The organism is Nonomuraea sp. NPDC050733 (assembly GCF_040654215.1).
Taxonomy (GTDB): Bacteria; Actinomycetota; Actinomycetes; order Streptosporangiales; family Streptosporangiaceae; genus Nonomuraea.
This window is the reverse complement of sequence record NZ_JBFAHO010000035.1, coordinates 1-55278: the sequence shown is the minus strand read 5'-3', so window position 1 is coordinate 55278 and position 55278 is coordinate 1. Positions and strand designations below refer to the sequence as shown.

The following is a 55278-nucleotide window of genomic DNA, read 5'->3' as shown; positions in this document are numbered from 1 at the left end:
TCCCGTGCGCCGGTCCGGGCGGGACCGCGTTCCCGGTCTCGTCCGGTGCGGCCGCCGGGAGGGGCAGCACGGCCTCCACGCGGGTGCCGCCTCCAGGCTCGGGGCCGATGACGCAGACCCCGCCGAGCTCGGCCGCGCGCTCCCGCATCGAGCCGAGACCGACGCCCGCCCGGTGCCCGGCGGGCAGGCCCCGGCCGTCGTCGCTGACCCGCACCCGCAGCGCCGACGGCTCCCGCCGCAGCACCACGCGGGCGTGGCGGGCGCCGGCGTGCCGCCGGACGTTCGTCAGGGCCTCCTGGACGATCCGGTAGACGGCCACCTCCGTGGCCGCCGGCAGGCCGCCGAGGTCGCCGTCCGCCTCCACCTCGATCACCGTCTCCGCCTCGATCGCCGTCCCGACCTCGATCACGGTCTCGGACGAGGACTGCCCGGCCAGCTCCCGTACGGCCCGCGCCAGGCCGAGGTCGTCGAGCGCCGGGGGACGCAGGCCGTACACCAGCTCGCGGATGTCGCCCGCGACGGCGTCCATGCCCGAGCGAAGGGCCTGGAGCAACTCGTCGGCGGAGTCGGGGGAGTTCTTGAGGCGGCTGCGGGCGATGTTGATGGTCATGGCCATGCCCGACAGGGTCTGGCCGAGGCCGTCGTGCAGGTCGCGTCGCAGGCGGCGGCGTTCCTCCTCGCGGGTGGTGAGGATGCGCTCCCTGGAGCGTTGCAGGTCGGCGGCCATCCGCACGGCGTGGGCCACGTCGGCGGCGTACGGCGTGAGCGTGGCCAGCACCCGCTCGTCGTGCGCAGCCGGGAACCGGCGCGGACCCGGCGGCCCCACCAGCAGCCGGCCGACCAGCTCGCCGTGCCAGACGAGCGGCACCTCGCGCGGCTCGTCGCCCACCCGGCCGCTCTCGACGTAGCGGGGCTCGCCGTCGGCCACCTCCACCGCGGCGCCCTCCACGGCGAGCCCGTCGCGCAGCACCCCCACCACCGAGTTCAGCGCCTCCGCCGGGTCGGCCCGCCGCACCTCATGGGTCAGCCGCTCGGCGAGCAGCCGGGGGTCGCCGACCTTGCCGTACAGCAGGCGGTCGACGGCGCGTTGCAGCGCGCGCCTCAGCGGCTGGAAGAACGCCCCGGCGAACAGGGCGGCGACCAGCCCCGCGATCTCGTCGTACCCGGAGACCACCAGACCGGCCAGCGCCCCGACGCCGAAGTACACCGCGCTGACCACGGCCAGCAGGCCGGCCGCCACGAACGTGCGGCTGATCACGGTGTCGATGCCGTACAGCCGGTACCGGGTCACCGAGAAGGCCAGCGCCACCGGGATCAGCGCCGCCCAGGTGATCGACAGCCACGTCAGCCCGGGGACGAACGCCCCCAGCACCAGGAAGACGATGTACCCGATGTAGGCGAGCAGCGGCCAGCCGATCTGCCGCCGGCCGACGGGGTCCGCGCGGCGCAGGCGCACGACCAGCGACAGGGCCGACAACGCCATCGCGACGTAGATGCCGGTCCAGGCGATGGTGGAGATGGTGTCGTTGTACGGCGCGAGCGCGGGGATCTGGATCGGGTTCGGGATCACGGCCGGGAACGGGTAGGTCGCCGGCGGCGGGTCCGGGCGGAACACCGACCTCAGCAGCTCGGCCGACAGGGCCGCCGCGCCCAGCGCCACGACCGGGCGCCAGCGCGGCGAGGGCAGGCGGCCGTCGGGCGAGTACAGGGGCAGCAACGTGGTCAGGGTCACGCCGCACACCGCCCACCCGACGCTCCCGACGAAGCGCAGGTAGCCGGCCGTGGCCAGCTCACCCTCGGCGGCGAGCCGGAACATCAGTGCCATGCAGAAGTCGCTGATCCCGGCCGCCAGGCCGCCCGCGCACATCAGCCAGGCCATGTTCAGCCGGGGCCGGTGGTGGATCAGGAACGCGCCGACGACGGGGAAGGTGAGGGCGGCGGCGGACTGGGGCGTCGCCGTGAGGGAGGGCAGCCACGCGCTCGGCAGGCCCGCGAAGATCAGCAGTGCGGTGATCTCCAGGACCGGGCCGAGGGCCGCGGCCACGGCGGCGCCGGCCTGGGCGACCGTGCTCCCGGACCCCTCGGTCGTGCTCCCGGACCCCTCGGTCGTGCCGTCCGCGCCGGTCAGTCCGGCCATCCTGTCCCCGCTTCCTCGCCCCCGCGTGCCGCGCTGGACAGGATTATGGACCCTTAAAGGTGCCATTTCGCCCGTCGTGGCCAGGCCGTTACGGCCCGCCACCCGGACCGTCATACCTAGCGATCTCCCTACTCAGGAAATAGGTATCTATATCGGGATTTCTCACGTCCCCTCGCGCGAATCTGTGAGGCACGCTTAAGACCTGAGCAGACCGCTCGGGGGAAGCGAGAAGCAAGGGTTCCGACCATGTCCCACCACCGGCCCACAGGCCCGCCAGTGGATCACCGCCGCGGTGACAGTGCCCACCAGGAGGATGTGTCATGAACGCGCACTCCTTGGTCTCATTGTTCGCCGCCCTCGGCGGCAACACCGTGATGGAGAGCCGGGTCGCCTCCTGGCGGCTCCCGTCCCGCCCCCACCAGGTCGGCAGGGCACGCCGCCTGGTCCGCAAGAAGCTGACCCACTGGGGCTTCGCCGACCAGGCCGACGTCGCCGAGCTGCTCATCAGCGAGCTGGTCAGCAACGCCCTGGAGCACGCCCACGGGCCGGTCGGCGTCAGCGTCTCCGAGTCCGACGGGCTGCTGCGCTTCGAGGTCGAGGACTCCAACCCCGATCTGCCGCAGGTACAGCTCTCCCGCCGCCACGACGAGCGCGGACGCGGGCTGCAACTGGTGGACATGCTCGCCTGCTGCTGGGGCCGCGACCACACCCCGCGGGGGAAGGTCGTCTGGTTCGAGCTGCCGGTGAGCGCCGATACCGAGCACGCGCCGGCGGGCACTGCCTGCGCGGGCACGGTCAGGCGGGCTGCGCACGGCCACGCTCAGCGGCTGGCCGCGACCATCGCCGAGCCCTCCTGAGATCCCCCACGGGACGCCGGGGCCGAGCAGGTCACCGGGTAAGGATCGACCCCGGCGTCCCCTTTCCCCCACCCTGACGGGCCGCGATCCTCGCACCTCTCCCCTTCGGATCGCGGTCCCCCCATCCCCTATCCCCCATCCCCCATTCCCCGTTCCCCCACCCCCTTCCCCCCTCCCCCTCCCCCTCCCCGTCGTCCCAGGGCAGGCGCGTCGTCGCGGATAATCTGCCCCGTGCGCGGATACACCCGGCGATCTCTCCTGCTGCTCGGCGGGGCAGCGGCGGCCGGAGCGATCGTCCCAGTGGCCGCCCGCGGCCTGTGGGGTGACGCGTTCGCCGTCCTGCGCCGCCGATGGACCGCGCTGACCACCGATCCGGTCTCCGGGCAGGCGACGCTTCCGCCGTACCGGGAAAGGCTGGCGGAGCTGGGGCGTGAGGCGGCCCGCCACCGCGACACCATGGCGCCGGGCCCCACGTCGCTCTGGCCCGGCATGCCGTACCCGTCGTTCAACGCCACCCCGGCGCGGCTGCGCTCGATGGCCCGCGCGTACGTGCTGCCCGGCACCGGGCTGACCGGCGACCCGGGCCTCGCCTCGGCCGTCGCCGCGGGGCTCGACCACTACCGGCGGCACGTGTACGCCGCCGGCGCGGAGGCCAGGGGCAACTGGTGGAACTGGCAGATCGGCGTGCCCAAGGCCCTGCTCGACGCGGCCGTGCTCGTCGCGCCGCACCTCACGTCCCGGCAGGCGGGCGGGCTGCGGGACGCCGTGGACCACTTCGTGCCGCCGCGCCGCCTGTACGACTACAGCGGCAACAGCACCGGGGCGAACCGGGTGGACCTGTGCACGGTCATGTTGTGTACCAGGGCGGGTACGGCCTGGTGGCCCTGGCGGGGCTGGCCGCGCTGTTCGCCGTGCTGCGCGGCACGCCGTGGGAGATCCCCGAGCACGAACGGCGGGTGCTCCACGACAGCGTGGACAGGTCCTTCGCGCCGGTGATCCATGACGGGTTCTGCATGGATCTGGCCGGCGGGCGCGGTGTCGGGCGCCGGCCGTACGGTGACCACCGCAGGGGACGCATGATCGCCGCGTCGATCCTGCTGCTCGCCGAGACGGCGCCGGCCGCGGACCGGGAGCGCTGGCGGGCGATGGTCAAGGGATGGGCGGCCCGCGACACCGTCCGGCCGATGCTCGGCACGGCGGAGACCGAGGGCGACCTGGGATTCCACGCCCGGCTGGCGGCGGTCACCGCCGACGGGCGGATCCCGGCGGCCCCCGAGCCGGCCGGGCACCGGCTGCTGCCCATGAGCGCCCGAGCCGTCCACCGCGCGCCGGGCTGGTGCGCGGGGCTCAGCATGGCGTCGTACCGGGTGGGCCACTACGAGCACGGCAACGGCGAGAACCTGCGCGGCTGGCACACCGGCTCCGGAATGCTCTACTGGTGGGCCGAGGGCCACGGCGACCAGTACTCCGACGCCTTCTGGGCGACCGTGGACCCGTACCGGCTGCCGGGAATCACGGTCTCCACCAAGCGGCTGCCCGACGGGGCGGGCGCCGGATGGGGCGACACGTGCCCGCCGGGCCGGTGGGTGGGAGGCGCGTCCGACGGCGCGTACGCGGCGGTCGGGCAGCACCTCAACGGGCTGGAGAGCACGATGGAGGCGTTCAAGTCGTGGTTCTTCCTGGACGACGCGGTGCTGTGCCTGGGGGCGGGCATCAGGAGCGAGGACGGCGTCCCGGTCGAGACCGTCGTCGACAACCGCCGCACCGGCGCGCCTCTCACGGTCGACGGAGCCGCGGTGGTCGCCGATGAGCTTCCGGAAGGGGCGGGGGGCGCGCGCTGGGCGCATCTGGAAGGGCACGGGGGCTACGTCCTCCCCGGTGGCGGTCCCCTGCGCGTCCTCCGCGAGCGGCGCACCGGCCCCGGCGCGGTCTCGCGCGACTACGTGACGCTCTGGCTGGACCACGGCACCGACCCGCGCGACGCCACGTACGTCTACCTGCTCCTCCCCGGCGCCACTCGGGAACGCACCCGGGCCCGCGCCGCCGACGCGGGCTGGGCCCGCGTCCTCGCCAACACCTCCCGCGTGCAGGGCGTCCACGTGCCGTCGCTCGGGCTGACCGCCGTCAACTTCTGGAACCCGGGCACGGCCGGCCCCCTGACCGCCTCCGCGCCCTGCGCCGTCCTCCTCCGCGAGCTGCCGGACGGGACCGCGACCCTCACCGTGGCGGACCCCCGTTGCGACCTCGACGAGCTGACCGTCACCTGGCGCCGGCCGGTGACCGCCCTGGTCCAGGGCCACCCGCGGCTGGCCGGCACCACGACCGGCCCGTCGCTCACCGCCCGCTTCGACGGCCTCGCCGGCCACCTCGGCGCCTCCTGCACGATCACCCTCCGCGCCGCCTCGACCTGAAGCACTGTCCGTGGTGGGGCTGACCGTGTTCTTCGGGGCCATGGTGGGCGCCCAGCAGGGGCCGGGGATCGTGAAAGGCTACCTGGCCGAGTCGCCGTTCGCCGTCACGGCGTACGTGCTCGTGGATCTGTCGTTGCTGTTCGCGCTCGTCGTCTCGGCCGCCGCCCTGGTGGCGCACCAGGCCGAGGCGCTGCTCGACCACCGCGGCTCGTTCGCCGCCCTCGCGGCCTCGGGCACCGAGGCGCCCTCGCTGGGACGGGTGCTCGCCCGGCAGGCGCTCATCGCCTCCCTGCCGGTGTGCGCCGTGGCGGCCGTCGCCGGGCCGGCGGTCATGATCGCGACGGCGCCGGAGGTGTACGCCGAGACGCCCGCGGCGCTGGCGGTGGCGGGCGGACGGGCGGTGGTCATGGCCGTGATCGGGATCCTCGCCGCCCTGCTGGTGGCCCGGCTCTCCCGTCCTTTGCTGCGCCGGAGCGCCGCTCCGGAGCGGCTGCGGGACGAGTGACCTCGCCGGGGTGGAAGACCGAGCGCGGGAAGGCGCGGCGGTAGTCGCCGGGCGAGACGCCGACCTGCCGGAGGAAGTGGTGGCGCAGGTTGTTGGCGGTGCCGAGGCCGCTCAGCTCCCCCACCCTCTCGATCGGCAGGTCCGTCGACTCCAGGAGACTCTGCGCCAGGCCGATCCGCTGGTTGAGCAGCCACCGCAGCGGCGTGGTGCCGGTCACGGCCCTGAGGCGCCGGTAGAAGGTGCGCGGGCTCATCGCGGCCCGGCGAGCCAGGTCCTCGACCGTGAGCGGCTGGTCGAGCCGGGCCCGTGCCCACTCCAGCACCGGCTCCAGCCCCGCGTCGTCGGTCACCGGCACCGACAGGTCCACGAACTGCGCCTGCCCGCCCGGCCGGTGGGCGGGCACCACCATGCGCCGGGCGAGCTGGTTGGCGACGTGCGCGCCGAGGTCACGGCGCACCAGGTGGAGGCAGAGGTCCAGGCCGGCGGTCACGCCGGCGCTGGTCAGCACGTCGCCGTCGTCCACGTACAGCACGGAGTCGTCCACCAGCACCTTCGGGTAGCGGGCGGCGAGCTGGGCCGTGTGCATCCAGTGGGCGGTGGCGCGGCGGCCGTCGAGCAGCCCCGCCTCGGCCAGCGCGAACGCGCCGGTGCACAGCGACACCATGCGGGCGCCCGCCTCGTGGGCACGGCGCAGCGCGTCCGCGAGCCCGGGGGGCAGCGGCTCACCGTCCTCGACGCAGGGGTCGGGCACGGAGGTCACGATGACGGTGTCCGCGCCGGCGAGGTCGTCCAGGCCGTGGCGGGTCCGCACGCTCAGCTCGTACGGTGACCCGCCGCCGGAACCGCCCGAGCCCACGGCGCACAGGCGCAGGTCGTACCAGGGGTCGGCCAGGTCGGGCTGCGGCTTGCCGAAGACCGTGCACGGGATGCTCAGCTCGTACAGATCCCAGGACGGGATTCCGATGCCCTCGGGCACGACCAGGGCGACGGTACCGGCACTCACCCGACCGAGGATATGGCAACTTTTTGTGGCAAACCGTCATCCCGGTCACTGTTTCCGTGCTTCTCCTCCTGCCAGCGTGTCGGTGGCCCATCGGCAACCCGTACGAGGAGAGACCCCATGAACCCCGCACCGTCCCCCGCCGACCTCCTGGCCGCCACCGCGGAGGAGTGCCTGGCGATCCTGGGCAAGGGGGCCGGCCAGGACTGGTCGCGGCCCGCCGGCGACCTCGACTGGTCCTGCCGGACGACACTCGACCACCTCGCCCTCGGGCTGGTGGGGTACGCGGGGCTGCTCGTCGCCCGGCCGGCCGACCGCTACATCACGCTGTTCGCCTCGCTGGACCCGGCGGCGCCCGTCGACGCCTGCCTGGAGGGCGTCGGCATCGCCGCCACTCTCCTGGCCGCCACCGTCCGCACCACTCCGTCCGAGGTACGGGCCTGGCACCCGTGGGGACACTCCGACGCGACCGGCTTCGCCGCCATGGGGGTCGTGGAGCTGTCCGTCCACACGTACGACATCACCCGCACCCTCGGCCTGGCCTGGACGCCGCCGGACGGCCCGAGCGCCGCGGCCGTCGCCCGGCTCTTCCCGGACGCGCCGACGGGACACGGACCGGTGGAGACGCTGCTGTGGTGCACGGGCCGCACCGCCCTCCCGGGCCTGCCCCGCCGCACGGCCTGGCAGTGGAACGGCTCCGTCCGATGACCGGCCCCATGACGTGAGCGGTCAGGGGGGTGAGGGGGCCGGGGCCCAGAGGCCGGCGGCGGTGCCGTGCTCGACGTGCCGCTCGTAGGTGACCACCTTGCCGTGGATGACCTCCAGGCTGGCCGTCAGCTCGGCGATCCGGGCGCGGACGTCGCGCTCGTGCTCGCGCAGCAGCTCCAGGCGGTCGCGCTCGTTGCCCGGACCGGAGCGCACCAGGCCGGCGAATCTCCGCAGCGTCGCGATCGGCATGCCCGACTCGCGCAGCCGGTTGCAGAGCAGCAGCCATTCCACGTCCGCCGCCTCGTAGACCCGGCGACCCCCGGCGGAGCGCGGGATGTGGCGCAGGAACAGACCCTCCCGCTCGAAGAAGCGCAGCGCGTGCACGCTCAGACCGGTGGCCGCCGCCACGTCGCCGATGGACAGGCCCTCTTCCATGCTCCCCCCCGCCGGTTGACCTAGAGCGAACTCTAGATTTTAGCGTCGATCCCATGACAAACAGGCAGCACAAGATCGGTAGTGGGTTCGGCGCGGGGAGCACGGCCGAGGAGGTGCTCGCCGGCCTCGACCTGACGGGCCGGACCGCCCTGGTCACCGGCGGCTACTCCGGACTGGGCCTGGAGATCACGCGGGCGCTCGCCGGGGCCGGCGCCCGGGTGGTCGTGCCCGCCCGCCGCCCGGACGCGGCCCGCGAAGCCCTGCGCGACGTGCCCCGCGTGGAGGTGGGCCCGCTCGACCTCACGGACCAGGCGGACGTGCGGCGTTTCTCCGGCCACCTCCTGGAGAGGGGCGCGGCGATCGACGTCGTCATCGCCAACGCGGGCGTCATGGCCTGCCCCGAGACCCGCGTGGGCCCCGGCTGGGAGGCCCACTTCGCCCTCCACCTCGGGCACCACGCGCTGGTCAACCACCTGCGCCCCCTGCTCGCCGCGGGCGGGGCGCGCGTGGTGGCGGTCTCCTCGTCCGGGCACTTCCTGTCCGGCATGCGGTGGGACGACGTCCACTTCCAGGGCGGTTACGACGGATGGCTGGCCTACGCCCAGGCCAAGACCGCGGCCGCGCTGTTCGCGGTGCACCTCGACCGGCTGGGCGCGGCGGCCGGGGTGCACGCGTACGCCGTGCACCCGGGCAGCATCCTGACGCCGCTGCAACGGCACGTACCCGTGGAGGAGCAGGCCGCGCTCGGCTGGGTCACGTCGGACGGCACGCCGCCCGCCGGTTTCAAGACCCCGGCGCAGGGGGCGGCCACCGCCACGTGGGCGGCGACCTCGCCCCTGCTCGACGAGCACGGCGGCGCCTACTGCCAGGACTGCGACGTCGCCGAGCCGGCCACGACCGACGACATGCTCGTCGGCGGGGTCAAGCCGTGGGCCGTCGACCCGGACGAGGCGGCCCGGCTCTGGAAGCTGTCCGGTGAGCTCACCGGCGTGGACGCCTTCTCCTGATCAGGCGCCGCCGGCGCCGGCGACCCGGAGGCCGCGGGCCGCATCATCGAACGCGAGCTGAACGACACCCTCCACCTCTTCCAGCGGGAGGCCCGGCAGCCCGAATGGGCGGAGCCTCCCGTCAGAGGCGGACGAGGCGGGGGCGGGAGGACGGGCGGCCGTAGGACATGATCTGCCGGAGGGCGCCGCGGAGCCGCTCCACGGTGCCGGCGTCCACGGCGAGGACCACCTCGACCTCCGGCTCCGGCAGCCCGAGGTCGTCCAGCGCGGCGGGGTCGAACAGGACGCGCAGCAATTCGTCCTCCAGGGTGATCTCGTCCACGGCCCCGTAGGCGGTGCCCTGGCCGGCGGTCACCACGCAGTGGGTGTCCTCGTCGTCGCCCTCGTCCGGCCCGCTCTGGAAGATCAGCTCCATGCCGGCGCCGTCGTCGTCCTCGGCGACCCCTGCAACCAGCCATCCCTCGTCGGGGTCCTCGTCGACGCCCGCCGTACGGGCGACGAACCTGAGCGTCATGACCGCGGAGCCTAGACCCCGGTGTGGTTCGTCGGGAAGAGGCGTCCCGCTCGGTTCAGGACGAGATGGCCACCGCGGTGCGGAAGGTCACCGGGTCGTCGAGCCGGTCGAGGATGAAGGCCGCCAGCTCGGCCCGGGACGTGCGGGTGCCGACGCGCTCCGTGGCGCCGACGCTCACGCGCGGGCGGCCCGTGGCCGGCCGGTCGGTCAGGCCGGTGGGTCGCATCGCGGTCCAGTCGAGGTCCGTGCCGGCCAGCAGCCGCTCCATCATCCGCATGTCGGCGTACGGGTGGCGCATGACGCGGTACAGCAGCCGGCCGGCGAGCCTGGTCACGGGGCCCGCGCCGGGCGGCGTCTCCAGCCCGGCCGAGGACAGGACGACCAGCCGGCGGCTCGTGCCCATGGCGGCGACGATGGCCGCGGTGCCGGCGGAGTAGACGGTGGTGGGGCCGCGGCCGGTCGAGCCGAGGGCCGAGACGACGGCGTCGTGCCCGGACAGGGCCCCGGCGAGGTCGCCGGGGCGCAGCACGTCGGCGGCGTGCGGGGTGAGGCGGGCGTGCCGCAGGCCCAGGGTCTCGGGGCGGCGGGCGATCGCGGTGACGTCGTGACCGGAGGCCAGCGCCCGCTCCACGAGGACGCGCCCGGTGCGGCCGGTGGCGCCGATGACGGCGATGGTCGCCATGTGTGTCCTGCTCTCGGGGGGGTCGGCGGGATCGGGGTCAGCGGGGCTTGGTGGCGGGCTGGAACTTGAAGGAGACAGCCTCCATCAGGCGCTGCCGCTTCGTCTTCTGGATGGCGGCGATGCGCCAGCGGCCGTCCTCGCCGCGGACCAGCGTGTACGTCTGGACCTTGCCGAGCGTTCCCGGCCTGCCCTTGTAGACGTCGCCGCGGCTGACGACCACGGCCGTGTCCGGGCCGTAGAAGCGGATGTCGAGGATCTCCATGGCGAGGCGGGTGCCCTTGAGGAAGCTGTCGAACAGGGCCTGGTGGGCACGGCCGATCTCCGCACCGCCCTGGTAGACGGTGCCGACGAAGGTCACGTCCGTGGCGTCGTGGGTGAACAGCTCGCCGTACGCGGCGCCGTCGCCGCGGCCCCACGCCTCGCGCGCCTGCTCCAGCAGATCCTTGACAGCAGCGGTGTCGGCCTCGGTGGTGCGCTGGTGGTTCATGTCCCTGCCCCTCCATGGTAGCTTCACAGAAGAAGTTTCTTCTCTGAAGATTTCTCTTCTCTAAAGAAGAGATTAGACATGGAGGCGTGACGTGTCAACACAGGGGATGCGACCGGACGCGGGCGCGGTCTACCGCCGCTACCTGAGCGCGGTGCTGCTGCACGGCCAGGCCGGCGCGCGGGCCTGCGATCTCGGGGCCACCGATCTGTACGCGCTCAACATCCTGGAGCTCAACGGCGCGATGACCCCGGGCGAGCTGGGCGAGCGCGCCGGGCTGACGACGGGGCCGACCACGCGCCTCATCGACCGGCTGGAGCGGGCGGGGTACGTACGCCGCACCCCGTCGCCGGACGACCGCCGCAAGGTCATCGTGGAGACGGTCGGCAAGCCCGCCCGGCTGGACGAGGTCATGGCGCCGGCCCGCGAGAGGGTGGGCGAGATCCTCCGCGGATACTCGCCCGAGCAGCTCGACGTCCTGTTCGACTACTTCACGCGCGCCGCCGCGGCGTACCAGGAGGCCACCGACGACCTGCGCTCATGACCCTCCGAGGTCCGGGCCGGGGCCTCACATGTGGCTGCGTACGCACCTGTGCTCGTGGCGGTTGTAGTACCAGCCGCTCGGGCACCGGGGACCGGCGCGCTCTGCGCTGACGACGGGCGTGCCGATCGCCTGTCCGATCGGGTCGGTCGACTGGGCGCCGGCCGCCCCCGCGGACGCGACGAGCGTCACGGCCAGGAACAGCGAGCCCAGCAGGGCGGTGAATGCTCTGCGCATGAGTGTCTCTTCCATGGCTCCATCATCGAAAGCCCGGCGTGACCGCAGCGTGACGTCCGAAAACCGCCGGGATTCCAGGGGCCCTCCGGTGTTGAGGAGAGGGAAAGGAGAGACGCCATGCTCACATCACAGCTCACATCACACGAACGGGTCGGGCGGGCCGACTGGGGACGGCTGGCCGGGGAGATGGACGCCCACGGCTGCGCGCTGACCGGCCCGCTTCTCACGGCCGAGGAGTGCCGGGGGATCGCCGAGCTGTACGACGAGACCGCGCTGTTCCGCTCGACCGTCGACATGGAGCGGCTGCGCTTCGGGCGCGGGCAGTACCGGTACTTCGACCGGCCGTTCCCCGCTCTGGTCGAGGAGCTGCGCCAGGCGCTGTATCCGCGCCTGCTGCCGATCGCCCGGGACTGGGCGGCCCGGCTCGGCAGGCCCGCGCCGTGGCCGGACACGCTCGACGCGTGGCTGGCGATGTGCCACGAGGCCGGCCAGACCAAGTCCACGCAGATCCTGCTGCGCTACCGCGAGGGCGACTGGAACGCCCTGCACCGCGACCTGTACGGGGACCTGGTGTTCCCGTTGCAGGTGGTGATCGGCCTGGACGAGCCCGGAGCCGGCTACGGCGGAGGGGAGTTCCTGCTGGTCGAGCAGCGGCCCCGCGCCCAGTCGCGCGGCACGGTGACGCTGCTGCCGCAGGGCCACGGCCTCGTGTTCACCACCCGGGACCGGCCCGTCGCCTCGGCGCGGGGCTGGTCGGCCGCCCCGGTACGGCACGGCGTCAGCACGGTGCGGCACGGACTGCGGCGCACGCTCGGCCTGGTCTTCCACGACGCCGCCTGACGCCCGATCAGTGACACAATGCCCGGCATGACCAGCTACGATCCCAAGGCTGACCTCCACCGTTACCTCCAGACCGCCCGTGAGGCCGTGCTGTGGAAGCTCGACGGGCTCTCCGAGTACGACGTCCGCCGTCCCTTGACCCCGACCGGCACGAACCTGCTGGGCCTGGTCAAGCACCTGGCGATCGTCGAGCTCGGGTACTTCGGCGAGGTCTTCGGGCGGCCGTCGGCCGAGCCGCAGCCGTGGTTCGAGGAGGGCGCCGAGCCCAACGCCGACCTGTGGGCCACCGCCGACGAGTCCCGCGAGCAGATCATCGCGCTGTACCACCGCGCGTGGGAGCACACGGACGCCACCGTCGGCGAGCTCACGCTGGAGTCGACCGGGCGCGTGGCGTGGTGGCCGGAGCACCGGAACGAGGTCACGCTGCACAAGATCCTCGTCCACGTGACAGCCGAGACCAACCGGCATGCCGGGCACGCCGACATCGTGCGCGAGCTGCTCGACGGCGCCGCCGGCCTGCGCCCCGACGGCGCCAACCTGCCGGAGGTCGCCCCGGAGTGGTGGGAGGAGTACCGGAGCCGCCTGGAGCGCGTGGCCCGGGAGGCGGCCGGAGAATGAGCCGCGTGCCAGACTCGTCGCCATGGACGCTCCGGTACGGGTGACGCTGGCGGGGGCCGGCAACGCGTTCGGCGACGGCGGCATGCTGCAGACGTGCGTGCACGTCCAGGCCGCGGGGAGTGACGGGGCGCTGCTCGTCGACTGCGGCGCCACGGCTCTGACCGGGCTGAAGCGGCTCGGGCTGGAGCCGGGCGACGTCTCGGTCGTGGCGGTGTCGCACCTGCACGGCGACCACTTCGGCGGGCTGCCGTTCCTCATCCTGGACGGCCAGTTCACGCGGCGGGTGCGGCCCCTGCACCTGGTGGGCCCGCCCGGCCTGGAGGCGCGGCTGGAGCAGGCGATGGAGGTGCTGTTCCCGGGCTCGGCGTCGGTGAGCAGGCGGTTCGCGGTGGAGGTCCACGAGGTGGCCCCCGGCTCGTCCGCACGGGTCGAGGACGTCGGGGTACGGGCGTACGAGGCGGACCACGCCGCCGGGGCGGCCGCGCTGGCGCTGCGCGTGGAGGTGGGCGGTCGCACGATCGCCTACAGCGGCGACAGTGCCTGGACCGACACGCTGATCGACGTCGCCGACGGAGCCGACCTGTTCCTCTGCGAGGGCTACACGTTCGACCGGGCCGTGCGCCACCACCTGCACGTGCCGGAGCTGATCGCCCGGCTCGACCGGCTGCGCTGCCGGCGGCTGCTGCTCACCCACGCGGGGCCGCAGGTCCTGGCGCGGCGGGCGGAGCTGGACCTCGAACTCGCCGAGGACGGCATGGTCCTGGAGGTCTGACGCGGCCTCACCGTCAGGGAGGCGGGGCACCCCTGTCGCAAGACGTAATGTCAATCCTGGCTTACTGAGATTACGATGCAGGTATGGCGAGAACCAGCCCCACCGAGGTGACCGGCTACCGCAACGACGGCGTGGGCACGGCGGTCGCCCTGGTCAACGCGGTGACCGCCGACGCTCCCGTCCCCACCCCCGAGGCCCTGGGCACGCTGCTGACCTCGTACAACTTCAAGGTCGACGACCCGTTGAGCGAGGACGAGGCGGAGGCGCTGCGCCGCTGGGCGCGGCGGCTGCGGCCCGTGTTCGCCGAGAGCGACGAGGCGCGGGCCATCGACCTGCTCAACACCGTCATGGGCGAGGTGCCCATGCATCCGCACATCTCCGACCACGGCGAGGGCCCGCACCTGCACTACGGCCCTCCCGGCGCCGCCCTCGTCGAGCGGGTCCGCGCCAACACCGCGGTGGGGCTGGCGTTCGTGATCTGCGAGTACGGCGCCGGCCGGCTCGGCGTGTGCCAGGACGCCGCGTGCGAGCGCGTCCACGCCGACGTCTCACGCGGCCCGCGCCGGCGCTACTGCTCCAGGACCTGCCTCAACCGCAACACGGTCGCCTCCTACCGCGCCCGCCGGGCGACGCCCCCCGCCTGACTCCTGGCCTGACCGCCGTCGAGAAAGGACCGGTCCCGTGGCCCGTCCGGACGCCCGCCGCAACCTGCTCGTCCTCGCGGGGACGCTGCTGCTGCTGAAGTCGACCTGGTTCTCCGCGACCGCGGTGATCCCGCAGGTGCGGCAGGAGTGGCAGCTCACCCCCGACCTAGCGGCCTGGCTGACGATCTCCGTGCAGTGGGGATTCGTGGCGGGCGCCGTGCTGTCGGCCGTGTTCGTCGTCTCCGACGCGCTGCCGCCCATCCGGCTGATCTTCCTGAGCTCGATCGGGGCCGCCGTCGCCAACCTGGCGCTGCTCCTGACTCACGACGCGCTCACGGGCAGCCTGGCCCGCTTCGCCACGGGCCTGTTCATCGCGGGGGTCTACCCGCCGTCGCTGAAGCTCATCTCGACCTGGTACCGCGACGGGCGCGGGGCGGCGATGGGCCTGCTGATCGGCGCGCTGACCGTGAGCTCCGGCGTCCCGCACCTGATCAACGGGCTCGGCGGGCTGAACTGGCGCACCGTCATCGTGGCCACCTCGGTGCTCACCGTGGCCGGCGGGCTCATCACGCTGACGGTCGCCGAGGAGGGCCCGTACCCGTTCCCCGCCGCGGTGCTGGACCCCCGTCAAGCCCGGCGCATCCTGCGCGACCCCGGCACCCGGCTGGCCGTGGTCGGCTACCTGTGCCACATGTGGGAGCTGTACGCCATGTGGACGTGGTTCCTGCTGTTCGTCTCCGCCGCGCTGCGCGTCCACGGCATGGACGGCTCGCTCCTCGGGGTCTACGTCACCTTCGCCGTCTTCGCCGTCGGCGGCCTCGGCAACTACACCGGCGGCATGCTCGGCGACCGCTTCGGCCGCGAGCGCACCGCGATCGGCATGATGGCCGTCTCGGCGGCCTGCGCCGCCTTCATCGGCCTGCTCATGGGAGCGCCGCTCTGGCTGCTCGTCGTGGTCAGCCTGGTGTGGGGGTACAGCGTCGTCGGCGACTCGGTGCAGTTCTCCGCACTGGTCACCGAGCTGGCCGACCAGAGCTACGTGGGCACGGCGCTGACACTGCAGATGGCGTTCGGCTTCCTGCTGACCGGCGCGACGATCTGGCTGGTGCCGGCGGCCGAGCAGGCCGTCGGCTGGCGTTGGGCGTTCGCCGTGCTCGCCGTGGGGCCGCTGGCGGGCATCGTGGCGATGCGCCGCCTGCTGCGCGTACTGCGTGAGCACGCTCCGGCGTCAGCCGGAGCGACCCAGCCGTCCCAGTGACGCCGCCATGAGCAGCGCCGTCAGACCGCCGCACACCATCACCGCCGAGACGGAGACCACGTCCACGACGACCCCGCCGAGCAGCGCGCCGAGCGCGAACGTGGCCTGGAACGACGAGGTGAACAGGACCGTGGCGGCCTCCGGCGCGTGGGGGGCGGCCCTGGCGAACCACGCCTGGGAGCAGACCGGAACGGCCCCGTAGGCCAGCCCCCAGAGCACGAGCAGCGCGAAGGCGCCGCCGGCCCGCGTACCGGCCACGGGCAGCAGGAGCGTCGCGGCGGCGATCAGGCAGCCGGCCGCGGCGAACGTGCCCCGCGGGGCCACGGCGACGGCCCGGCCGGCCACGAAGTTGCCCGCGATGCCCGCCACCCCGTACGCGAGGAGGGCGGCGCTGACGGAGGCCGGGTCGAGCCCGGTGACCTGCTCCAGGAACGGCGTGACGTAGGTGTAGGTGCCGAAGTGGGCCAGGACGACCAGGGCGGTGGCGAGCAGCGCGACCCTGGTGCCCCGCCCGCGCAGGAGGTCGCGCAGCACCCGGGCGCTGGTGACCTGCCGTGCGGGCAGCGGGGGCACCAGCACGAGCAGGGCCGCCAGGACGACGGCCGACAGGACGGCCAGGGCGAGGAAGGCCGTCCGCCAGCCCGCGACGTGCCCGATGAGGGTTCCGGCCGGCACGCCGAGCACCGACCCCAGCGGCACGGCGGAGAAGATCAGAGCCGTGGCCGTGCCGACCGACCGGGCCGGCACCAGCCGGGCGGCCAGCCCGGCCCCGATGGACCAGAAACCACCGATGGTGAGCCCCACGAGTACCCGGGAGACCAGCATCATCCAGTAGGCGGAGGCGACCGCCGCCAGCACGTCGGCCACGGCCAGCACCACCATGAGGGCGCACAGCATCACCCGGCGGTCCAGGCGCGCGGTGGCCAGGGTGACGACCGGGGCGGCGACCGCCGCGACGACGCCGGGCAGGGTCATGGTCAGGCCCGCGGTGCCCTCCGAGACGCCGAAGTCCGCCGCGATGGTGGTCAGCAGGCCGATGGGCAGGATCTCGCTGGTGACGATGGCGAAGATGCCGAGGGTGAGTGTGGTGACGGCGAGCCAGCCCACGATGGGCGGGCGCGAGCGGGTGAGTACTGCCGTGGACATGGGTTTCCGTTCGGAGGCTGATGGCTGCTTCAGGGAACGACTCAGCCAAACAGTCACGACACGGGTGACACCGGCGGCTTTCAGACCTCACCGGCATCCGGGAAACCGGGCCGCCGCGGCGGGCGGGTGGTCAGCGGAAGTCGGCGGCGTGGTCGGCGGCCCACCGGGCGAACGTACGTGCCGGCGCGCCGGTGAGCTGCTCGACCGTGGTGGTGACCACGGCGGACCGCGCCCGCGTCCCGGCGGCGGCCAGCAGGGCCTCCACCAGCGCGGGAGGCCGGCCGTCGGCGAGCATCCGGGCCCGCGCCTCCTCCACGGGGACCTTCTCGAAGCGCAGCGGGCGCCCGACCGCCTCCCCGATCGCCCGTACCTGATCGGCCCGCCCGATCACCTCGGGACCGGTCAGCACGTACGTCTTCCCCGCGTGCGTCTTCCCCGCGTGCCCCTCGCCGGCCAGCACCAGCGCCGCCACGGCCGCGACGTCACGCGGGTCGACCACCGCCGTGGGGGCGATCTCGGGACCGCGTACGACGCCCGTGTCGCGGATCTGGGCGGCCCAGCCGCGCGTGTTGGAGGCGATCGTGTCGGCCCGCAGGACGGTCCACTCCAGACCGGACCCGGTGATCAGGTGCTCCATGTCGGCATGGAGCTGATTGATCGGGTCGGTCTGCCGCCCGGAGGCGCCGTCGTCCCCTGACGCGTCCACCCCCGACGTGTTCACCCCCGATGAGGAGAGGTAGACGACGCGCCTCACGTGGCGCTCCAGGACGTCGAGGACGGGCGGGGCGCCTTCGGCGGTGAGGAACGGCCAGATCAGGAACACCGTCTCCACCCCGGCCAGCGCCGGCTCCAGCGTGGCCGGGACGGCCAGGTCCCCTTCGACCGCTTCGACGCCCTCCGGGGCCCGCCGCGCGTCCCTCACGAGCGTCCGGACGGAGACGCCGGCGGCCGTGAGCCGCGCGACGACCTCCCGGCCGACGTTGCCGGTGGCACCGGTCACGAGAATCTTGGTCACGCCACGGGTCAGCCGTGACACCTGCGGCGTTATTCCGTGCCGGTTCGTCGGAGCCCGTGCCGGTCCGCCCAGGACGAGACGGCCGCGGCGATCAGGGCGGGCTGGTCCTCCGGCGTGTGGTGCCCGGCGACGGCCTCGGAGCGCTCGATCTCCAGGCCCGCCATGGTGGCGGCGCACCACGCGACCATGGCCTCGTGCATCATCGCCCCCGGCCCGGGCGCGAACGTGAGCAGCAGCTTGGGAACGTCGGGGCTGTCCGCCAGCCACCGGTCGTACGCCTCGATCCTGGCCACGACGTCGGCCGGCTCGCCGCCCAGCGGCATCGAGCGCGGCCAGCGCAGGAGCGGCAACCTGCTCTCGCGCGTCGGGTACGGCTTGCGGTAGACGTCCAGGTCCCCCCGGGAGAGGGGCGTCGCGGTGGTGCCGGGCAGGCCCTGCTCGATGAAGGTGTTGTCGTCCAGGATCATGGCCTCGCCGACGCCCTCGGTCTTGATGGCCCGGAACAGCTCACGGCCGCCCTCGGGGAACTCCTCCCAGGTCATCGGCTTGACGATGGTCTCGGTGAACGCGATGCCGCGGACCCGGTCCGGGTGGCGCGCGGCCCAGTCGAAGGCCAGGGCGCCGCCCCAGTCGTGCCCGACCAGCACCACGTCCTGGAGGCCGAGCGCGTCGAACCAGGCGTCGAGGTAGCGGGCGTGGTCGGCGAAGGTGTACTCGATATCGGGTTTGCCCGACTCGCCCATGCCGATGAGGTCGGGGGCCAGGAGCCGTCCGGGGCCCACGGCCGGCATGACGTCCCGCCACAGGTAGGACGAGGTCGGGTTGCCGTGCAGGAAGACGATCGGCGTCCCGGCGCCGGACTCGCGGTGGTGCATGGTGGAGTCGAGGATGTGCTGAACAGGCATGATCTGGTGGTCCTTCGTCAGGGGTTTCAGAGGTTGAGCCGGGTGACGCGGTCGACCGCGATCTCGATGACCACGCGGCCGGGCGGGTTCGGGGGCGGCGCCCCGTAGCGGGCGGCGTAGCGGCGCACGCCCTCGGCCACCCGCTCGGGCGTGTCATGGACCGTGGCGGCGCCTTCGAGCGTCACCCAGCGGAACCCCACCGCCTGGCAGAGCGCCACACGCCCGCCCGGCCGGGCGAGGTTCCTGGACTTGCGGGTGGTGCCGGTGGTCAGGACCCGGGCCAGGCCCGCGGCACGGTCCCAGGTGAAACGCACCGCGACGACGTGCGGCGAGCCGTCCGGGCGCAGGGTGGTGAGGGTGGCCACGTACGGCTCGGCGAGAAAACGCTCGACCGCCGCACTCGTCCCGATCGTCGTACTCACGGAAGTCCTCGCACCCGCGGACGAGCGATCTCCGCGCTCATCGGCCCGCGCTGATCGGCCCCCGCTGATCGGTCCGCGCTGATCGGTCCGCGCTCGTCGGTCCGTGCTCATCGGTCCGTGCTCATCGGAAGGCGGGGAGGTTGCGGGCGGCCCAGTCGGCGAAGGTGCGGGGCGCGCGTCCGAGCACGCGCTCGACGTCGGGGCTGACGGCCTGCTCGGCCGCGGTGGGCTCGCCCAGGATGGTCAGCGTGCCCTCGACGACCGGCTCGGGCATCACCTGGAGCATCTGCGCCCGCGCCTCCTCGCGGGTCTGCTCCACGAACCGCACCGGCTCGCCGAGCGCCTCGCCGATCGCCGCCGCCCGCTCGCGCGGGGTGGTGAGCGCGGGCCCGGTCAACTCATACGTACGGCCGGCGTGCCCGGACTCGCGCAGCACCGCGGCCGCGACCTCGGCGATGTCGGCCGGGTCGATGGTCGGCAGTCCGACGTCCCCGAAGGGCGCGGCGGCGGTGCGCGCGGTCCGGATCGACTCGGCCCAGGCGAAGGCGTTGGAGTCGAACCCGCCCGGCCGCAGGATCGTGAAGTCCAGCCCCGACTCGCGTACGGCCTGCTCGAACATGACCGGGTGCCGGTAGACCTCGGGCCGGGTGCCCGCGCCCTGCGAGGACAGCAGCACGACGCGCTTGACGCCCGCGGCCTCCTTGAGGATCGCGCGCGGGTCGTCCCCGGCCACGAGCAGGAAGACCGCCTCCGCACCGTCCAGCGCGGGGCGCAGGCTCACGGGGTCGTTCAGGTCGGCCCGGTGGTGCCGTACTCCGTCGGGGACCTGGGCGGAGCTGCGGGACACGGCCGTGACCCGCTCGCCCGCGGCGACGAGGGTGTTGACGAGCTCGCGGCCGACGTTGCCGGTGGCTCCAGTGACGACGATCATGGCTGTTGCCCTTCACTAAGTTAGTTGGCTGACTTAAAGGGACTCTAGCGTGTCCCGGAGGCACATGTCCACAGGAGGCGTGCGCAAGGGAAGATCACCGGTATCGGCGCCACGGGTTTCGTTACGCTCGAAGATCCACGAGCAAGGGATGGACGTCGTGCTGATTCGACTGCTCGGACCTGTCGAGGTGGAGCGTGAGGGCCGGCTGCGGCCCGTGCGCCCTCCGCAGGTCGCGCTCACGCTCGCCGCGCTCGCGTGGGAGGCCGGCCGGGTCGTGCCGGTGGAGTCGCTCCTTGCCCGCGTGTGGGGCGAGCAGGTGCCGCCCGGCGCGCGGCGCACCCTGTACACCGTCATCACCCGCATCCGCCGCGAGCTCCTGAAGGATGACGGCGCCGTGGTCCACCGGCCCGGTGGCTACCTGCTCGACGTGGACGAGTCCGCGGTGGACGTGTCGCGGTTCCGGGGCCTCACCTTCCAGGCGACGGCCGAGCCGGACCCGGCGCCGCTGCTGGGCGAGGCTCTCGCCTTGTGGCGCGGCGACCCTCTGACCGGGCTGCCGGGCGGATGGGCCGAGCGGGCCCGCCACCGCCTGCGTGACGAGCGCAAGGAGGCCACGCTGCGCTGGGCCCGGCTGGTGACCGGGCGCGACGCCGCGGCGGCCGTGGCTGCGCTGTCGCCGCTGGCCGACGAGTACCCGCTGGACGAACTGCTGGCGAGCGCGCTGATCGAGGCCCTGCACGCGTGGGGAAGGACCGCCGAGGCCCTGGCGCACTTCGCCCGGGTACGGCAGACGCTCGCCGAGGAGCTGGGCGTCGAGCCGGGCACGGAGTTACGCCGCATGCACCGGACACTGCTGCTGTCCGGCGACGCGGCCGAGACCGTCCGCGTGGTCCCCGCCCAGCTACCGGTCGACCTCCGGTGCTTCGTCGGACGGGAGAGCGAGCTGGAACGGCTGGCCGCCGTCGCGACCGCCGAACCGGCGGGCACCGCGGCCGTCTGCGCCATCTCGGGACCGCCGGGCGTGGGCAAGTCGTCACTCGCGCTGCGCTGGGCGCACCTGCATCGCGGCCACTTCCCCGACGGGCAGCTGTACGCCGATCTCAGCACGGTCGGCTCGGCCGACGCGGCGATGGTCCTGCCCCGGTTCCTCGTCGCGCTCGGGGTCCCGGAGGCGCAGGTGCCGTCGGGCGTCGAGGCCCGGATCGGGCTCTACCGCAGCGTGCTGGCCTGCCGGCGGGTCCTCGTCGTGCTCGACGACGCGCGCGGGGCCGACCAGGTACGCCCGCTGCTGGCCGCCGCGCCGGGATGCCTGACGCTGGTGACCAGCCGCTCGGAGCTGTCCGGTCTCGCGGTCGCCGCGGGCGCCTCCCTGGTCGGGCTGGACGTCCTCGCGGATGACGACGCCTACCACCTCCTGGCCGCGAGGCTGGGCGAGGCGCGGCTGGCCGCCGAGCCGGAGGCCGCCGCGCTGATCATCCGCCAGTGCGGCCGGCTGCCGCTCGCGCTGGCGATCGTCGCGGCGCAGCTCGCGCAGCGCACCGACCTGCCGCTGGCCGAAGTCGCCGCCGACCTCTCACGGGCCGGCGCGGATCTGGCGCCGTTCGCCCACAGCGACCCGGCGATCGACCTGCGCACCGTGTTCGGACGGTCGTACCGGGACCTGCCCGAGCCCGCGATCCGGCTCTTCCGGCGCCTCGGGCGGCACCCCGGGCCCCATGTGCCGCTCGCTGCGGCGGCGAGCCTGGCCGCCCTGCCGGTGGACCGGGCCAGGGAGCTGGCCGTGCGGCTCGACCGCGCCGGCCTGGTCGACATGCGCACGCCCGGCCGCCTGCGGCTGCACGACCTGCTGCGCGTGTACGCGTCGGAGCAGGAGCGCGCCGCCGACAGCCGGGCGGTGCGGCGCGGGGCGACGCGGCGGCTGCTGGACTACTACCTGCATTCGGCCTGCGCCGCGAGCGAGGCGTGCTACCCCCATCGCGAAAGGCTGGAGCTACGGCCTCGGGCGCGCGGGGCCGCGGTGGAGCGGTTCGCCGGGCAGGCGGACGCCCTGCGGTGGTACGCCGACGCGTGCGTGGCGCTCCCCGCGCTGCTGACGCAGGCGACCGAGGCCGGGCTGGACCGGCACGCGTACGAGCTGGCGTGGGCGTTCGCGGAGTTCATGCAGCGCCGAGGTCCGTGGGAGCAGATCCTGCGGGTCCAGGCCGTGGCGCTGGACGCGGCCGGCCGGGCCGGCGACCGGCTGGCCCAGGCCCGCTGCCACAGCAGCATCGCGCGCGCCCATGCCAGGCTGGGCGGCCACAAGGAGGCGGTCGAGCACTTCGATCAGGCCGTCGGCCTGTACCGGCTCCTGGACGAGCCGGTCCTGGAGGCGCACGTCCACCTGGGCCTGACGGTCTCGCTGGCCGAGATCCGCCCCGGCGAGGTGCTGGAGCACGCGGTGCGGACGCGGGAGCTGTTCCGCCGGGCCGGCGACGTCATCGGCGAGGCGCGGGCGCTGAACAACGCGGGCTGGTGGCGGGCCCAGAACGGCGACTACGACGAGGCGCTGGCCGACTGCCGGAGGGCGCAGCGCATCCTGGCCGAGTTCGGGTACGCCCAGGGCGAGGGGCACGCCTGGGACAGCATCGCGTACATCCTGCAGGGCAAGGGGGACTTCGCGCAGGCGGTGGCGTGCTACGAGCGGGCGGCGGAGTTGCTGCGCGGCTGCGACGACCTGCACCCGGCCGCCGAGACGCTGGTCCGCCTGGGCGAGACCCAGCTGCGGGCCGGTGACACCGCGGCCGCCCTCGCCGCCTGGGAACGAGCGGCGGAGTGCTACGACGCCGTCGGCGACGCGCAGGCCGGCAAGGTACGCGAGCGCATCGCCGCCCACGCCCCGCCCCCCGCGGCAGGCCGTTGAGAAATCATTGAGAAATCGCTGAGGTCCCCGGCGCAGGCTGCGACGTGCGGCGGGACGACGGCGCAGGACGGCCGTGGCCCTGCCGTGCCGGGTGAGGGAGGGCCCACCCGGAACCCCCACAGGGAGGTTCAATGCGCGTCGTGACCAGAATGGCCGACCGGCTCCTGGAGCTGATCGCGCCGCACACCGCGGCTCGGGCGACCGACTGCGACTACCAGTGCTGCAACCGCACCACCTGGAAGTACTGCTGCTACTACCCGAACGGCAGCCACCACTGCGGCGGCTGCATAGCCACCAGGTCCTGCGGTTAACCGGCACCTGTGATTGAACGGTGCCCGGCCGCGGACGGCCGCGGCCGGGCACACTCATGCCCTTTTCCACACGGAGGTGTCTTGTGCCCTACCTGGTCGCCATCATGGTCCTCGTCGGCGTCCTGTGCCTGGTGGACCTGCTGCTGACCCTCGGCGTGGTCCGGCGGCTCCGGGAGCACACGAAGCTGATCGACGCGCTGTACGAGGTCGTCGGCGCGGGCGGCCCGCCCGGAGCCGGCGCGAGCCTGCCCATCGGTGAGGCCGTCGGCGACTTCGACGCGACGACCGTGGACGACGTCCGCGTGACGCGGGACGGCCTGCCCGAGGGGACGGTCGTCGCGTTCCTGTCCCCGGACTGCCGGGGCTGCCACGAGCAGCTTCCGGAGCTGACCTCCTGGGCGGCGCGCCATGACCGGTCACGGGTGCTCGCGGTCGTCGACGGCCGCTCGGGCGACCCCGCAGAGCTGGTCACGACGCTGTCACCCGTGGCGCAGGTGATCGTGGAGCGGACGTCGCCGCAGGTCGCCGAGGCGTTCAAGGTGCAGGCCTTCCCGACCTTCTTCCAGGTGGCCGCGGGCGGCAAGCTCCTCGCCACGGCGCCTCGGGTCACTCGGCTGCCGGCCGGGGCGCCGGCGTGACCAGCCGCCGGCCGGGCGCCGTACCGACGCCCGCCGGCCTGGCGGGCTGCGCGGCACGCGCGGCCCGGACGGTGTGGCGCTCGGCCCCGGCCCACCTCCTCGGATACCTGGCGGTCACTCTCGTGGGCGCCGCCACCCCGATCGCCCTGGCGTGGCTGACGAAGTCCGTGCTGGACGGACTGGCGCACGGGCGGACCACCGCGCTGCTCGGCCTGGCGGTGGCGATGGCCGTCGTGACGACGGCCGCCGCGGCGGCGGCGCACGCCGCGCAGTACCTGCGTGCCGAGGTGGACCGGCGGGCGGCGCTGCGGGCCAAGGACGAGCTGTTCGAGGCGGTGACCGGCTTCGCGGGACTGGCCGGCTTCGAGAGCCCCGCGTTCCTCGACCGGCTGCGCCTGGCCCAGCAGAGCGCCACCAACCCGGGCAGGCTGGTGGACACCGCGCTGTCCGCCGCGCGGAGCACGGTGACCGTCGCCGGGTTCGTCGGCTCCCTGTTGCTGATCAGTCCCTCGTTCACCGTGCTCGTCGTGCTGTCGGCCGTGCCGGCGCTGCTCATCGAGCTGCGCATGTCGCGGCAGCGGGTCGCCATGCTGTGGCGGATCGGGCCGGCCGAGCGCCGGGAGCTGTTCTACGCGCGCCTCATGTCCACGGCGGAGGCCGCCAAGGAGATCCGCCTGTTCGACCTCGGCGCCTTCCTGCGCCTTCGCATGCTGACCGAGCTGCGGACGGCCGACGCCGCGCGCCGCCGGATGGATCGGCGTGAGTTCGCCGTGCAGGCGAGCCTGTCGGGCGCCTCGGCGGGCGTGATCGGCGTGGGACTGGTGTGGGCGATCCTCGCGGCCGGCCGGGGCGAGCTCAGCGTGGGCGACGTGTCGATGTTCGTGGCGGCCGCCGCCGGGGTCCAGTCGGCGCTGAACGTCATGGTGTCGGCCGGGGTGATGGCCTACGAGCAGCTGCTGACGTTCCACCATCACGTCGCGATCGTGACCGCCGGACCCGACCTGCCCGCGCCGCGCTCCCCCAGGTCGCTGCCGCCTCTGCGCCGGGGCATCGAGCTGCGCGACGTCTGGTTCCGGTACAGCGACGATCATCCGTGGATCCTGCGCGGCGTCGACCTGTTCATCCCGCACGGCTGCACGGTCGCGCTCGCCGGCCGCAACGGCGCCGGCAAGAGCACGCTGGTGAAGCTGCTGTGCCGGTTCTACGACCCGACGCGCGGAGCGATCCTGTGGGACGGCGTGGACATCCGCGACGTGCCGCCGGAGACGCTGCGCGCCCGGATCGGCGTGGTGTTCCAGGACTTCGTGGCGTACGAGCTGACCGCGTCCGACAACATCGCGGTGGGCGACCTGCGCGCGGCCCGGGACCGGACGCGGACCGAGCGGGCGGCGCGGGACGCCGGCGTCCACGACGCGGTCGCGGCTCTGCCGCGCGGTTACGACACGCTCCTGAGCCGCGAGTTCGCCCAGGACGTCGCCGACGATCAGGAGAACGGGGAGACGGACGGCGTGCTGCTCTCCGGCGGGCAGTGGCAGCGGCTGGCGCTCGCGCGGGCGTTCCTGCGCAGCGACCGGGACCTGATGATCCTCGACGAGCCCAGCGCGGGCCTGGACCCCGAGGCCGAGTACGAGATCCACAGCCGGCTCGCGACGCTCAGGTCCGGCCGCACCAGCGTGGTGATCTCCCACCGCCTCGGCGCGGTCCGTGACGCCGACCGGATCGTGGTGCTGGCCGACGGCGTCGTCACCGAGGAGGGCACGCACGCCACGCTGCTGGCGGACGGCGGCACGTACGCCCGGCTGTTCACCCGCCAGGCCAGCGGCTACCGGGACGACGCCCGCCCGGAGGAGGTCACCCGCCCAGCGGACGTCCGACCGGCAGAGGACGCCCGACCGGCGGAGGCCGCTCGATGACCGGCGTGCTGGTGGGTGTGCTCGCCGGTGCCGTCGTGCTCGCCGTCGTCTGGCTGCGCAGGCGGTACGTGGTGGTGACCGTTCAGGGGGAGAGCATGCTGCCGACGTACCGGCCGGGTGAGCGCCTGGTGGTCCGGCGGACGTCGCCCCGCTCCCTGCGCCGGGGGCAGGTCGTGGTCCTCACCGGCCTGGGTCACCGTCCGGCGCGCACGCGGGCGAACGGGGTGCCCGTGCCACGACCGGCCGGGGACGAGCAGGGCATGGGCCCCCGCTGGATCATCAAGCGAGTATCGGCCGTACCGGGTGACCCGATCCCTCGGGACACGGTGCCCCCGCTGCGAACCGCCCCCGGCACACATGTACCCGCCGGGCATCTGGTTGTGCTGGGCGACAACCCAGACCGTTCACACGACTCCCGCCATTCCGGATATATGACCACGGATCGCCTGCTCGGCGTGGTGCTCCGCAAGGTGGGACAACCCTGACCGCTGGGTGTTCCGGCGGTACTTCCACGGGTATCCGCGGGTCATGACCGGTAAGCGCAAGAAGGACGAACTCTCGGCAGGCGACGAGGTCACCTGGCAGAGCCACGGCTCGTCCACCTCGGGCGAGGTCGAGAAGAAGATCACGCAACGGGCCGAGGAGGCGGGCCGCACCGTGAACGCCTCGCCCGACGACCCGCAGTACCGCGTGCGCAGCGACAAGAGCGGCCGGACCGCCGTGCACAAGCCGTCGGCGTTGCAGAAGAAGGACCGCCATGACTGACGACGAACGGACGGTCACCGCGCGGCGGCCGACCTGGTGGCGCGGCGTCCGCCCGGGGCGGTGCGGACGCCGCCCCGGCGCTACTCCCACATGAACATGGGGACACCACCCGCTCAGGCAGGCCTTCCGGAGCTGACAGAGGTCACCGGTAGGAGCCGGCGATCTGCCGGGTGGCCACGTTGATCCGGTTCCAGGCGTTGACCGAGGCGATGGCCATCACCAGCGCCGCCAGGGCCGGCTCGTCGAAGTGCGCCGCCGCCTCCCGCCAGACCTCCTCCTCCACACCGTCCGGGTTGTCGGCGATGCGGGTGACGGACTCGGCCAGCGCGAGCGCCGCACGCTCGGCGTCGGTGAAGAACGGGGCCTCCCGCCAGGCCGCCACGGCCCACAGCCGCTCCTGGGTGATCCCTTTCTGGTGACCCTGGTGTGCGTGCATGTCGACGCACAGGCCACAGCCGTTGATCTGGCTGACCCGCAGTCTCACCAGCTCCAGCGTCTCCTGCGGTGCGTCGCTGCCGTTCAGGAACGACTCCATCGCCGCCAGCGCCCGGTGGCCGCCGGCGGCGAGCTTGTACACGTCCGGCATACGAGCCTGCATGTTCACTTCTTTCCCCTTCTCGGATATGAAATAACCAGAATGTGCCTACAGAATTGCCGCCTCCCCAACGCTCCCTGCAGGTCGTCCCTCAGAGGTGGAAGAACCACCGTCGGGGCCACGTCCGCCCTCTGGAGGTCGAGGAACCGCCGCCGGGGCCACGGCCGGCCCCTTAGAGGTCGAGGAGCCGTTGCCGGGTCACGGCGGGAGTCCGGGGCGACCGGGCCTCCACCCGCGACTGGAGGTCAGCCAGGGTCTGCCCGGCCAGCTCCTTCCGCCACGCCAGCTCCGCGCCACGCATCACCTGCGAGACGACGCACAACTTGCGATAGTCGACCGACTCACTGCCGCCCGGCCCGCGCCGCAGGATCTCCTGGCACCGGAACGCCTCCTGAGTCCCCTCGATGGCCGTCACCACGTCCAGCACGGTGATCTCCTTCGGTGGACGCGCCAGCCGGAACCCGCCGCGCGGCCCGGAGACGGAGGCGACGATCCCGGCCCGGGCCAGCGCCTGCAACTGCTTGTTCAGGTACGCGGCCGGAAGGTCGTAGAAGGCCGCCAGCTTGGCCGCCGGCACCGCCTCGCCGGGCTCCGCCCAGGCCAGGTTGAGGCAGCTGTGCAGTGCCCATTCCACACCCTCACCCATCTGCATAACCTGGATATTACACATCCAGAATATAATCAGTCCAGTCAGCCATGACGAGGTGGTAGCCCACGTCGAGCCGTCGGCGTCAAGGAGATCCCGATCCCATGTGCACGGCACAATGGCGGCTGTGACCCCCTTTGACGCAGTGCTCTGCGATCTCGACGGTGTGCTTCGCCAGTTCGACCATGCCGTCCAGGCCGACATCGAAGCCCGCTACGGCCTGCCGCTGATGCGGACCGCCTTCGACCCCGCCTTCATCGGCCCGGCCGTTCTGGGCGTGACGACCGAACGGGAGTGGGCGGAGGCGATCGCCGTGGCCCTGGGCGACGACGAGCGGGCCAGGCAGGCGGTCGCCGAGTTCATCGAGGTGCCGTTCTGGGTGGACGACGAGGTGCGGGCGTTGCTGGCGAAGGCGCAGGAGCACGTGCCGGTGGTGCTGGTCACGAACGCCATGGACACCGTGGAGGAGCACCTCGACCGGATGGGGCTGACCTACTTCGCCGACGCGCTGGTCAGCAGCGCGCGCGTCGGGCTGGCCAAGCCTGACCGCCGCATCTACGAGCTCGCGGCGGAGCTGGCCGGGGCCGCGCCCGAGCGGTGCCTGTTCGTCGACGACCGGCTGGAGAACGTGGAGGGGGCCAGGTCACTCGGCATGACCGGAGTGCATTTCCGCACGGCCGCCGATCTCGCGTCGGCGCTTGGCTGGTAACGAGCCCAGCGCCAGGAACACCCGAACGCGCCGGCCCCGGCGAGCCTGTGCGGGGACGCTGGGGCAGGTCGGTCTCACCGGGTGGCCGAGGCGAAGGAGGCGCCAGTGTTGAGGCGGCCGATCAGGGACATGAGGCCCTGCCGGTCCCCGTTGGCCCGCAGCCAGCGGTTCACCTGGCAGGCGGACTGGGCGTACGTGGTGACGTCCTTGCTCGCGGCGGCCAGCCACTCCTCCAGCGTCACGGGCAGCGGCCCAGCCGGAGGCGTCGTGCACCGGTCGCCGGAGGTCGCCGGGGCGAGGTAGCGGGGATCGTCCGAGACCACGACCGCCAAACCCTCGTCGAACCACTGCGGCACGTCCACGCCGGAGGAGAGGCGGGCGTGCAGCTCGACGTGGGACATCTCATGAGAGGCGATCACGGCGTCGAGGCCCCGGGGGGACAGCATCACCGACCGGTTGAGAATCGCGATGCCGCGCTCCTTCTTCCCGCCTATGCGGGAGTAGCAGGCGTCGGTCATGCAGACGAGCAGGCGGGGAGAGCTGAGCGGCGTGCCGTAGAAGGACTCGATCCGGTCGCGGGCGCTCGCCACGGTGCGGCGGATCTGCTCCCGCTGCTCGTCGGAAAGGTCCTTCTCGGCGTACACACCGGGCTCCAGCTCGGTGAGGCCGTAGCAGCCGGGGCAGGTGGTCGCCGCGACGGAGGGATAGGCCAGGGCGACTCCGGCGACGGCGGCCACGAGCAGCACCGCCAGCGCCGCGACGAGCCGTGCCCACAGCCTGCGGGATCTCTTGCGCGGGGCGTGCACGTCCAGGTCCTCCCTGCTTGCCGAGCCGGTCTGCCAGAGACACTTTGGCGGATCGCCGCGGCCCCGCGCGTCAGACCACGGTTTGATATTCGGCCCGGACCCGCCACACCGCCGGGACCAGCAGGGTCGCGACCGTGAAGAGGACGCCGAGCGCCGCGCTGACCGCGAGCACCGTGCCGGCGCCCGCCACGGCCGCCAGGGGACCGGCCAGCCCCATGCCGACCGGGGCGGCCACCAGCGCCCCGAGCATGACGACGGAGCCGGCCCGCGCGACGATCTCCTCGGGCAGGCTCCGCTGGAGGGCGGTGGTCTGCAAGACGTTGTAGACCACCAGTTGCAGACCGGCCAGGCCCGCCGCGGGCACCAGCAGCCAGGTCGCGGCGGGCACGGCGAGCAGGGCGGGGAGCGGCGCCATCAACAGGAAGAACGACAAGGCCGCGACCATGGGCCGCGCGGGCTTCCACCGGGCGGCGACGACGCCTCCGGCGAGCCCTCCGACGGCGTAGGCGATGCCGATCGCCGACCAGGCCGGCGCTCCGCCGAGATGCTCCTCGGCGACGTACGGACCCAGCACCAGGACCGGCGACACCGCGATCAGGTTCGTGAGAGCGACGTGGAGGATCCAGACCCACAGCCATGATCGCCTGCCGACCTCCCCGAGCCCCTCGCCGATGCTCGCCAGCAGGCCGGGGCGCCGCGGCGGCCGCTCCTCGGCGACCGCGCGGGGCAGGCGGCTCAGGAACGCCGCGCTGATCAGGAACATCAGCGCGTCGACGAGGACCGCCCATCCCGGCCCCACGGTCGCCACCAGCGCCCCGGCGGCGCCGAGCGCCACGATTGAGGCGGCGCTGCGCGACATCGAGAGCAGGGAGTTGGCCTCCTGCAGGAGGTTCTTGCCGGCCAGCGACATCACCAGCCCTACGGCGGCCGGGTTGAAGAGCGCGGACCCCATGCCGGCCACGAGTTGCAGACACACCAGCATCCACACGTGAGCCGTCCCGGTGAGCAGCAGCGCCGCGGTGAGCCCGTGCGCCAGGAAGCGGACCATGTCGGCGAGGAGCATGACGTTCCGGCGCTGGAACCGGTCGGCGAGCGCACCTCCCAGCAAGGTCAGCGCGATCACCGGAACACGGGTGCTCAGCACGACGATCCCCAGGTCGGCCGGGGAGCCGGTGAGATCGAGCACGGCGAACGCGATCGCCAGCGGCGTCAGCGCGTCCCCGAAGAAGGAGGCGGTCTGGCCGAGGTGGTAGCGGCGGAAGTCCCGGACCGCCAGGGGCGCGGCCATCGCGCGTAACGTCCTGCGGCCGGGCTCGGTCACGGTGCGCCTCACTTCCACCAGCGCGGTGGGGGCCGGAGGGCCGGGCGGGATCAGGCGCGGTCCGCCGCCGTCGCGGGCATCGATCGGAATGTCCGGCGCATCATGCCAGCCCCCACCGACACTTCACGCTCCCACGAGGGCAGCCACGAGGGCCACCACGGCAGAACACAGTCCCCCGGTGTGCCCTGCGAAGCCAGGCTGACCGACGCGCAGCCGGTGTGCAGACCCTGTGCGGCCGCGCCCGCGTCGCGCATCACCTGGCCAGAGGCTCATATGGAAGGCAGGCGCAGCCGTCGCCGGACGCGCTGGACGCGCTCGGCGTCACGTGTCGCGTCCTTGCCGGGGGCGAGCCGGATTCTCTCTTCGAGCTTGTCCTGGACGACCTCGCCGAGGGGTGCGTCCGGGTACTTCTGCCACGACTTCAAGCGCTTGGACAGCAGCCGGAGTTCGGCGGTCTCGCCGTCTCCCCCCACCGCCAAGTCGAGAACCTGGCTCGCGCGTCGCCGGTTGGCGCGGTGAGGCGCCTTCTTGCGCCGGGGGATGTTCTTGCGTGAACTCTTGTCGTTCTCGCCGTAGCTGTTGCGCCGGTCCTTCGTGTAGCTCAGCTGCTTCTTCTCCTGCGGGCTTCTCCGCCTCAAGTTCGCCCCTCCACGACGCTGCCTCTGTCGTGTCGGAAGGTAGTCATTCCGACTTCCCCCCGTCGAGCCGTTTTGTTCGGCGCCGGGGGCACGCGGCCATGTCCGGCAGGCCGCGGTGACTGCCCACGGTCAGCCGCCTGTCGCTCCTCGTGAAAGCCCAGATTTCCCCACAAGTTATCAATGGCCACTACCATCACTCGGCGTGTCCCCTGAGCAGCGCAATTCCAACACCGCCGTCTTCGTCGACCAGAGCGGCCGTCGCAGGCGGTTGGTCATGGTGGTCGCGGTCATGTCCAGCGTGCTCGCCCTGGCGGTGCTCGCGGTGGTGATCGGGGGCGTGTTCTCCGGCACGACACTGTCGGTGAGCGGATGGCCGGGCGACCATCCCGGAGGCGTCGGCGCCACCTCCTCGCCGCACCGGTCCCCGACGCCCCGTACGCGTCCGTCCAAGCAGCCGACGCCCTCCCCCGCATCGGCCCATCCCACCCCCACCACCTCCACGACCAGGGACAGGACCGCCACGACGTCGCCACGGCCCACGCCGAAGCCGACCACGACGCGGCGGCCCTCGCCCAGCCGGGAGCCGAGTGAGCGGCCGGATCCGTCCGAGCAGCCCACCGATGCGCCGACGACCGCGCCGGCCGAAACCGCCGAGCCGACGACCACCACGCGGATCCCCCCGGGGCGCGACCCGAACCGGACGAAGGGGCCGAAGAAATGACCGGTCAGGACACCCGCGTCTGGCCGCCTCGGCCCGTCCCCGCCTGGCAGGACCCCTCCTCGGGGGAACGGCGTGACCAGCCACCCCCACCTCCCGGCCCTCTCCCGGAGCCGGCCGCCAGGCAGCCCGCCGACCCGCGCGGTCACTGGTTCCTGCTCGCCGTCGGCCTGCTGCTCGTCGCCGCCGCCCTGACGCTCAACGGGTACGTGGTCAACGTCACCGGTGAGACCCACGCCGCGCCGCCCGCCACCGGCCGCCCCTCCGCCGAGCTGTCGAAGGCGCGGCGAGGCGGCCCCGTACTGAACCTCACGAGCGGCACGCCGTCCAACGCCCGCCTGCCCGGCAGGACGATCGCGTTCACCTTCGACGACGGCCCCGACCCCGTCTGGACCCCGCAGGTCCTCGACGTGCTCAGGAGACACGGAGCCAAGGCGACGTTCTTCGCAGTCGGCTCGAAGGTCGCCCAGTACCCCGAGCTGGCCCGACGGATCGTCGCGGAGGGCCACGAACTCGGCAACCACACCTACACGCACGCCGACCTGGCGACCGTCCCCGGCTGGCGGTTCAGGCTGGAGCTGTCGCTGACGCAGAAGGCGCTGGCCGGAGCGACGGGCCTGCACACGACATTGGCTCGCCCGCCGTACTCCTCGACGCCCGCCGCGATCACCGTCCCGCAGTGGGACGGCATGCGGTCGCTGGCCGGCGAAGGGTATCTGGTCGCGCTGACGGATCTCGACACCAGGGACTGGGGCCGGCCCGGCGCCGACCGGATCGCCGCGGCGGCGCTGCCCGCCCGGGGACGCGGGGCGATCGTCATGATGCACGACTCCGGAGGCGACAGGCGGCAGACCGTCGAGGGGCTCGACCGGGTCCTGACCGAGCTGTCCGGCAAGGGGTACCGGGCGGTCACCGTGACCGGCGCTCTCGGCATGCCGTCCGCCCATCGGCAGGCGGGCGACATGGACAGGTTCGTCGGCGCCGTGCTGAACACCTCCCAGCGCGCCGCCGGGGCGTTCACGGATGCGCTGTCCTGGGTGCTGTTCGCCGCCGGGGCGCTCACGCTGGGGCGGCTCACCTTCTTCGCCGTTCTGGCGTGGGTGCACGCCCGCCGTACCAGGGGAGGAAAGCGGCGGAAGGGACGCGCGCCCGCGTGGTCCGCGCCCCCGCCCGTCACCGTGATCGTGCCTGCCTACAACGAGGCTGCCGGCATCCAGGCGACGGTGCGCTCGCTGGTGGAGACCGACTATCCGGGCGAGGTGGAGGTGCTGGTCGTCGATGACGGCTCCAGCGACGACACCGCCCGGCTGGCAGCGGCCTTCGGGTACGGCAACGTCCGGGTGATCCGGCGACCCAACGGCGGCAAGCCCGCCGCGCTCAACACCGGCATCACGCAGGCCAGGCACGAGCTGCTCATCATGGTCGACGGCGACACCGTCTTCGAGCCCGCCACCATCGGACGGCTGATCCGTCAGCTCGCCGACCCGGCGGTCGGGGCGGTCAGCGGCAACACCAAGGTCGGCAACCGGCGCGGCATGATCGGGCGCTGGCAGCACATGGAGTACGTCATCGGGTTCAACCTGGACCGGCGGGCCTTCGAGCTGCTCGACTGCATGGCGACCGTGCCAGGCGCGATCGGTGCGTTCCGCCGGTCGGCCCTGATGGCGCTCGGCGGCGTCAGCACCGACACGCTGGCCGAGGACACCGACCTGACCATGGCGCTGTGCCGGGCCGGGTGGCGCGTGGTCTACGAGGAGAGGGCACTGGCCTGGACGGAGGCGCCCACGTCGCTCGGCCAGCTGTGGAAGCAGCGCTACCGCTGGTGCTACGGCACCCTGCAGGCCATGTGGAAGCATCGGCGCGCGGTGCTGGAGCCCGGGCCGTTCGGCCGCCGCTGCCTCGGATACCTGGCGATGTTCCAGGTGGTGCTGCCGCTGCTGGCTCCCGTCGTGGACCTCATGGCGCTGTACCGCACCGCCCTGGGCGACCCGCTGCCGGTGGTGGCGGTGTGGGCGGGGTTCGTCGTGGCGCAGGCGCTGACCGGCTGGTACGCGCTGCGCCTCGACGGGGAGCGGGCCTCCGCGCTGTGGGTGCTGCCGTTGCAGCAGTTCGTCTACCGGCAGCTGATGTACCTGGTGGTGATCCAGTCCGTCGCGACGGCGGTCCTGGGGGTACGGCTGCGCTGGCACACGATCCGCCGCGAGGGCACCTTCGGCGGTCCGGACGGCCGCCCTCGGAGCGCTCTGCCCGCTCCCGCCCCGACCGCCGCGCGCGCCCGCTGACGGCCCCTACCGCCAGAGGCCGCCCCTGCCAGCGAGCGTCCCCGTCAGCGGGCGGGCAGTCCGGTCGGCGGGTCGATGGTGGTCACGAAGACGTCGCCGTTGCCGGGAGCCGTGCCGTCCGCCGGGGTGCCGTAGGTCAGGCCGGAGACGGCCACCTTGCCCGAGGTGGTGGCGGCGGCGTACAGGTTGGGCTCGGCGAACAGGTCGACGGCGTCGTCCCTGGCCGTGCCGAACTGCGCGGCGCCGCGCTGTTCGCCCTTGCTGTCCAGCCGGACCGTCAGGACGTCGGCGCCGCCCGCCATCACGCCGACCCGGCCCCTGGTGTAGCCGACGACCTCGACCTCGCCGCCCGGCAGCGACGCCACGGCGGCGCCCTCGTCGGCGGCCGGGGTGGCGAGGGCGGCGTTCCAGCGCTGCCGGCCCGCGCTGGTGTAGGCGGCGGCGAGCAGGTCGCCGCCGCTCGTCCCGGTGGCGACGGCCAGGCCCGCCGTGGTGACGGTCACCGCGTTCAGCCGGTCGTCGCCGGATCCTCCGGCGCTGGTGGCCCACCGCCTGGTCCCGTCGGGCGCGTACCCGGCGATCCAGCCGTCGAGGCCGCCGAGGGCGTTCGTCCCGGGCAGGGCGGCGGTGGTGCTGCCGGTGACGTAGAGGTTCGTGGCGTCACCGGCCACGCCGTATGCCTTGTCCTCGCCCACGCCGCCGTACTGGCGGACCCAGGAGAGCGTGCCGTCGGCGGCGAGGCGCGCGACCAGGGCGTCCTTGTCGCCGCTGTTGGGGCCGTCGAGCGACCCCTTGGTGTAGCCCGCCACGTAGGCGCCGCCGTCAGGGGCGGCGGTCAGGCCGTAGAGGCGGTCGGCCGCGCCGGGAGCGCCGAACTGGGTGATCCACTGAACGGTCCCGCCCGCGTCGAGCCGGGCCACGAACGCGTCGTCGGCGGCGTTGCCGGGGTGACGGCCGTCGAGATCGCCCTTGGTGTACCCGGCGGCGAGCACGCCTCCGTCGGGCAGCGCCGCCACGCCGTACAGGCGCTCGTCGGCCGCGGTGCCGAGCTGCCTGGTCCAGGTGCGGGCGCCCGTGCTGGTCAGCACCGCGTCGAGGCGGCCCGCGTACGGCTGGCCGGCCACCGGGCCGCCGGCCGCGAACCCGGTGGTGACCGCTCCGTCGGCGTGGGTCGCGACGCCGCCGGCCCAGTCGGCGGCGGCCGTGCCCAGCAGCGGAGCGGGCAGGCCGACTGGCGGGGTGACGCTCAGGCCCGGGCCGAGCTCGGCCATCGCCTGTTCGAACGCGGGTGACCAGACGGTCCAGTCGTGGCCGCCGTCGAGGACGCGGAGCTGCGCGGAGACCGCCTGCGACCGCCGGGCGGCGTTGTAGAGGGCCGCGGACTCGAAGTCCAGGTCGTGGTGCGCGTCGGCGGGGGCCGGGTTGGCGTACTCGTCGTCGCCGACGGCCACGAAGAGCCGTACGGGCCGGTCGGGGTCGAGCTTCGGCAGCAGTGCCGGATAGTTCAGCTCCTGGTACACGTCGTCGGCGAACTTCTGGGCGCCACTGCCGAACGCCCCGTGGTCGCGGGCGGAGGAGTCGGACGGGGGCAGCGGCGTGTAGACGGCCGGGCTGAGCACGACGGCGGCGCCGAACAGGTCCTGGTGGGCGAGCACGAAGCGCAGCGCGCCGGCCCCGCCCATCGAGTAGCCGCCGATCAGGCGGGCCTCGCGGATCGGCGCCGTGCGGTAGGTCGCGTCCACGTGCGCCACCAGGTCACGCGTCAGCGCCGTCTCCACCGGGCGGCCCGGCAGGTCGGCGCCGGTGTAGCGGGAGTCGACGTACCAGCTTCCGCGCTCGCTCCACGGCGCGTCCGGCATGACGGCGATGACCGGCGGTATCCGCCTGGTGCGGATCATCTGGTCGAGAGTGTCCTTGACGCGGGTCCATGCCTGCATCGTGTCGCCGCGGCCGTGAAGCAGGTACAGCACCGGATGGCGGTCCTTGCCGGTCTCGTACCCGTACGGCAGGTAGAGGTTGAACGCGATGTTCTCGCCCAGCGCCTTCGAGGGTGCCGAGCCGGTGGTCAGGGTCCCGCCCTTCGGCGCCCGCACGACCGCCTCACCCGGCACGGCCAGCGACAGGACCATCGCCAGGGCGGCGAGCAACCCGGCACCACTCCACCTGGGCATGGATATCTCCCGTAAACGTTTACAGAACGGACGTTTCCCGTTTCAGGAGAGTTTCATGGGACGGAAGGTACGGTGTCAACGGTCACCGGACCTCCCATGCCAGCTCACCGGCTACGGCCTTGGGCTGCCAGTAGCCGATGGAGCCGCCCGTCTCCAGGGCGTCGGCGGTGGCCTTCAGCAGGGCGTGGTACGAACGGATGCGGACTCCACCCGGCGTGAACCCCATGCTGCCCTCGTGGTCGGTCTCGCCGACGTCGCCCTTCACCGAGTCGATCACGAGGTGGTCACCCGTCCCGCTGGCGCCGAAGGGCAGCATCCGCCCGTCCCACCAGTCCATACGCGGATCAGCGAACTCGACGTCGCCGTCGATCTCGCACATCCCTCGCCACGTGTCGCGGATGTCCAGGGCGGCCATGTTCGAGTTGCCCAGGAAGCCGAAGCCCCAGGTGCCGTTCGTCATGACGGCCCCGTCGTGCCGCAGGAGCGAGGCCCGCAGGTCGTCGGGGAACCGCAGGCCCGTCGACGCCTCCGCCGCCGCGATGGCCTCGGGCTTCGCGGGTTTGCCGAGCGTGCGGTAGCTCCGGGGGGCGTTGGCCTTCAGCCACACCTCGATCCGCCGCCACTGCCGGTTCACAGCCCGGGTCACCTTCGGGTCGGGCTTCCGGACGCGCGGGCGGGCGTCCCCGGGCAGGCAGTCGGCGTCGGGACTCGACGCGTCCTCCGCGACCGGGGGCTGCGTGTCCAGGAGGAGCTGCGTACCCGGGAGCTGATCGTCCGCCGGGAGCTGGTCGCCGGCCGGCGCGTCCTTCGGCCCGACCGTGGCGAAGAAGCAGGGGGCGGGGCCGTCCGGGGAAGGCTCGTCACACGACGCGTCCTCGAACTGGAACCCGAACGCGGCCTCGACGCGAGTCCCTCCCCCGGTCTCCTTGGAGAACACCGCGAACTCGAGGACCTGAGCACCGGCGGCGAGCAGGAGCAGCGTGAGTCCGGCCACGCCCCAGCGGGTCAGGCGACGCCGGGCCGCCTCGTTCAGCGGCTCCCTCGGCCCACCTCCCGCGAAGAACGAGGTGAACGCGGGACGGTCGAAGAGGGACGGCCGGGTGGCGTACCGTGCGAGATCCTCGGCGGTGGGGGTGCCGAGGACCGGCGCCGGGGGCCACTGCGCCACGGTCGCGGCCCGAGGAGAGGTCTCGTCGCCCTGCCGGGCCGCGCGCCGCCCCGTCGGCCGGCGGCGGGAGCGCGCGATGACCACGATCGCCACCGCTGCCACCACCGCGGCCGACAGCGCCAGCCATAACCCGCGAGTAGTGATCATTCGCCGCACGTCCGGCAGAGTACCCGCGATCAGCCTGAGCCGGGCGAAGTTCCTCCCGCCCCCCTGACATTTGCGGCCGGCCGGCTCCGGCCCGCGACAGATGGCGCCTACCCCGGCTCCGCCGCTCCGCGCCTGCCGGCGAGGACCACGAGGCCGCCGACGACCGCGAGGCCCGCCAGCACGGAGCCGAAGACGGTCGCCCCGGTGGTCAGGCCGGCGGCGTCGCTGAGGTAGCCGGCCGCGACGGGCAGGGCGCCGGCGGGAGCGGGCGCCTTGCCGCCGTGCCGGGCTTCTGGCACGTTGTTCGCCATGCCCGCCGAGCTACCGACCGCGTCTCCGGGGCGCTCTCCATCGGCCCCCGCCCCGTCGCCACGGGCAGCCGGCCGCGCGTCCCGGACCGCGGGCTACATCCTCGCTTTCCTCGTCCACCTTCTGGCGCCGGCTTTCCTGGTCACCGGCGTCTACCTGGTCACCCGCCTGACCATAGGCGGCATCCTGTTCGGCCTCGTGGCGCTGGACCTCGCCTGGCTGCTGCGCCCCCGCCCCGCCCCCTTCCCCGCCTACGCCGTCCCCCTCACCCGCTCCGACGCCCCGCACCTGTACGCGCTCGTCGACCGCATCGGCGCGGACCTGGGGGCGCCGAGGACAGATCTGATCGCCATCAGCGGCGCGGTCAACGCCTCGTTCCGCACGTACGGCTGGCGGCGCAGCCACCTGGTGGAGATCGGTTACCCGCTCTGGCTTCTCCTCAGCCCGCAGGAACGCGTCGCGCTCCTGGCCCACGAGATGGCCCATTCCAGCAACGGCGACGCCAGGCACGGCCTCGTCGTCGGCGGCGCGCTCCACTCCCTCCACCAGCTCCGCCTGTTCGCGAGCTTCGGGTGGCGGCCCGGTGACGGCGCGTCCGCCTTCATCACCGAGTGCCTCCACGCCCTCCTGGGCGTCCCGGTGCGCGGCGTGATCCTGCTGCAGGAGTTCCTGCTGTACCGCTCCTCCCAGCACGCCGAGTACCGTGCCGACGAGATGCAGGCCCGGACGGCCGGCACCGAGGCCGCCGCCTCACTCCTGGACGTCCTGACCACCCGAGCCGAATCCGCGGGCCGCTTCCTCGGCTCCAGCACGGTGGCCGTCGGCACCGGAAACCTGTGGGCGGCCCTCCGGACCGCCGTGGACGCCGTCCCGGACGCCGAACTCGAACGACGCCGCGAGGCCGCCCGCGCCGAGAAGACCCGGGTGGACGCGACCCATCCCCCGACGTACCTCCGCGCGCGACGCGTACTGGCCCTGCCGTACGCGGAGCCCCGGGTGTCCGCCCCGCCCATGGAACAGATCGAGGAAGAACTGCGGAAGGCAGCCGAAAGCGTGGCCCGCAGCCTGCGAGAGAACGCCCAGTCCGCCCTCTACCGGTGAGGCGTCACGAAGAAACGTCACAGGCGTGTGGCGGCGTGGTACTGGTGGATGAGCCAGGTGCCCTCTGCCTGTTCGGCCACGATCGACAGGCGCACCAGATGGACCTCGCCCGTAGGCGCGGTGAACGTCACCTCCGCGAATCCGTGCACGACGGCCTGACCCAGCCGGGCGGCGGACACCACCGTGGCCTGTGCCGTCGTACCTGGAGTGGCCTGGTCGTAATACTCGAAGATCTCGCCCGGGCCATGGCGCAGCCGTGGACTGATGCCCTGGAAGAGCGCGTTCCGGCTGAACAGGGCGACCATCTCGGCCGGCCGGTGTCCGTTGAAGGCCCGTTGCCAGTCGTCGAGCAGCCCGGCGAGGACGTCGGCGGCCACCGTGCCGGTCATCATGAGCGCCCGGCGTGCAGAGCCTCCCTCTCCCATTCCTGCCGCGGCTGTGTGTGCAGTCGCCAGTAGTGCTCGGCGATGTCGTCCGGGTCGAAGTCGGTGCCCGGGGCGACCGGGCCGGCCACGGTGACGCTCGCCACGTGCTCCTCGTCGGGTCCGTACGCCTGGTCGAGCAGCGTGACCAGGGTTCGGACGCCTGCCTTGCCCAGCGAGAGGCTCACGTACTCCGGCTTGGGCTCCGGCATGCCCCCCGTGATGAGGAACGTCCCGCTGCCGCGTGCCGCCATCGCGGGTGCGACGTGCGCCGCGGCGTTGAGCGCGCCGACCACGTTGACCGCCCATGCCTCCATGTGACCGCGTACCGACAGCTCACCCGGCGCGTCCGCCCGGATGATCGCGGCGTTGTACACGACGACGTCCGGCACGCCGTGCGCGCCGGCGGCCTTGTCCAGTGCGGCGGTCAACCCGGCCTGGTCGGTGCTGTCGGCCCGCAGCACGACCACCGGGACACCGCTGGGAGCCACCGCCTCGGCCGCGGCACGCAGCGTCCGCTCGCTCCGGGCGATCAGCGCGATCGGCAGCCCCTCCCGGGCGAACCGGCGGGCCACCGCCTGCCCGATCCCAGGACCCGCACCGATGATCACTGCACCTGACATCGACAACTCCTCACTTCTCGTCGATCAGCGATACTGGGGACGGTAAGGCGTCACACCATGTGAAGGTCAAAGGATGCGGATCGGCGACCTGTCCCGCGAGACCGGGGTGCACAAGCGGCTGCTGCGCTACTACGAGGAGCAGGGGCTGCTCAGTCCGCTCCGGCTGGACAACGGCTACCGCGAGTACTCCGAGGCCGACATCGCGACGGTGCGCCACATCCGCGCCCTGCTCGCCGCCGGGCTCTCCACCGCGGTCATCGCCAGGGTGCTGCGCTGCGTGCACGGCGAGGACGAGCTGATCGTGCCCACCGGCTGCCCCACCTTCGTCGACGAGCTGCGGCGCGAGCGCGTCCACGTCGCCCAGCTGATCGACCAGCTCCAGGGCTCGCAGCGGATGCTCGACACGATTCTCGACGCGGCGCTGCGACAGCCCTGACTCCACGCCGGCCCGGGGGCAGGAGCCCATTACGGCCCGCCACCCATGAAAGTTTCACCGGCAACCGGAGGCCCGTTTCGTCGCTGGCCAGCGGTGATGCCTTGCACCCCCCATGACGGCACCCGGCCCCCATTGACCAGGGGAAAGCGCTTTCCTACGCTGACGTCGGTTTCATCGATGTCTCCATGCTTTGCCCGGGCAAGGACACCGAAGGCGATCCCGTACGCGACGCTCCGGCGCTCTGACACGCGCCCGCGCCACCGTACCGAACACCATGGGAGCAGCATGATGCGCCTGAAAGCCGTCCTCGCGTGCGCCAGCCTGTTAGCGGGCGCATTCGTCGCACTGTCACAGACCGCCGCGCACGCCGCGCCGACGAGGTACGAGGCGGAGAGCTCGCCCGCGGTCTGCACCGGCACCATCGACAGCAACTGGTCCGGGTACTCGGGCGGCGGCTTCTGCAACGGCACCAACGCCACCGGCGCCTACGTCCAGTTCACCGCCAACGCCGGCGCGGCCGGGACGGCGACGCTGGGCCTGCGGTTCGCCAACGGGACCACGAGCGCCCGGTCCGCCGGCCTCATCGTCAACGGCTCGACCGTCCAGAGCGTCTCGTTCGAGGCCACCGGCGCGTGGAACACCTGGGTCACCAAGACGCTCACCGTGCCGGTGAACTCCGGCAGCAACACCATCCGGTTCAACCCGACCACCTCGAACGGCCTGCCCAACATCGACTACATCGACGTCGACGCGGGTGGCACGACACCCCCGCCGGGCAGCACGCTGTACGTGGCGCCGAGCGGCAAGGACTCCGCGACCGGGACGCAGTCGGACCCGACGACCCTCACCTCGGCGATCACCCGCATCACCCCCGGCGGGACGATCTACATGCGTGGCGGGACCTACAACTTCTCGCAGACCGTCACCATCGCGCCGGGCAACAACGGCACCTCCAGCGCCCGCAAGAAGCTGTCCGCCTACCCGGGCGAGACTCCGGTCCTGAACTTCTCGGCACAGAGCGAGGACCCGGCCAACCGCGGGCTCGCCGTGAACGGCTCGTTCTGGCACGTCTACGGCATCGTCGTCGAGCGTGCCGGCGACAACGGCATCTTCGTCGGCGGCAGCAACAACATCTTCGAGCGCACGGTGACGCGCTTCAACCGTGACACGGGGCTGCAGCTCTCGCGGATCGTCTCCGACACCCCCCGCGACCAGTGGCCGTCCAACAACCTCGTGCTGAGCGCGGAGTCGCACGACAACGCCGACTCCGACGGCGAGGACGCCGACGGCTTCGCCGCGAAGCTCACGGTCGGCTCCGGCAACGTCTTCCGCTACGCCGTGTCCCACAACAACATCGACGACGGCTGGGATCTCTACACCAAGACGGACACCGGCCCCATCGGCCCCGTGACCATCGAGGACTCCCTCTCCTACGACAACGGCACCCTCAGCGACGGCAGCCAGGCCGGCAACGGTGACCGCAACGGCTACAAGCTCGGCGGCGAGGACATCGCGGTCAACCACGTCATCCGGCGCAACATCGCCTACCACAACGGCAAGCACGGCTTCACCTACAACCGCAACCTCGGCACGATGTCCATCTCGGGCAACGTCAGCATCGACAACGCCCAGCGCAACTACTCGTTCGACGGCGGCACCTCGGTGTTCCGCGACAACGTCTCGTGCCGCAGCGGCAGCGGCAGCAACGACCGGATCGTCGGCGACGCCGACAGCTCGAACCAGTTCTGGAACGGCTCGAACGGGTCCCGGTGCTCCTCCTACACCGGCGCCCTGAGCTGGTCGTTCGCCGCGGACGGCCGGCTGGTCGTGACCTTCGGCGGCAGGACGGCGACGCCGTAGAAGACCCGCCCATCGTGTTCGCCGGGCCGGTACCTCGACGTACCGGCCCGGCCTGGACGGCCTTGGGCGCCCCGGTTCGTCCGCTCGATCAGGATGTGGCCGTTACCCGGCCGAACAGCCGGCCGGCGAGGTCGACCCCCACGACCGTGCCGCTGTCGTCGCGGGTGAAGAAGCCACGCTGTCCCTTCAGCCCACCCTCGGTGACGATGTACTCGTCGCCGTCCCCCGGCAGGAACCCGATGCCGGCCGGCGCGTAGTCCGGCGGCATGTCGGCCTCCGACGCCTGGCGGATCTCCGGCTTGATCCCGACCTCCAGGGTGAGCCGGAATCCGTCGGTGGCGAGGTCGAGGTTCATGGCGTCGATCTCGTAGCGGCCGGCGACCTCCCGGGCCCGCGCCTGGTCGTACGGGATGGGCTCGGGGTCCCGGTCGACCACGCCGAGGTAGTGCTCCAGCGCCCAGCGGACGACGGCCTGGTTGAAGGGGTACCCGTCCGGGCCGGCGTTGGCCAGCGAGACGACGGCGAAGTCGTGTTCGGGCACGATGAGCAGCTCGGCGAACTGGCCGTTGCCCGATCCACCGTGCCCGATCGTGCGCACTCCGTCCACCTCGCGCAGGAACCAGCAGATGCCGAAGCCGTCGCCGAGCGTGCTGGCCCGCAGCTCGACCGTCTGCTCCCGCATGCGGTGCAGCACCTCGGCCGGCAGCACGCCGTCACCGCCGCCGAGGTGGAACCGGGCCCAGCGCAACAGGTCGCTCACCGACGAGGTGATGCCGCCGCCGGGGTTGTTGCCGTGCGAGCCGGCCGGGAACGACGTCCACGGCCGGGCGAGGCGCATCGTTCCGTCCTCGCCGCGGTTGTGGCCCACGGCGAACCGCCGGATCATGACCTCGTCCAGGTCGAAGAAGGTGTTCGACAGCCCCGCCGGCTCCAGGACCAGCGAGGCCACCGCCTTCTCGAACGGCAGGCCGGTGACCTTCTCGACGACCCGCCCGGCCAGGTTGTAGCCGGCCTGGCTGTAGGAGGCCCGGGTGCCGGGCGGCGCGATCACCGGCAGCTCGGCCATCTTCGCCACGAACGCGGCCAGGGAGCCGTCGCCGTTCCCGGTGTCGATCAGGTTCCAGTCCAGCCCGGCGGTGTGGTTGAGCAGGTTCAGCACGGTGATCTCCGCGGCGGCGCCCGCATCGGCGAGCATGAGCTCGGGCACGTAGCGGCGCACCGGAGCGTCCAGCTCCACCTTGCCCTCCGAGACCAGGCGCATCAGCGCGGTCGCCGTGAAGGTCTTGGTCACCGAGGCCAGGGGGAACAGCGTCCTGTCATCGACCGGCAACGGGTTGTGGAGGCTCGTCACACCGTGCGCGGCGAAGAACTCCTGACCGTCGGCCAGCACCCCGACGGCGACCCCCGGAATGCCGAACTCCTTGGCCGTCACCTCGACGAAATCGGACAGCTTCTCCTGCGACATGTGATCTCCCTTTCGCTTCCGGGCTGTTCCACGCCGGGGTTCTCGCGTTCGAGATCTCGTACGTTCTCCCGTACGTTCTGGCGTGCACGTACGACGATGGCCGCCGCCACTGACGCGGCACTGATACCGCGCCAACACGCACTCTCAGCACCCCATCACCGCCCGGTCCGATCAGCGGAACCCGTCGGTAGCGGCGACCACGCGCGCCACCATGTCCGTCACCTAGGAGTAATAGCTCGCGAACCTCTCGAACTCGTCGTTCATGAGATCCCAGAAGGAGCGGAAGCGCTGAGCGCCCGGCAACCAGGGCGCGAGATACCACGCTTCCCACTCACCCTCTTGAGGCGTGATGTGTGGGTTGAGCAGGTAGACGCCGGCGTCGAACTCCCCGATCAGAAGCATGTCCGGCAGATACTCGGGCCGGTAGAAGACGGTGTCCTGATCGTCGCCATAGACGAAGTAGTCCTCATCGGACGCACTCGGCATCGTGTCCTTGTCGTTCTCCGACCCCATGGCGGCCAGGTGCTCGTCGAGATCACGTACCCATCCGACCTCGCCTGACGCGCGCAACGTACCCCCGCCCCAGCCGTCTGCGACGTGGAGAAATGCCCGGTAGCTCGGCGGCAGGCGGGTACCGAGCCGTTCCTCGAGCTGCCTGATCTCGTCTTCGCTCGCGCCGGACGAGGCGACCTGCGTTATACGTCCAAGGAGCTCGGACCAGGGGTGGCAAGAGCTGTCGGGAGCGCTCATGGCGGCGACCTTAGCGACCGCACCCCCGGATGTCGCTTCCTCTCCGAGGACATGACCAACGGCACCTTCGGCCACCCCTGGGAACAGACCCTCTGCATCTTCGGCTCCAGCCTGCTCCCGGAACTGGCTCCGCTCCTCACCTCATGGCTGCCGGTCAAGCGAGCCCGCTCCTGACACCTGCCCATCAGCGGGTGTCGGCCCGACACCTTGGCGGCATGTCCGGCCGTTCCACCCTGCCACGCCTGGTCAGCTTGACAGTTGATCTTTTATGCACATGATTAGTGCGTCATTCCGCACTATTTCAAGGAATCGTCATGAAGCGGACCGTCGTGGGCGTAGTCCTGATCGCGGGCCTGGCGCAGCTCACCGTCACCCCCGCGCAGGCAGCAGTCGCGACCGACCCGGCAAAAGCCCTCCAAGTCGTATGGACACGCGGTAAGGCCGTGAACATCGTGTCCACCGCAAAGGTCGATTACGGTCGCGGCGCGTCCTACACCTCGTACATGGACGGCACGGTCGGGTTCGGCCCGCAGGGCGAGATCGCCTCTGATACGTCCCAGCGTGTGCAGTTCAGCAAGGAGATGTCGAGCGGCCTGAAGAAGCGCGGCATGGAGGAGTACGTCGCCCGGGAGGAGACGCCTCTGCGGGTGATCTCGTCAGGCCACGCCGACTACGTCTCAGGTCCGCGCTTCGCCGACGCACTGCCTCAGGGCACGAGCTGGGTGCGTTACCCGTCTACCGAACGGCCGGCCAGCAATCCGCTGCTGGACATCCTGGAGCCCGGCACGCTCAAGGCGCTGCTGGCACACCGCACCTCCTGGCAGGACGGGGTGCTCAAGGGGTCGATCAAGACCGACAAGCTGGCCAAGGTGTCCCGCTCCTTCGCCTCGCGCTTCGGTGCGTACGCCGAGAGCAAGCCCGCCGGCACTGTCTCCTACACCCTCCGCCTGAGCTCGGCGGGACTGGTGGAGCGGCTGTCGGCCAAGGGCGTCCTGCGCTCCCACAAGGGTTCGGTGCGGATCGCTTCGGACACCCGCTACTCCGCCTGGGGACGGGAGGTCACCGTTCTGCTGCCCCTGAGAGGCGATGTGCTCGACAGCGAGCAGCTCGAGGACAAGGTGCCCTACGAGGTGCCGGGCGCCTGGAACTAGCGGTCGGCGCCGCCGCAGGTCGTGTCCGGCAGGCTCCTCAAAAGGAGGACCCTCGCCATGGCCGGCCGCCTGCGGCACCTCCGGCTGATGGCGCGGCCGTCCTCCGATCGGAGAACGGCCGGCCCCGCGCTCCGAGCGGCCCAGCACCACCGGCGCCCCGGGCGTCGATCCGGAGCGCGGAGCTTCACTCGGCGGGGCGGCACACCGTGCCGGGTGGGGGGAGGCGCAGTCTGGTCAGGTAGCGGTTGACGTGACCGATGATGCACGAGACGCCACTGTTGTAGAGCGCGTGGCCGTGCCCGTCGTAGAGGACCGCCGCCGAGCCGGGTACGCGCCGCACGATGTCCGCGCTCTGGTCGAAGTCGGTCCAGGAGCCGACGCCGAGGAACGGCGGCAGTCCCGTGGCAGGCAGCGGCGCCAACGGGTTGGTGACGCGGGTGGGCCACCCGACGCAACCGAGCGGGTGCCACAACTCGATGCCGGAGAGGTTGGGCAGCATCCGCTCCCCCTTGCGGCGCTTTTCGCGGTATTCCTTGTAGGAGCTGTATCCCATGCCATCAGGGCAGTGGGTCATGTTCATGCCGACGACGGAGGGAAGCTTGAGGCTGTACGTTCCTTGCCGGACGTAGTCGGCGAATCCGGAGGCATCGCCGCCCACGGCCCGCTTGATCGCTTCGGCGAGTTGCGTCCATCGCGGGTATTCGGGCTTCTGACCGGGCGAGATGACGCTGGGAGCGGCGGCCTCCTTGATGTCGAAACCACTGTAGGCGACCCGCGACGGCTCTCCCCTGACCGGGATGGGCGAGCGGTCGGCGCGCTTGATCAGCGACCGCCAGACCTCGCCGACGTCCTGGCCGTACAGGGCGCAGGTCGCGGTCGCCGCGCACCAGGCGGCGAAGCTCGCGAAGGACTTCTCGCTGGTGAGCCTGCCCTCCGCGCGGTCCATGGACGGACTTGGCGTGCCGTCGATCACCATCGCGCGGACGCGGGCGGGGAACAGGCGGGCGTAGGTGATGCTGGGGAGGCCGCCGTAGGAGGAGCCGATGAAGCTCAGCCGCTCCGCGCCCAGCGCGACGCGGATCGCCTCCATGTCACGCGCCACGGACGCCGAGTCGAGGTGGTCGAAGTACTCCGGGTCGGCGGCGCGGCAGCGCTGCGCGGCCTCCCGGTTGCGCCGGCCCTGCTCGGCGTACTCGGCGGGGCTGTCGGGCAGGGTGATCCACGGACCACCGATCAGACACTTGTACGGCAGCACGCCCTTGTCGATGGTGTTACGCGGCTCGACGGTGACGATGTCGAAGCGTCTGCGCAGTTCGGAGAAGCTGCCCGCGGACGTGCTCAGGTCCTCGACGCCTGAGGCGCCCGGGCCGCCGGGGACCGCGAAGACCGCGCCGATGCGGCGTTCGACACCTGTGTTCGGCAGCATGCCGACGGTCAGGCGGATCTTCCTGCCGGCTGGCTTGGACCAGTCCACGGGCACCTCGATCGAGGCGCACCTCATCTCCTTGGACAGTTCCTTGTCCGCGCAGGCCGCCCAGCCCAGCGAGGACGGGCCGGAGTCCGGTGAACCGGACGCGGCGGCGGGCACCGCCGACAGCAGGACGGTGGCGACCGTACCGATGGCCAGAGCCTTGATCCGGCGTCCCTTGACCGCGATCGCCGTCGCGCCCGCCGTCAGTGCGGCGATCACGTACGCGACCAGCAGCCCCGCCGCGGCCGCGGGCGACAGCAGCCCACCGCCGACCCCCGCGATCTCGAGCGGCAGATTCTCGATCATGAACGAGCCGACCTGGGCGCGCAGGGGCGAGGGCAACGTCCTGGCCACCACCGGCAGCACCACGATGATCAAGGCCAGCACGACCAGGGCGCCAGGGGTGGAGCGGACGGCGGCCCCGACCCCCAGCCCGATCAAGGCGAACGCCGCCATCGACAGTCCGGCGACGATCACCGAGGTGATCACGCCCGGCTCCGACAGTGGCGTGCCCAACGTCTGGCCGTCGCGGAGCAACTGGCCGGCCCGGTCGCCGAGCACCACCATGGTGGCCGCGTGCATGGCGAACGCCAGGATCTGACCCGCGACCAGCGCGACCGCGGCCAGCCCCGGGATCTTGGCGAACAACAACGCGTGCCGGCGCGGCACGGCGACCAGGCTCGTCTGGATCATCTTGGTGCCGTACTCGGAGGTGATCGTGAGGGCGCCCAGCGTGGCGAACACGAAGTAGGCGACCGCGATCCCGTTGCCGAGGCCGTCGCCGTTGCCGGTGAAGGTCATCCGTTCGTCAGGCGACTGGTTGTCGAACCCGCGGCCGATCATGAACGCCACCCCGGCGCAGGCCAGGACGGCCGCCACCGAGCAGGCCAGCAAGTGGAGGTTCGAGCGGAGCGAGCGGAGCTTGAGCCACTCGGAAGCGATCACGTCGATCATCGGACGGCCTTCCCGGCGCCGGCCCTGTATTCCGTGCTGTCCTCGGTGAGCCGCATGAACGCCTCCTCCAGGGAGGCGCCGCGCGGGGACAGCTCCGCCAGCGCGACGCCGCCGGACAGCGCCAGTGCGCCGATCCTGGCCGCGTCGAGGTTCCGTACGGACAGGGCGCCGTCGTCCTCAGGGGTCACCGACGCACCGTGTGCGTGCAGGATGGCGGCGAGGCGTGCCGGGTCGGGGGTGCGGACCAGCACGTCGCGCCGGAAGTGGTCGGCCAGGGCCTCGACCGGGGTGTCGGCGATCAGCCGGCCCCGTCCGATGACGATGACGTGGTCGGCGGTCAGCGCCATCTCGTTCATCAAGTGGCTGGACAACAGCACGGTGCGGCCCTCGTCCGCCAGCGAGCGCAGCAGGTCGCGCAGCCAGCGGATGCCCTCGGGATCGAGGCCGTTCAGCGGCTCGTCGAACATCAGCACCCCCGGGTCCCCGAGGAGCGCCGCGCCGATCCCCAGCCGTTGCCGCATGCCCAGCGAGAAGCCGCCGATCCGCTCGTCGGCGACGCCGGTCAGACCGACCTGCTCGAGCACGGCGGCCACCCGGGCACGGCCGATGCCGTTGCTGCGGGCCAGGCAGGCGAGATGCGCCCGCGCACTGCGGCCCCCGTGCACCGCCCCGGCGTCGAGCAGCGCCCCCATGGAGCGCATGGGCCTGGACATCGACGCGTACGGACGGGCGTTCACCAGGGCCTTGCCCGCGCTGGGCACCTCCAGCCCGAGCACGGCGCGCATGGTGGTGGACTTGCCCGCGCCGTTCGGGCCGAGGAAGCCGGTCACCAGTCCCGCTCTCACGGTGAACGTCAGGTCGTCCACGGCGACCTTGTCGCCATATCTCATGGTCAGCCCGCTCACTTCGATCACGGCCTGCCCTCCCTTCCTCGGATGACGACCGTCAGCCTTCCGGCCCGGGCCGCCGATCTCGATGGGAGTGCGCCCACCGGCCGGGGCGAAGATTCCCACCTCCGGAGGTAGGCCTGGGCCTACCGACCGAGCGCCGCGCATAGGGCAGACTTCCGGCGTGACCGGCATTCGCAATGTCATCGCCGCAGGTGGTGGCCTGCTGCTCAACGCCGCCACGGGCGTGGCCGCGCTGGCGCTGCTCGCCATGCTGCTGGTGAGTCTCGCGCTGGTCCCGGTGGCCGGGCTCGGCCTGCCGCTGCTGGTCCGTGTGCTCGCGCTCGTACGGTCGCTGGCGCGGCTGCAGCGCGCCTGGGCGAGCCAGGTGCTCGACCCGGCCGGCCACCGGTTGTACCGGTGGCGCAGGAGACCGCGAGTTCCGCTGGCCATCGCGCTGCGGGACGCGCGCACCTGGCGGGACCTGGCCTGGCTGGTCGTGCACGGCCTCACCTGGTACGGCCCGGCGCTCGTCATCTGGGCGCTGCTGGCCGCCTTCGACTACATCTTCTCGCGGGTGCAGGTGGTCGTGACCGACGGCCTGACCACGATGGCCTTCAGCGTGGCCGTCGGGGCCATCGCGGTGATCACCGTCATGGCCGTTCCCGTGCTGCGCACCTGGCAGGCGCGGCTGGCGGGGATGCTGCTCCTGCCTGACGCGACCCCGGCCGCGCGCATCCGGCAACTGACCGAGTCCCGGGCCGTAGTGGTGGACGCGCAGGCGGCCGAGCTGCGCCGGATCGAACGCGACCTGCACGACGGCGCGCAGGCCAAGCTGATCGCGATCCGGATGAATCTGGGTCTGGCCCGCAACGCCCCCGATCCCGCCCAGGCCCGGCTGATGATCGACGAGGCCAGGGAGGTCGCCGGCCAGGCGCTGACCGACCTGCGTGACCTGGTGCGCGGCATCCATCCTCCGGTGCTGACCGACCGCGGTCTGGCCGGCGCGATCCAGGCCGCCGCACTGCTGTGCCCGGTGCCGGTGACGGTCGAGATCGAGCTGCCGGGCCGGTTGGAGGCGCCGGTCGAGTCCGCGGTCTACTTCGCCGTCGCCGAGGCGCTCACCAACGTGGCCAAGCACAGCGGCGCGTCGCGTGTGTGGTTGCGAATGTCCCACGTGGGCGGCCTGCTTCGCGTGAAGGTGTGCGACGATGGCCGCGGCGGGGCCGACCGGGCCGGCGGCAGCGGCATCCGGGGCATCGACGCACGTCTGTCGGCCTTCGACGGCCGGCTCATCGTCCGAAGTCCGCTCGGCGGGCCCACCGAACTCACCATGGAGTTGCCGTGCGCGTCGTCATAGCCGAAGATCTCGCCCTGCTCAGGGACGGGCTGATCCGCCTGCTGACGGCGTACGGCTTCGAGGTGGTCAAGGCGGTGGACAACGCTCCGATGCTGCTCGACGCGCTCGTTCATGGCCGTCCGGATGTCGCCGTGGTCGATGTGCGGCTGCCCCCCGGCTACACCGACGAGGGGCTGCGCGCCGCCCTGGAGGCGCGGCGGCTGGTGCCGGGTCTGCCGGTGTTGATCCTTTCGCAGTACGTGGAGCAGTTGTACGCCCGCGAGCTGCTCTCCGACCGGCCTGGTGGGGTTGGTTACCTGCTCAAGGATCGCGTCGGCGACGTCGACCGGTTCGTGGACGCGGTGCGTCAGGTGGCAGCCGGCGGCACCGTGATGGATCCTGAGGTGATCTCGCAGCTCCTGAGCCGTCACAGCCGCGACGAGCCGCTGGGTGAGCTGACTCCTCGGGAGCGGGAGGTGCTGGCGTTGATGGCGGAGGGGTTGTCCAACATGGCGATCGCCGCCAGGTTCCAGGTCACGGACAAGGCGATCGGCAAGCACACCAACAACATCTTCGCCAAGCTCGGCCTGCCGCCGTCCGACGACCACAACCGGCGGGTGCTGGCGGTACTCACCTACCTGCAGGCCGCCCCGGAAACCCCTCCACCATGGGAGGAGCTGCCGGGCGCCACCGCCATCGATCGGCGGCGGGGGCGTCGGGATGCCTCAGGCGAGGTCTGACAGCAGCTCCGCGAAGAGTTGCGGTCGGCTGAAGCAGCCGACATGCGGAGTCGCCAAGGTACGTACCACGGAGAGGTCGGTGCGTCCGCTCCCTGAAAAAACGTTGCGTCGAGATGGGCCGTTCCCTATGGTCTCGCGCATGACATGCTTCTGCATCTGCTTCACTCGCATCCGCTCCGGCCGGGCCCAGGCCCGCTAGGAGCGATCCCCCCATCGCCTCCGGCGTGCCCGGGGCCCTTCGAGATTCCCTTTCTCTCGAAGACCCAGAAGGGCAACTGCTGTGGCGCAGTCTTTCGCATTCGGCGAATATTCCCACACCCAGAAGCACGCACAGAAGAAGACCGCCCAGAAGAAGGGCGGCGGTCGCACGCCCAGAGATCGGGCCAGACGCGAGCTCTCCCAGAATTTCCTGGTCGATCGGCATGCCGTCGAGCAGGTCGTCAAGGCGGCGGAACCCGCCGGGCTGATTCTGGAACCCGGCTCCGGTGAAGGCGTCCTGACCACGGCGCTGGCCTCGACCGGCGCCCACGTCATCGGCTACGAGCTCGACCCGCTGCTCGCGGCCAAGCTGCGGGCCAGAACCCGTGACAGCTCGGGCATCGAGATCGTGAAGGGCGACTTCACCGCGGCCCGGCCGCCGGCGAAGCCGTTCGCGGTCGTCGGCAACATCCCGTACTCGATCACCTCGAAGATCGTGAACTGGTGCCTGACAGCCGAGCACCTCACCTCCGCGACCCTGCTCACCCAGCTCGAGTACGCGCGCAAGCGCTCGGGCGACTTCGGCCGCTGGAGCCTGGTCACGGTGCTCAACTGGCCGTGGTTCACCTGGGAGCTGCTCGGGCGCGTCGAACGGACCAGCTTCCGCCCGGTGCCCTCGGTCGACTCGGCCATCCTGCGCATCGTCCGGCGGCCGGACCCGCTGGTCGTGGACGAGCGGGCCTACCGGGAGCTGGTGGAGCTGGGCTTCACCGGTGTCGGCGGCTCGTTGCGCGCCTCACTCGAACCGCACTACCGAAATGTCCCCCAGGCCTTCCGCGCCGCGGGCATCGCCCCGGACACGGTCGTGGCCTTCGTCCACCCGGATCAGTGGATCACGCTGTTCCGGACGCTGCACCGCTGAGCTGCCTGCTCGGCGGGGGTGCCGGTGTGCGGGTACCACCACGGGTCCACGTCCAGCCGGACCAGGTAGAGGTACCCGTACGCCCGCCACTCTGAGACGGGGCGCCCGGACTTGCGGCCAGTTGGAGGAGGCGGCTTCCTCCTTGTGGAGGATCGACCTCCGTGACGTCCTGGATACCGTTGACGCATGCGACGGCGTGGTCAGGCTCTGGACGTTCTGCTGGTGGCGGCCGCCATCGGCTTTGACGTCATGAGCACATGGCACACCTGGGGCACCTCCTCGGCGCCCGTGGTGGTCTGCGCCGGGTTCTCCGTGCTCGCCGGGGTTCCCATGGGGTTCGTACGGCGGTGGCCGGTACCGGTGGCCGCCTACCTGTCCGGGCTGCTCATCCTCACCGACCAGCTCAGCGCCTTCACCGTCAACACCGTGCAGATCCTCCTCCTGGCCTGCCTCGGCGTCGTCGCCTACAGGGCGCGCCCGCTCGCTGTCCTCTGCTCCGCCGCGCTCGGCGCCGTGGCCACCGGCTTCAACCTCGCCGACCCCGGCCTCGCCTTCACCGCCAACTCGTGGTGGTACTCCGCCGGCGCCGCCGTCGTGCCCGTCCTCATCGGCGCCTACCTGCGAGGCCCGGCCGGACGCCTCACCGAGCGCGACATCACCCCCGACGTGCTGCTGGCCGGCGGCGGCGTCGCCCTGACCGTCCTGAACACCTGGACGGAGTGGGACGCCTCCGGCCGGCCTGTCTGGGTCATCGGATCGCTGGTGGTGCTCGCGGGCCTGTCCCTCGGCGTCGCGCGGCGTCTGCCGGGGCTGGTGTTCGTCCTGCAGGTCGCCCTCATGCTGCTGGCCGACCAGTACTTCGAGGCGGCGACGGCCACCTGCGTCATGCTCGTCCTCATCGCCGCCGGCGTGTTCGCCATGCGCGTGGCCTCCTGGCTCTGGACGCTCGTCGTCTACCTCGTCGCCGTCCTCACCGTCGCCCTCTTCACCGTCGCCATCGGCATCGTCGGGCCGGGCGCCGAGGTCCAGCCGATGCGCGTCGTGGTGCTGATGACGCTCGTCGTCGCTCCCTTGGCGATCGGCCGCTACCTGCGGGTCAGGCAGGCCGCGGGCGAGGCGGAACGGTTGCGCGTACGCGAGTCGCAGCGGCTCGCGCTGGCCCAGGTGCGCGCCGACCAGCTGGCCGAGCGCGAGAGCATCGCCCGCGAGGTGCACGACATCGTCGCCCACCACGTCGGCGCCATGGCCCTGCGAGCCGGCGCCGCCCGCTACGCCGACCCCGACGGGCCCTCCGCCCAGGCGCTCACCGACATCCGTGACACCGGCCACCAGGTGCTCGAAGATCTGCGCGGCCTGCTCGACCTGCTGCGCGATCCCGACAAACGGCCCAACCTGCCGGCCGACCCGGCCGACCCCGCCGACGTGGTGCGCGAGTCGGCGGAACGCATGAGCGCGGCAGGATTGCTCGTCGAGCTCGACGTCGGCCCGGAAGTGGAGCGGGCGCCTCTCGTTGCCCGTGCCTCCGCCGCCAGGATCATCCAGGAAGGTCTCACCAACGTGCTCAAACACGCGGGCCCGGGCACGAAAGTGCGGGTACGCCTCACCTCGGCCGCCGACGGGCTGGCCGTCGAGGTGCGCAACGGTCGCCCGCCCACCGCCTGGCGCAGCCTGCCCTCCTCCGGGCAGGGGCTGCGCGGCATGCGCGAACGCGCCCGCGCGCTCGGCGGCACCCTCACCGCCGGTCCCGACGAGGACGGCGGCTGGCTGCTGACCGTCCTGCTGCCCACCAGGGAGACGGCGTGATCCGCGTCGTCGTGGCCGACGACCAGGCTCTGGTCCGAGCGGGCGTGCGCATGCTGCTGCAGGCGAGCGGCGACATGGAGGTGGTCGGCGAGGCGGATGACGGGGCCAAGGCCGTACACCTGGCAGAGCTGCACAAGCCCGACGTCATCCTCATGGACCTGCGCATGCCCAGGGTCGACGGTCTCGAGGCCATCAAGCGTGTCCTGTCCTCCAGTCCCGCGGCCAGGATCGTCGTCCTGACCACCTTCGCCGAGGACGCCGACGTGTACGCGGCGCTGCGGGCGGGAGCGATCGGGTTCCTGCTGAAGGACGACGAGGCCGAGCGGATGGTGGAGGCTGTCCGGCGGGCCGCGGCGGGAGAACCGCTCCTGGCGCCGTCCGTTCTGCGCCGGGTCGTGGAACGGGCGCTCGACGCCCAGGCACACGCGGACCTGCCCACGCCGGCGGGGTTGACGGAGCGGGAGCTGGACGTGCTGGCACTGCTGGGGACGGGGTTGTCGAACGCTGAGATCGCCGACGAGCTGCACATCGGAGTGACGACGGTGAAGACGCACGTGGCGGGGGTGATGGAGAAGCTGGGACTGCGCAACCGCATCCAGGCGGCGGTGGTCGCGCACCGTGTGGGCCTGGTCGACGCCGCCTTCAGAACCGTCCGCAGAGGCTGAGGGGGGCAGTACTCACCGACGGTGATCGTTGGCGAGCTGACCAGCGGTTCGAGAAAGACCACTCGCTCGTGGGCGGTCGGGTGCACGGTCACCGGGTCCGGCGTCAGGAGGGGCTCCTTTCGGAGAGAGGTCGGGCGACGAGCTCAGCCAGCGCACGGGCGGGCCAGGGCCGAGGTCGGAGACAATGCCGGGTGATGGGGCCTTTGGCGTGGGGCCGGGTCAGCCGTGTTCGGGGGCGGCCCATTCGACGAACTGGACGATCACGCCGTTGGGGTCGGTGACCTGGAACAAGGCTTCGCCCCAGGGCTCCTGGCGCAGCGGCATGGTGATCTGCGCCCCGGCGTCGCGCAGCCGCTTCTCCTGCTCGGCCAGGCCGCCGGCGAGGG

At 72.5% G+C, this 55278-nt stretch carries 57 protein-coding genes and 1 pseudogene (1 of these 58 only partly in view); 31 read left to right on the top strand and 27 right to left on the bottom strand.

The annotated features are described in order from the left end of the window. A protein-coding gene (locus AB0H64_RS35345) for a sensor histidine kinase (protein ID WP_357633453.1) crosses the window boundary here: on the bottom strand, nt 1-2137 show its 5' portion. It extends 23 nt beyond the left edge of the window; 2137 of the gene's 2160 nt are visible here — the first part of the coding sequence; the start codon lies at nt 2135-2137; its stop codon lies beyond the left edge, outside the window. Nucleotides 2138-2457: 320 nt separating this feature from the next. Between AB0H64_RS35345 and AB0H64_RS35340 the strand changes: the two genes are divergently transcribed. The 4 genes and pseudogenes from AB0H64_RS35340 (at nt 2458) to AB0H64_RS35325 (ending at nt 5910) form a co-directional block, all read left to right on the top strand. Further along, nucleotides 2458-2994 carry an ATP-binding protein gene (locus AB0H64_RS35340; protein WP_357633451.1) on the top strand — a complete coding sequence of 179 codons (537 nt, stop codon included), beginning with the start codon at nt 2458-2460 and terminating at the stop codon, nt 2992-2994. 456 nt (nt 2995-3450) lie between these two features. Beyond that, nucleotides 3451-4088: pseudogene (locus AB0H64_RS35335) on the top strand (lyase); the annotation flags it as partial. Beyond that, nucleotides 4071-5405, top strand: coding sequence for a polysaccharide lyase family 8 super-sandwich domain-containing protein (locus tag AB0H64_RS35330; RefSeq protein WP_357633518.1), 1335 nt, complete (start codon nt 4071-4073; stop codon nt 5403-5405). The pseudogene AB0H64_RS35335 and the gene AB0H64_RS35330, both read left to right, overlap by 18 nt. Nucleotides 5406-5415: 10 nt before the next feature. Continuing rightward, complete coding sequence (locus tag AB0H64_RS35325) at nt 5416-5910, top strand: hypothetical protein (RefSeq protein ID WP_357633448.1); 495 nt, start codon at nt 5416-5418, stop codon at nt 5908-5910. Here the strand turns inward: AB0H64_RS35325 and AB0H64_RS35320 are convergent. Beyond that, nucleotides 5810-6913, bottom strand: coding sequence for a helix-turn-helix domain-containing protein (locus AB0H64_RS35320; protein WP_357633445.1), 1104 nt, complete (start codon nt 6911-6913; stop codon nt 5810-5812). The genes AB0H64_RS35325 and AB0H64_RS35320 overlap by 101 nt on opposite strands. A 117-nt stretch (nt 6914-7030) precedes the next feature. Here AB0H64_RS35320 and AB0H64_RS35315 point away from each other — a divergent pair, with 117 nt between their 5' ends. Next, entirely contained in the window at nt 7031-7618 is a 588-nt protein-coding gene (locus AB0H64_RS35315; protein WP_357633442.1) for a maleylpyruvate isomerase N-terminal domain-containing protein, read from the top strand. A gap of 21 nt (nt 7619-7639) precedes the next feature. Here AB0H64_RS35315 and AB0H64_RS35310 read toward each other — a convergent pair whose 3' ends face one another. Beyond that, nucleotides 7640-8053 (bottom strand): MerR family transcriptional regulator, encoded by a 414-nt coding sequence (locus AB0H64_RS35310; protein ID WP_357633438.1) that lies wholly within the window; start codon nt 8051-8053, stop codon nt 7640-7642. A gap of 53 nt (nt 8054-8106) precedes the next feature. Here AB0H64_RS35310 and AB0H64_RS35305 point away from each other — a divergent pair, with 53 nt between their 5' ends. Continuing rightward, on the top strand, nt 8107-9060 hold the full coding sequence (locus tag AB0H64_RS35305) for an oxidoreductase (RefSeq protein WP_357633435.1): 954 nt from the start codon (nt 8107-8109) through the stop codon (nt 9058-9060). A 121-nt stretch (nt 9061-9181) separates the two neighbouring features. On the opposite strand, the gene AB0H64_RS35300 is transcribed toward AB0H64_RS35305, so the two are convergent. The 3 genes from AB0H64_RS35300 to AB0H64_RS35290 are packed head-to-tail and all read right to left on the bottom strand — an operon-like array spanning nt 9182 to nt 10743. After that, entirely contained in the window at nt 9182-9574 is a 393-nt protein-coding gene (locus tag AB0H64_RS35300) for an Imm10 family immunity protein (RefSeq protein WP_357633432.1), read from the bottom strand. A 55-nt stretch (nt 9575-9629) separates the two neighbouring features. After that, nucleotides 9630-10256, bottom strand: a complete 627-nt coding sequence (locus AB0H64_RS35295) for an NAD(P)H-binding protein (RefSeq protein ID WP_357633429.1) — start codon at nt 10254-10256, stop codon at nt 9630-9632. A 37-nt stretch (nt 10257-10293) separates the two neighbouring features. Beyond that, the gene (locus AB0H64_RS35290; protein ID WP_357633426.1) at nt 10294-10743 is read right to left on the bottom strand and encodes an SgcJ/EcaC family oxidoreductase; all 450 of its coding nucleotides are present in this window, start codon (nt 10741-10743) and stop codon (nt 10294-10296) included. 91 nt (nt 10744-10834) lie between these two features. Between AB0H64_RS35290 and AB0H64_RS35285 the strand changes: the two genes are divergently transcribed. Then, on the top strand, nt 10835-11284 hold the full coding sequence (locus AB0H64_RS35285) for a MarR family transcriptional regulator (RefSeq protein WP_357633423.1): 450 nt from the start codon (nt 10835-10837) through the stop codon (nt 11282-11284). Between the two features lie 24 nt (nt 11285-11308). Here AB0H64_RS35285 and AB0H64_RS35280 read toward each other — a convergent pair whose 3' ends face one another. Continuing rightward, entirely contained in the window at nt 11309-11533 is a 225-nt protein-coding gene (locus tag AB0H64_RS35280) for a hypothetical protein (RefSeq protein WP_357633420.1), read from the bottom strand. A gap of 102 nt (nt 11534-11635) precedes the next feature. Here AB0H64_RS35280 and AB0H64_RS35275 point away from each other — a divergent pair, with 102 nt between their 5' ends. The 5 genes from AB0H64_RS35275 to AB0H64_RS35255 all read left to right on the top strand — a co-directional run bounded on the left by AB0H64_RS35275 (nt 11636) and on the right by AB0H64_RS35255 (nt 15650). Further along, nucleotides 11636-12358: a 2OG-Fe(II) oxygenase gene (locus AB0H64_RS35275; protein ID WP_357633417.1), complete on the top strand. Its 723-nt coding sequence runs from the start codon at nt 11636-11638 to the stop codon at nt 12356-12358. Between the two features lie 27 nt (nt 12359-12385). After that, entirely contained in the window at nt 12386-12976 is a 591-nt protein-coding gene (locus AB0H64_RS35270) for a DinB family protein (RefSeq protein WP_357633414.1), read from the top strand. Nucleotides 12977-12998: 22 nt separating this feature from the next. Next, a complete protein-coding gene (locus tag AB0H64_RS35265; protein WP_357633412.1) occupies nt 12999-13748 on the top strand; it encodes an MBL fold metallo-hydrolase in 750 nt (249 codons plus the stop codon). Between the two features lie 83 nt (nt 13749-13831). After that, nucleotides 13832-14392 (top strand): CGNR zinc finger domain-containing protein, encoded by a 561-nt coding sequence (locus AB0H64_RS35260; protein ID WP_357633409.1) that lies wholly within the window; start codon nt 13832-13834, stop codon nt 14390-14392. 37 nt (nt 14393-14429) lie between these two features. Continuing rightward, nucleotides 14430-15650: an MFS transporter gene (locus AB0H64_RS35255; RefSeq protein WP_357633405.1), complete on the top strand. Its 1221-nt coding sequence runs from the start codon at nt 14430-14432 to the stop codon at nt 15648-15650. On the opposite strand, the gene AB0H64_RS35250 is transcribed toward AB0H64_RS35255, so the two are convergent. The 5 genes from AB0H64_RS35250 to AB0H64_RS35230 form a co-directional block, all read right to left on the bottom strand. Further along, on the bottom strand, nt 15621-16796 hold the full coding sequence (locus AB0H64_RS35250; protein ID WP_357633402.1) for an MFS transporter: 1176 nt from the start codon (nt 16794-16796) through the stop codon (nt 15621-15623). The genes AB0H64_RS35255 and AB0H64_RS35250 overlap by 30 nt on opposite strands. 130 nt (nt 16797-16926) lie before the next feature. Then, nucleotides 16927-17811 carry an NAD(P)H-binding protein gene (locus AB0H64_RS35245; protein WP_357633399.1) on the bottom strand — a complete coding sequence of 295 codons (885 nt, stop codon included), beginning with the start codon at nt 17809-17811 and terminating at the stop codon, nt 16927-16929. Between the two features lie 29 nt (nt 17812-17840). Further along, nucleotides 17841-18716: a haloalkane dehalogenase gene (locus tag AB0H64_RS35240; RefSeq protein ID WP_357633397.1), complete on the bottom strand. Its 876-nt coding sequence runs from the start codon at nt 18714-18716 to the stop codon at nt 17841-17843. Between the two features lie 26 nt (nt 18717-18742). Continuing rightward, the gene (locus tag AB0H64_RS35235; protein ID WP_357633395.1) at nt 18743-19138 is read right to left on the bottom strand and encodes a TIGR03618 family F420-dependent PPOX class oxidoreductase; all 396 of its coding nucleotides are present in this window, start codon (nt 19136-19138) and stop codon (nt 18743-18745) included. 121 nt (nt 19139-19259) lie between these two features. Continuing rightward, entirely contained in the window at nt 19260-20069 is an 810-nt protein-coding gene (locus AB0H64_RS35230; RefSeq protein WP_357633392.1) for an NAD(P)H-binding protein, read from the bottom strand. A 157-nt stretch (nt 20070-20226) separates the two neighbouring features. On the opposite strand from AB0H64_RS35230, the gene AB0H64_RS35225 reads away from it, so the two are divergent. The 6 genes from AB0H64_RS35225 to AB0H64_RS35200 all read left to right on the top strand — a co-directional run bounded on the left by AB0H64_RS35225 (nt 20227) and on the right by AB0H64_RS35200 (nt 26595). Further along, nucleotides 20227-22968, top strand: a complete 2742-nt coding sequence (locus AB0H64_RS35225) for a BTAD domain-containing putative transcriptional regulator (RefSeq protein WP_357633389.1) — start codon at nt 20227-20229, stop codon at nt 22966-22968. A 131-nt stretch (nt 22969-23099) separates the two neighbouring features. Continuing rightward, nucleotides 23100-23279 (top strand): hypothetical protein, encoded by a 180-nt coding sequence (locus AB0H64_RS35220; RefSeq protein WP_357633386.1) that lies wholly within the window; start codon nt 23100-23102, stop codon nt 23277-23279. 83 nt (nt 23280-23362) lie between these two features. Then, nucleotides 23363-23917, top strand: coding sequence for a hypothetical protein (locus AB0H64_RS35215; protein WP_357633383.1), 555 nt, complete (start codon nt 23363-23365; stop codon nt 23915-23917). Continuing rightward, complete coding sequence (locus AB0H64_RS35210; protein WP_357633380.1) at nt 23914-25830, top strand: ABC transporter ATP-binding protein; 1917 nt, start codon at nt 23914-23916, stop codon at nt 25828-25830. Before AB0H64_RS35215 ends, AB0H64_RS35210 begins: the two co-directional genes overlap by 4 nt. Next, a complete protein-coding gene (locus tag AB0H64_RS35205; RefSeq protein WP_357633378.1) occupies nt 25827-26315 on the top strand; it encodes a S26 family signal peptidase in 489 nt (162 codons plus the stop codon). Before AB0H64_RS35210 ends, AB0H64_RS35205 begins: the two co-directional genes overlap by 4 nt. Before the next feature lie 43 nt (nt 26316-26358). After that, complete coding sequence (locus AB0H64_RS35200; protein WP_357633376.1) at nt 26359-26595, top strand: DUF2945 domain-containing protein; 237 nt, start codon at nt 26359-26361, stop codon at nt 26593-26595. Nucleotides 26596-26737: 142 nt separating this feature from the next. Here the strand turns inward: AB0H64_RS35200 and AB0H64_RS35195 are convergent, their stop codons facing one another. Together AB0H64_RS35195 and AB0H64_RS35190 are read right to left on the bottom strand one after the other, a co-directional pair. Then, the gene (locus tag AB0H64_RS35195) at nt 26738-27193 is read right to left on the bottom strand and encodes a carboxymuconolactone decarboxylase family protein (RefSeq protein WP_357633373.1); all 456 of its coding nucleotides are present in this window, start codon (nt 27191-27193) and stop codon (nt 26738-26740) included. A 169-nt stretch (nt 27194-27362) separates the two neighbouring features. After that, the gene (locus AB0H64_RS35190) at nt 27363-27836 is read right to left on the bottom strand and encodes an Rrf2 family transcriptional regulator (protein ID WP_357633370.1); all 474 of its coding nucleotides are present in this window, start codon (nt 27834-27836) and stop codon (nt 27363-27365) included. 127 nt (nt 27837-27963) lie between these two features. On the opposite strand from AB0H64_RS35190, the gene AB0H64_RS35185 reads away from it, so the two are divergent. Beyond that, entirely contained in the window at nt 27964-28545 is a 582-nt protein-coding gene (locus AB0H64_RS35185; RefSeq protein ID WP_357633367.1) for an HAD-IA family hydrolase, read from the top strand. A gap of 74 nt (nt 28546-28619) precedes the next feature. Here AB0H64_RS35185 and AB0H64_RS35180 read toward each other — a convergent pair whose 3' ends face one another. The 3 genes from AB0H64_RS35180 to AB0H64_RS35170 all read right to left on the bottom strand — a co-directional run bounded on the left by AB0H64_RS35180 (nt 28620) and on the right by AB0H64_RS35170 (nt 31310). Then, on the bottom strand, nt 28620-29351 hold the full coding sequence (locus tag AB0H64_RS35180) for a hypothetical protein (RefSeq protein ID WP_357633364.1): 732 nt from the start codon (nt 29349-29351) through the stop codon (nt 28620-28622). 70 nt (nt 29352-29421) lie between these two features. Beyond that, nucleotides 29422-30672, bottom strand: a complete 1251-nt coding sequence (locus tag AB0H64_RS35175) for an MFS transporter (protein ID WP_357633361.1) — start codon at nt 30670-30672, stop codon at nt 29422-29424. Between the two features lie 269 nt (nt 30673-30941). Next, complete coding sequence (locus AB0H64_RS35170) at nt 30942-31310, bottom strand: hypothetical protein (protein WP_357633358.1); 369 nt, start codon at nt 31308-31310, stop codon at nt 30942-30944. A gap of 202 nt (nt 31311-31512) precedes the next feature. Between AB0H64_RS35170 and AB0H64_RS35165 the strand changes: the two genes are divergently transcribed. Continuing rightward, nucleotides 31513-32031: a hypothetical protein gene (locus AB0H64_RS35165; RefSeq protein ID WP_357633355.1), complete on the top strand. Its 519-nt coding sequence runs from the start codon at nt 31513-31515 to the stop codon at nt 32029-32031. Beyond that, a complete protein-coding gene (locus AB0H64_RS35160; protein WP_357633352.1) occupies nt 32028-34310 on the top strand; it encodes a bifunctional polysaccharide deacetylase/glycosyltransferase family 2 protein in 2283 nt (760 codons plus the stop codon). Before AB0H64_RS35165 ends, AB0H64_RS35160 begins: the two co-directional genes overlap by 4 nt. Nucleotides 34311-34354: 44 nt before the next feature. On the opposite strand, the gene AB0H64_RS35155 is transcribed toward AB0H64_RS35160, so the two are convergent. The 3 genes from AB0H64_RS35155 to AB0H64_RS35145 all read right to left on the bottom strand — a co-directional run bounded on the left by AB0H64_RS35155 (nt 34355) and on the right by AB0H64_RS35145 (nt 38107). Continuing rightward, on the bottom strand, nt 34355-36481 hold the full coding sequence (locus tag AB0H64_RS35155; protein ID WP_357633349.1) for an alpha/beta hydrolase-fold protein: 2127 nt from the start codon (nt 36479-36481) through the stop codon (nt 34355-34357). An 82-nt stretch (nt 36482-36563) separates the two neighbouring features. After that, complete coding sequence (locus AB0H64_RS35150) at nt 36564-37796, bottom strand: SMI1/KNR4 family protein (protein ID WP_357633516.1); 1233 nt, start codon at nt 37794-37796, stop codon at nt 36564-36566. 107 nt (nt 37797-37903) lie between these two features. Then, nucleotides 37904-38107, bottom strand: coding sequence for a hypothetical protein (locus AB0H64_RS35145; protein ID WP_357633346.1), 204 nt, complete (start codon nt 38105-38107; stop codon nt 37904-37906). Between AB0H64_RS35145 and AB0H64_RS35140 the strand changes: the two genes are divergently transcribed. After that, complete coding sequence (locus tag AB0H64_RS35140) at nt 38106-39206, top strand: M48 family metallopeptidase (RefSeq protein WP_357633343.1); 1101 nt, start codon at nt 38106-38108, stop codon at nt 39204-39206. The two genes, AB0H64_RS35145 and AB0H64_RS35140, sit on opposite strands and share 2 nt — an antisense overlap. Nucleotides 39207-39223: 17 nt before the next feature. On the opposite strand, the gene AB0H64_RS35135 is transcribed toward AB0H64_RS35140, so the two are convergent. Together AB0H64_RS35135 and AB0H64_RS35130 are read right to left on the bottom strand one after the other, a co-directional pair. Further along, nucleotides 39224-39598: an SgcJ/EcaC family oxidoreductase gene (locus AB0H64_RS35135; RefSeq protein WP_357633340.1), complete on the bottom strand. Its 375-nt coding sequence runs from the start codon at nt 39596-39598 to the stop codon at nt 39224-39226. Further along, nucleotides 39595-40251, bottom strand: coding sequence for an SDR family NAD(P)-dependent oxidoreductase (locus tag AB0H64_RS35130; protein ID WP_357633337.1), 657 nt, complete (start codon nt 40249-40251; stop codon nt 39595-39597). The genes AB0H64_RS35135 and AB0H64_RS35130 overlap by 4 nt, the downstream gene beginning before the upstream one ends. Nucleotides 40252-40324: 73 nt before the next feature. Here AB0H64_RS35130 and AB0H64_RS35125 point away from each other — a divergent pair, with 73 nt between their 5' ends. After that, complete coding sequence (locus AB0H64_RS35125; protein ID WP_357633334.1) at nt 40325-40687, top strand: MerR family transcriptional regulator; 363 nt, start codon at nt 40325-40327, stop codon at nt 40685-40687. Nucleotides 40688-40975: 288 nt separating this feature from the next. Beyond that, on the top strand, nt 40976-42547 hold the full coding sequence (locus AB0H64_RS35120; protein ID WP_357633514.1) for a carbohydrate-binding protein: 1572 nt from the start codon (nt 40976-40978) through the stop codon (nt 42545-42547). 88 nt (nt 42548-42635) lie between these two features. On the opposite strand, the gene AB0H64_RS35115 is transcribed toward AB0H64_RS35120, so the two are convergent. Together AB0H64_RS35115 and AB0H64_RS35110 are read right to left on the bottom strand one after the other, a co-directional pair. Next, nucleotides 42636-44012 (bottom strand): serine hydrolase domain-containing protein, encoded by a 1377-nt coding sequence (locus AB0H64_RS35115; RefSeq protein ID WP_357633331.1) that lies wholly within the window; start codon nt 44010-44012, stop codon nt 42636-42638. Nucleotides 44013-44234: 222 nt separating this feature from the next. After that, nucleotides 44235-44762: an SMI1/KNR4 family protein gene (locus tag AB0H64_RS35110; RefSeq protein WP_357633328.1), complete on the bottom strand. Its 528-nt coding sequence runs from the start codon at nt 44760-44762 to the stop codon at nt 44235-44237. Between AB0H64_RS35110 and AB0H64_RS35105 the strand changes: the two genes are divergently transcribed. Then, nucleotides 44736-44936 carry a DUF2716 domain-containing protein gene (locus AB0H64_RS35105; protein ID WP_357633325.1) on the top strand — a complete coding sequence of 67 codons (201 nt, stop codon included), beginning with the start codon at nt 44736-44738 and terminating at the stop codon, nt 44934-44936. The two genes, AB0H64_RS35110 and AB0H64_RS35105, sit on opposite strands and share 27 nt — an antisense overlap. Nucleotides 44937-45076: 140 nt before the next feature. Continuing rightward, nucleotides 45077-45913: a hypothetical protein gene (locus AB0H64_RS35100; RefSeq protein ID WP_357633323.1), complete on the top strand. Its 837-nt coding sequence runs from the start codon at nt 45077-45079 to the stop codon at nt 45911-45913. Nucleotides 45914-46097: 184 nt separating this feature from the next. On the opposite strand, the gene AB0H64_RS35095 is transcribed toward AB0H64_RS35100, so the two are convergent. Next, nucleotides 46098-48338 (bottom strand): alpha/beta fold hydrolase, encoded by a 2241-nt coding sequence (locus tag AB0H64_RS35095; RefSeq protein ID WP_357633320.1) that lies wholly within the window; start codon nt 48336-48338, stop codon nt 46098-46100. Beyond that, nucleotides 48335-49252, bottom strand: a complete 918-nt coding sequence (locus tag AB0H64_RS35090; protein WP_357633317.1) for an ATP-binding cassette domain-containing protein — start codon at nt 49250-49252, stop codon at nt 48335-48337. Before AB0H64_RS35090 ends, AB0H64_RS35095 begins: the two co-directional genes overlap by 4 nt. A gap of 157 nt (nt 49253-49409) precedes the next feature. Here AB0H64_RS35090 and AB0H64_RS35085 point away from each other — a divergent pair, with 157 nt between their 5' ends. The 5 genes from AB0H64_RS35085 to AB0H64_RS35065 all read left to right on the top strand — a co-directional run bounded on the left by AB0H64_RS35085 (nt 49410) and on the right by AB0H64_RS35065 (nt 54892). Then, the gene (locus tag AB0H64_RS35085) at nt 49410-50585 is read left to right on the top strand and encodes a histidine kinase (protein ID WP_357633314.1); all 1176 of its coding nucleotides are present in this window, start codon (nt 49410-49412) and stop codon (nt 50583-50585) included. Beyond that, nucleotides 50570-51304, top strand: coding sequence for a response regulator transcription factor (locus tag AB0H64_RS35080; protein ID WP_357633311.1), 735 nt, complete (start codon nt 50570-50572; stop codon nt 51302-51304). The genes AB0H64_RS35085 and AB0H64_RS35080 overlap by 16 nt, the downstream gene beginning before the upstream one ends. Before the next feature lie 280 nt (nt 51305-51584). Continuing rightward, complete coding sequence (gene erm, locus AB0H64_RS35075; RefSeq protein WP_357633308.1) at nt 51585-52424, top strand: ErmE/ErmH/ErmO/ErmR family 23S rRNA (adenine(2058)-N(6))-methyltransferase; 840 nt, start codon at nt 51585-51587, stop codon at nt 52422-52424. A gap of 186 nt (nt 52425-52610) precedes the next feature. After that, nucleotides 52611-54227, top strand: coding sequence for a histidine kinase (locus AB0H64_RS35070; RefSeq protein WP_357633305.1), 1617 nt, complete (start codon nt 52611-52613; stop codon nt 54225-54227). Then, nucleotides 54224-54892 carry a response regulator transcription factor gene (locus AB0H64_RS35065; protein WP_357633302.1) on the top strand — a complete coding sequence of 223 codons (669 nt, stop codon included), beginning with the start codon at nt 54224-54226 and terminating at the stop codon, nt 54890-54892. Before AB0H64_RS35070 ends, AB0H64_RS35065 begins: the two co-directional genes overlap by 4 nt. Before the next feature lie 219 nt (nt 54893-55111). Here AB0H64_RS35065 and AB0H64_RS35060 read toward each other — a convergent pair whose 3' ends face one another. Then, the gene (locus AB0H64_RS35060; protein WP_357633511.1) at nt 55112-55243 is read right to left on the bottom strand and encodes a hypothetical protein; all 132 of its coding nucleotides are present in this window, start codon (nt 55241-55243) and stop codon (nt 55112-55114) included. Between the last annotated feature and the right edge of the window lie 35 nt (nt 55244-55278).

Coding starts and splice junctions, on each gene's coding strand:
- AB0H64_RS35340 (WP_357633451.1), top strand. CDS start 2,458: ATGAACGCGCACTCCTTGGTCTCATTGTTCGCCGCCCTCGGCGGCAAC.
- AB0H64_RS35330 (WP_357633518.1), top strand. CDS start 4,071: ATGATCGCCGCGTCGATCCTGCTGCTCGCCGAGACGGCGCCGGCCGCG.
- AB0H64_RS35315 (WP_357633442.1), top strand. CDS start 7,031: ATGAACCCCGCACCGTCCCCCGCCGACCTCCTGGCCGCCACCGCGGAG.
- AB0H64_RS35310 (WP_357633438.1), bottom strand. CDS start 8,053: ATGGAAGAGGGCCTGTCCATCGGCGACGTGGCGGCGGCCACCGGTCTG.
- AB0H64_RS35305 (WP_357633435.1), top strand. CDS start 8,107: ATGACAAACAGGCAGCACAAGATCGGTAGTGGGTTCGGCGCGGGGAGC.
- AB0H64_RS35300 (WP_357633432.1), bottom strand. CDS start 9,574: ATGACGCTCAGGTTCGTCGCCCGTACGGCGGGCGTCGACGAGGACCCC.
- AB0H64_RS35295 (WP_357633429.1), bottom strand. CDS start 10,256: ATGGCGACCATCGCCGTCATCGGCGCCACCGGCCGCACCGGGCGCGTC.
- AB0H64_RS35290 (WP_357633426.1), bottom strand. CDS start 10,743: ATGAACCACCAGCGCACCACCGAGGCCGACACCGCTGCTGTCAAGGAT.
- AB0H64_RS35280 (WP_357633420.1), bottom strand. CDS start 11,533: ATGGAAGAGACACTCATGCGCAGAGCATTCACCGCCCTGCTGGGCTCG.
- AB0H64_RS35275 (WP_357633417.1), top strand. CDS start 11,636: ATGCTCACATCACAGCTCACATCACACGAACGGGTCGGGCGGGCCGAC.
- AB0H64_RS35270 (WP_357633414.1), top strand. CDS start 12,386: ATGACCAGCTACGATCCCAAGGCTGACCTCCACCGTTACCTCCAGACC.
- AB0H64_RS35265 (WP_357633412.1), top strand. CDS start 12,999: ATGGACGCTCCGGTACGGGTGACGCTGGCGGGGGCCGGCAACGCGTTC.
- AB0H64_RS35260 (WP_357633409.1), top strand. CDS start 13,832: ATGGCGAGAACCAGCCCCACCGAGGTGACCGGCTACCGCAACGACGGC.
- AB0H64_RS35250 (WP_357633402.1), bottom strand. CDS start 16,796: ATGTCCACGGCAGTACTCACCCGCTCGCGCCCGCCCATCGTGGGCTGG.
- AB0H64_RS35240 (WP_357633397.1), bottom strand. CDS start 18,716: ATGCCTGTTCAGCACATCCTCGACTCCACCATGCACCACCGCGAGTCC.
- AB0H64_RS35230 (WP_357633392.1), bottom strand. CDS start 20,069: ATGATCGTCGTCACTGGAGCCACCGGCAACGTCGGCCGCGAGCTCGTC.
- AB0H64_RS35220 (WP_357633386.1), top strand. CDS start 23,100: ATGCGCGTCGTGACCAGAATGGCCGACCGGCTCCTGGAGCTGATCGCG.
- AB0H64_RS35205 (WP_357633378.1), top strand. CDS start 25,827: ATGACCGGCGTGCTGGTGGGTGTGCTCGCCGGTGCCGTCGTGCTCGCC.
- AB0H64_RS35200 (WP_357633376.1), top strand. CDS start 26,359: ATGACCGGTAAGCGCAAGAAGGACGAACTCTCGGCAGGCGACGAGGTC.
- AB0H64_RS35195 (WP_357633373.1), bottom strand. CDS start 27,193: ATGCAGGCTCGTATGCCGGACGTGTACAAGCTCGCCGCCGGCGGCCAC.
- AB0H64_RS35190 (WP_357633370.1), bottom strand. CDS start 27,836: ATGGGTGAGGGTGTGGAATGGGCACTGCACAGCTGCCTCAACCTGGCC.
- AB0H64_RS35160 (WP_357633352.1), top strand. CDS start 32,028: ATGACCGGTCAGGACACCCGCGTCTGGCCGCCTCGGCCCGTCCCCGCC.
- AB0H64_RS35155 (WP_357633349.1), bottom strand. CDS start 36,481: ATGCCCAGGTGGAGTGGTGCCGGGTTGCTCGCCGCCCTGGCGATGGTC.
- AB0H64_RS35150 (WP_357633516.1), bottom strand. CDS start 37,796: ATGATCACTACTCGCGGGTTATGGCTGGCGCTGTCGGCCGCGGTGGTG.
- AB0H64_RS35140 (WP_357633343.1), top strand. CDS start 38,106: ATGCCCGCCGAGCTACCGACCGCGTCTCCGGGGCGCTCTCCATCGGCC.
- AB0H64_RS35145 (WP_357633346.1), bottom strand. CDS start 38,107: ATGGCGAACAACGTGCCAGAAGCCCGGCACGGCGGCAAGGCGCCCGCT.
- AB0H64_RS35135 (WP_357633340.1), bottom strand. CDS start 39,598: ATGATGACCGGCACGGTGGCCGCCGACGTCCTCGCCGGGCTGCTCGAC.
- AB0H64_RS35130 (WP_357633337.1), bottom strand. CDS start 40,251: ATGTCAGGTGCAGTGATCATCGGTGCGGGTCCTGGGATCGGGCAGGCG.
- AB0H64_RS35125 (WP_357633334.1), top strand. CDS start 40,325: ATGCGGATCGGCGACCTGTCCCGCGAGACCGGGGTGCACAAGCGGCTG.
- AB0H64_RS35120 (WP_357633514.1), top strand. CDS start 40,976: ATGCGCCTGAAAGCCGTCCTCGCGTGCGCCAGCCTGTTAGCGGGCGCA.
- AB0H64_RS35115 (WP_357633331.1), bottom strand. CDS start 44,012: ATGTCGCAGGAGAAGCTGTCCGATTTCGTCGAGGTGACGGCCAAGGAG.
- AB0H64_RS35110 (WP_357633328.1), bottom strand. CDS start 44,762: ATGAGCGCTCCCGACAGCTCTTGCCACCCCTGGTCCGAGCTCCTTGGA.
- AB0H64_RS35100 (WP_357633323.1), top strand. CDS start 45,077: ATGAAGCGGACCGTCGTGGGCGTAGTCCTGATCGCGGGCCTGGCGCAG.
- AB0H64_RS35095 (WP_357633320.1), bottom strand. CDS start 48,338: ATGATCGACGTGATCGCTTCCGAGTGGCTCAAGCTCCGCTCGCTCCGC.
- AB0H64_RS35070 (WP_357633305.1), top strand. CDS start 52,611: ATGCGACGGCGTGGTCAGGCTCTGGACGTTCTGCTGGTGGCGGCCGCC.